At 59.6% G+C, this 57,671-nt stretch carries 56 protein-coding genes and 1 tRNA gene (2 of these 57 cut by a window edge); 15 read left to right on the top strand and 42 right to left on the bottom strand.

Translation table 11 applies throughout. The features are described 5' to 3' along the window. Positions 1-921 carry the 5' portion of a tetratricopeptide repeat protein gene (locus Absy_RS12705; protein WP_245614701.1) on the bottom strand. The gene continues 2,505 nt to the left of window position 1, outside the view, so only the first 921 of its 3,426 coding nucleotides appear in the window; its start codon is at positions 919-921; its stop codon lies off the left edge, out of view. 314 nt (positions 922-1,235) lie between these two features. Between Absy_RS12705 and flhA the strand changes: the two genes are divergently transcribed. The 3 genes from flhA (at position 1,236) to Absy_RS03260 (ending at position 5,793) form a co-directional block, all read left to right on the top strand. Next, positions 1,236-3,269, top strand: a complete 2,034-nt coding sequence (gene flhA, locus Absy_RS03270) for a flagellar biosynthesis protein FlhA (protein WP_048853395.1) — start codon at positions 1,236-1,238, stop codon at positions 3,267-3,269. Positions 3,270-3,304: 35 nt separating this feature from the next. Further along, the gene (locus Absy_RS03265) at positions 3,305-4,165 is read left to right on the top strand and encodes a hypothetical protein (RefSeq protein WP_048853292.1); all 861 of its coding nucleotides are present in this window, start codon (positions 3,305-3,307) and stop codon (positions 4,163-4,165) included. Between the two features lie 356 nt (positions 4,166-4,521). Beyond that, entirely contained in the window at positions 4,522-5,793 is a 1,272-nt protein-coding gene (locus Absy_RS03260) for an O-antigen ligase family protein (protein WP_048853291.1), read from the top strand. Here the strand turns inward: Absy_RS03260 and Absy_RS03255 are convergent. The 22 genes from Absy_RS03255 to flgG form a co-directional block, all read right to left on the bottom strand. After that, positions 5,790-6,176, bottom strand: a complete 387-nt coding sequence (locus tag Absy_RS03255; protein ID WP_048853290.1) for a hypothetical protein — start codon at positions 6,174-6,176, stop codon at positions 5,790-5,792. The two genes, Absy_RS03260 and Absy_RS03255, sit on opposite strands and share 4 nt — an antisense overlap. Positions 6,177-6,205: 29 nt before the next feature. Further along, positions 6,206-6,766 (bottom strand): chemotaxis protein CheD, encoded by a 561-nt coding sequence (locus tag Absy_RS03250; RefSeq protein WP_048853289.1) that lies wholly within the window; start codon positions 6,764-6,766, stop codon positions 6,206-6,208. Continuing rightward, a complete protein-coding gene (locus Absy_RS03245; RefSeq protein WP_048853288.1) occupies positions 6,763-7,152 on the bottom strand; it encodes a response regulator in 390 nt (129 codons plus the stop codon). The genes Absy_RS03250 and Absy_RS03245 overlap by 4 nt, the downstream gene beginning before the upstream one ends. Before the next feature lie 91 nt (positions 7,153-7,243). Beyond that, positions 7,244-8,284 carry a protein-glutamate methylesterase/protein-glutamine glutaminase gene (locus Absy_RS03240; protein ID WP_048853287.1) on the bottom strand — a complete coding sequence of 347 codons (1,041 nt, stop codon included), beginning with the start codon at positions 8,282-8,284 and terminating at the stop codon, positions 7,244-7,246. Positions 8,285-8,287: 3 nt separating this feature from the next. Beyond that, positions 8,288-9,130 carry a CheR family methyltransferase gene (locus tag Absy_RS03235; protein WP_048853286.1) on the bottom strand — a complete coding sequence of 281 codons (843 nt, stop codon included), beginning with the start codon at positions 9,128-9,130 and terminating at the stop codon, positions 8,288-8,290. Further along, a complete protein-coding gene (locus Absy_RS03230; RefSeq protein WP_048853285.1) occupies positions 9,130-9,585 on the bottom strand; it encodes a chemotaxis protein CheW in 456 nt (151 codons plus the stop codon). The genes Absy_RS03235 and Absy_RS03230 overlap by 1 nt, the downstream gene beginning before the upstream one ends. A gap of 45 nt (positions 9,586-9,630) precedes the next feature. Further along, positions 9,631-11,889, bottom strand: coding sequence for a chemotaxis protein CheA (locus tag Absy_RS03225; protein ID WP_245614700.1), 2,259 nt, complete (start codon positions 11,887-11,889; stop codon positions 9,631-9,633). A 27-nt stretch (positions 11,890-11,916) separates the two neighbouring features. Beyond that, on the bottom strand, positions 11,917-12,300 hold the full coding sequence (locus Absy_RS03220) for a response regulator (protein WP_048853283.1): 384 nt from the start codon (positions 12,298-12,300) through the stop codon (positions 11,917-11,919). A gap of 8 nt (positions 12,301-12,308) precedes the next feature. After that, positions 12,309-12,566, bottom strand: a complete 258-nt coding sequence (locus Absy_RS03215; protein WP_231866803.1) for an STAS domain-containing protein — start codon at positions 12,564-12,566, stop codon at positions 12,309-12,311. A gap of 78 nt (positions 12,567-12,644) precedes the next feature. Further along, positions 12,645-14,174 carry a methyl-accepting chemotaxis protein gene (locus tag Absy_RS03210; protein WP_048853281.1) on the bottom strand — a complete coding sequence of 510 codons (1,530 nt, stop codon included), beginning with the start codon at positions 14,172-14,174 and terminating at the stop codon, positions 12,645-12,647. Between the two features lie 510 nt (positions 14,175-14,684). Continuing rightward, positions 14,685-15,368 (bottom strand): flagellar type III secretion system pore protein FliP, encoded by a 684-nt coding sequence (gene fliP / locus Absy_RS03205; RefSeq protein WP_095351457.1) that lies wholly within the window; start codon positions 15,366-15,368, stop codon positions 14,685-14,687. Between the two features lie 106 nt (positions 15,369-15,474). Then, the gene (locus Absy_RS03200) at positions 15,475-15,867 is read right to left on the bottom strand and encodes a flagellar biosynthetic protein FliO (RefSeq protein ID WP_245614698.1); all 393 of its coding nucleotides are present in this window, start codon (positions 15,865-15,867) and stop codon (positions 15,475-15,477) included. Between the two features lie 5 nt (positions 15,868-15,872). Further along, entirely contained in the window at positions 15,873-16,247 is a 375-nt protein-coding gene (fliN, locus tag Absy_RS03195) for a flagellar motor switch protein FliN (RefSeq protein ID WP_048853278.1), read from the bottom strand. Between the two features lie 16 nt (positions 16,248-16,263). After that, positions 16,264-17,010, bottom strand: a complete 747-nt coding sequence (locus tag Absy_RS03190; protein WP_146802555.1) for a FliH/SctL family protein — start codon at positions 17,008-17,010, stop codon at positions 16,264-16,266. A gap of 11 nt (positions 17,011-17,021) precedes the next feature. Beyond that, positions 17,022-18,089: a flagellar motor switch protein FliG gene (gene fliG, locus Absy_RS03185; protein WP_084596847.1), complete on the bottom strand. Its 1,068-nt coding sequence runs from the start codon at positions 18,087-18,089 to the stop codon at positions 17,022-17,024. 3 nt (positions 18,090-18,092) lie between these two features. Then, a complete protein-coding gene (gene fliF, locus Absy_RS03180; protein ID WP_048853277.1) occupies positions 18,093-19,739 on the bottom strand; it encodes a flagellar basal-body MS-ring/collar protein FliF in 1,647 nt (548 codons plus the stop codon). Between the two features lie 256 nt (positions 19,740-19,995). After that, the gene (locus Absy_RS03175; protein ID WP_048853276.1) at positions 19,996-20,337 is read right to left on the bottom strand and encodes a hypothetical protein; all 342 of its coding nucleotides are present in this window, start codon (positions 20,335-20,337) and stop codon (positions 19,996-19,998) included. A gap of 181 nt (positions 20,338-20,518) precedes the next feature. Next, complete coding sequence (locus Absy_RS03170; RefSeq protein ID WP_048853275.1) at positions 20,519-21,463, bottom strand: MotE family protein; 945 nt, start codon at positions 21,461-21,463, stop codon at positions 20,519-20,521. Between the two features lie 131 nt (positions 21,464-21,594). Then, entirely contained in the window at positions 21,595-22,236 is a 642-nt protein-coding gene (locus Absy_RS03165; RefSeq protein ID WP_048853274.1) for a hypothetical protein, read from the bottom strand. Between the two features lie 249 nt (positions 22,237-22,485). Next, positions 22,486-23,238 (bottom strand): flagellar basal body L-ring protein FlgH, encoded by a 753-nt coding sequence (flgH, locus tag Absy_RS03160; RefSeq protein WP_048853273.1) that lies wholly within the window; start codon positions 23,236-23,238, stop codon positions 22,486-22,488. Between the two features lie 8 nt (positions 23,239-23,246). Then, positions 23,247-24,269 (bottom strand): flagellar basal body P-ring formation chaperone FlgA, encoded by a 1,023-nt coding sequence (gene flgA, locus Absy_RS03155; RefSeq protein WP_084596845.1) that lies wholly within the window; start codon positions 24,267-24,269, stop codon positions 23,247-23,249. Between the two features lies 1 nt (position 24,270). Further along, positions 24,271-25,056: a flagellar basal-body rod protein FlgG gene (gene flgG / locus Absy_RS03150; protein WP_048853391.1), complete on the bottom strand. Its 786-nt coding sequence runs from the start codon at positions 25,054-25,056 to the stop codon at positions 24,271-24,273. A 360-nt stretch (positions 25,057-25,416) separates the two neighbouring features. On the opposite strand from flgG, the gene flgF reads away from it, so the two are divergent. The 3 genes from flgF to Absy_RS03135 all read left to right on the top strand — a co-directional run bounded on the left by flgF (position 25,417) and on the right by Absy_RS03135 (position 28,989). After that, entirely contained in the window at positions 25,417-26,160 is a 744-nt protein-coding gene (flgF, locus tag Absy_RS03145; RefSeq protein WP_048853272.1) for a flagellar basal-body rod protein FlgF, read from the top strand. 155 nt (positions 26,161-26,315) lie between these two features. Continuing rightward, complete coding sequence (gene flgK, locus Absy_RS03140) at positions 26,316-27,863, top strand: flagellar hook-associated protein FlgK (protein ID WP_048853271.1); 1,548 nt, start codon at positions 26,316-26,318, stop codon at positions 27,861-27,863. A gap of 25 nt (positions 27,864-27,888) precedes the next feature. Then, complete coding sequence (locus Absy_RS03135) at positions 27,889-28,989, top strand: flagellin (protein WP_048853270.1); 1,101 nt, start codon at positions 27,889-27,891, stop codon at positions 28,987-28,989. A gap of 63 nt (positions 28,990-29,052) precedes the next feature. Here the strand turns inward: Absy_RS03135 and Absy_RS03130 are convergent, their stop codons facing one another. Further along, positions 29,053-29,541: a hypothetical protein gene (locus tag Absy_RS03130; protein WP_048853269.1), complete on the bottom strand. Its 489-nt coding sequence runs from the start codon at positions 29,539-29,541 to the stop codon at positions 29,053-29,055. Between Absy_RS03130 and metH the strand changes: the two genes are divergently transcribed. The 4 genes from metH to purF all read left to right on the top strand — a co-directional run bounded on the left by metH (position 29,540) and on the right by purF (position 35,581). Then, positions 29,540-33,046 (top strand): methionine synthase, encoded by a 3,507-nt coding sequence (metH, locus tag Absy_RS03125; RefSeq protein WP_048853268.1) that lies wholly within the window; start codon positions 29,540-29,542, stop codon positions 33,044-33,046. The genes Absy_RS03130 and metH overlap by 2 nt on opposite strands. Before the next feature lie 47 nt (positions 33,047-33,093). Next, entirely contained in the window at positions 33,094-33,423 is a 330-nt protein-coding gene (locus Absy_RS03120; protein WP_048853390.1) for a hypothetical protein, read from the top strand. A 99-nt stretch (positions 33,424-33,522) separates the two neighbouring features. After that, entirely contained in the window at positions 33,523-34,047 is a 525-nt protein-coding gene (locus Absy_RS03115) for a CvpA family protein (RefSeq protein WP_048853267.1), read from the top strand. Between the two features lie 46 nt (positions 34,048-34,093). Continuing rightward, complete coding sequence (gene purF / locus Absy_RS03110) at positions 34,094-35,581, top strand: amidophosphoribosyltransferase (protein WP_048853266.1); 1,488 nt, start codon at positions 34,094-34,096, stop codon at positions 35,579-35,581. An 85-nt stretch (positions 35,582-35,666) separates the two neighbouring features. Here the strand turns inward: purF and Absy_RS03105 are convergent, their stop codons facing one another. The 4 genes from Absy_RS03105 to Absy_RS03090 all read right to left on the bottom strand — a co-directional run bounded on the left by Absy_RS03105 (position 35,667) and on the right by Absy_RS03090 (position 40,471). Continuing rightward, positions 35,667-36,449, bottom strand: a complete 783-nt coding sequence (locus Absy_RS03105) for an acetoin reductase (protein WP_048853265.1) — start codon at positions 36,447-36,449, stop codon at positions 35,667-35,669. Positions 36,450-36,586: 137 nt separating this feature from the next. Then, entirely contained in the window at positions 36,587-37,285 is a 699-nt protein-coding gene (locus Absy_RS03100) for a PqiC family protein (protein ID WP_048853264.1), read from the bottom strand. A 4-nt stretch (positions 37,286-37,289) separates the two neighbouring features. Next, positions 37,290-38,996, bottom strand: coding sequence for a PqiB family protein (locus tag Absy_RS03095; RefSeq protein ID WP_048853263.1), 1,707 nt, complete (start codon positions 38,994-38,996; stop codon positions 37,290-37,292). Further along, positions 38,993-40,471 carry a paraquat-inducible protein A gene (locus Absy_RS03090; RefSeq protein WP_048853262.1) on the bottom strand — a complete coding sequence of 493 codons (1,479 nt, stop codon included), beginning with the start codon at positions 40,469-40,471 and terminating at the stop codon, positions 38,993-38,995. Before Absy_RS03090 ends, Absy_RS03095 begins: the two co-directional genes overlap by 4 nt. 322 nt (positions 40,472-40,793) lie before the next feature. Between Absy_RS03090 and Absy_RS03085 the strand changes: the two genes are divergently transcribed. Continuing rightward, positions 40,794-40,869: transfer RNA gene (locus Absy_RS03085), tRNA-Thr, on the top strand. 150 nt (positions 40,870-41,019) lie between these two features. Here the strand turns inward: Absy_RS03085 and Absy_RS03080 are convergent. From Absy_RS03080 to Absy_RS03030, 11 genes are all read right to left on the bottom strand, one after another. Next, positions 41,020-42,720: an ArnT family glycosyltransferase gene (locus tag Absy_RS03080; RefSeq protein WP_048853261.1), complete on the bottom strand. Its 1,701-nt coding sequence runs from the start codon at positions 42,718-42,720 to the stop codon at positions 41,020-41,022. Further along, a complete protein-coding gene (locus tag Absy_RS03075) occupies positions 42,714-43,481 on the bottom strand; it encodes a glycosyltransferase family 2 protein (RefSeq protein WP_048853260.1) in 768 nt (255 codons plus the stop codon). The genes Absy_RS03080 and Absy_RS03075 overlap by 7 nt, the downstream gene beginning before the upstream one ends. Before the next feature lie 27 nt (positions 43,482-43,508). After that, the gene (gene atpF / locus Absy_RS03070) at positions 43,509-44,003 is read right to left on the bottom strand and encodes a F0F1 ATP synthase subunit B (RefSeq protein ID WP_371263702.1); all 495 of its coding nucleotides are present in this window, start codon (positions 44,001-44,003) and stop codon (positions 43,509-43,511) included. Between the two features lie 33 nt (positions 44,004-44,036). Beyond that, positions 44,037-44,636 (bottom strand): F0F1 ATP synthase subunit B family protein, encoded by a 600-nt coding sequence (locus Absy_RS03065; protein WP_084596841.1) that lies wholly within the window; start codon positions 44,634-44,636, stop codon positions 44,037-44,039. A 28-nt stretch (positions 44,637-44,664) separates the two neighbouring features. Then, complete coding sequence (locus Absy_RS03060; RefSeq protein ID WP_025828682.1) at positions 44,665-44,889, bottom strand: ATP synthase subunit C family protein; 225 nt, start codon at positions 44,887-44,889, stop codon at positions 44,665-44,667. A gap of 52 nt (positions 44,890-44,941) precedes the next feature. Next, positions 44,942-45,691, bottom strand: coding sequence for a F0F1 ATP synthase subunit A (locus tag Absy_RS03055; protein WP_025828683.1), 750 nt, complete (start codon positions 45,689-45,691; stop codon positions 44,942-44,944). Positions 45,692-45,741: 50 nt separating this feature from the next. Then, positions 45,742-46,047, bottom strand: a complete 306-nt coding sequence (locus tag Absy_RS03050) for an AtpZ/AtpI family protein (protein WP_048853257.1) — start codon at positions 46,045-46,047, stop codon at positions 45,742-45,744. 120 nt (positions 46,048-46,167) lie between these two features. Further along, positions 46,168-47,097 carry a signal recognition particle-docking protein FtsY gene (gene ftsY, locus Absy_RS03045; RefSeq protein WP_048853256.1) on the bottom strand — a complete coding sequence of 310 codons (930 nt, stop codon included), beginning with the start codon at positions 47,095-47,097 and terminating at the stop codon, positions 46,168-46,170. Between the two features lies 1 nt (position 47,098). Further along, positions 47,099-48,346 carry a tRNA (N(6)-L-threonylcarbamoyladenosine(37)-C(2))-methylthiotransferase MtaB gene (mtaB, locus tag Absy_RS03040; protein WP_048853255.1) on the bottom strand — a complete coding sequence of 416 codons (1,248 nt, stop codon included), beginning with the start codon at positions 48,344-48,346 and terminating at the stop codon, positions 47,099-47,101. Then, positions 48,343-49,158: a diaminopimelate epimerase gene (gene dapF, locus Absy_RS03035; RefSeq protein ID WP_048853389.1), complete on the bottom strand. Its 816-nt coding sequence runs from the start codon at positions 49,156-49,158 to the stop codon at positions 48,343-48,345. The genes mtaB and dapF overlap by 4 nt, the downstream gene beginning before the upstream one ends. A gap of 121 nt (positions 49,159-49,279) precedes the next feature. Continuing rightward, entirely contained in the window at positions 49,280-49,681 is a 402-nt protein-coding gene (locus Absy_RS03030; protein WP_048853254.1) for a VOC family protein, read from the bottom strand. A 177-nt stretch (positions 49,682-49,858) separates the two neighbouring features. Here Absy_RS03030 and Absy_RS03025 point away from each other — a divergent pair, with 177 nt between their 5' ends. Together Absy_RS03025 and Absy_RS03020 are read left to right on the top strand one after the other, a co-directional pair. After that, positions 49,859-51,775 (top strand): hypothetical protein, encoded by a 1,917-nt coding sequence (locus Absy_RS03025; RefSeq protein WP_245614694.1) that lies wholly within the window; start codon positions 49,859-49,861, stop codon positions 51,773-51,775. 129 nt (positions 51,776-51,904) lie between these two features. Next, positions 51,905-53,665 carry a DEAD/DEAH box helicase gene (locus Absy_RS03020; protein ID WP_048853387.1) on the top strand — a complete coding sequence of 587 codons (1,761 nt, stop codon included), beginning with the start codon at positions 51,905-51,907 and terminating at the stop codon, positions 53,663-53,665. Between the two features lie 120 nt (positions 53,666-53,785). Here the strand turns inward: Absy_RS03020 and Absy_RS03015 are convergent, their stop codons facing one another. Beyond that, positions 53,786-54,328 carry a hypothetical protein gene (locus tag Absy_RS03015; protein ID WP_084596859.1) on the bottom strand — a complete coding sequence of 181 codons (543 nt, stop codon included), beginning with the start codon at positions 54,326-54,328 and terminating at the stop codon, positions 53,786-53,788. A gap of 209 nt (positions 54,329-54,537) precedes the next feature. Between Absy_RS03015 and Absy_RS03010 the strand changes: the two genes are divergently transcribed. Next, positions 54,538-56,064 (top strand): S10 family peptidase, encoded by a 1,527-nt coding sequence (locus Absy_RS03010; RefSeq protein ID WP_048853386.1) that lies wholly within the window; start codon positions 54,538-54,540, stop codon positions 56,062-56,064. A gap of 195 nt (positions 56,065-56,259) precedes the next feature. Here the strand turns inward: Absy_RS03010 and rpsI are convergent, their stop codons facing one another. Next, complete coding sequence (gene rpsI / locus Absy_RS03005) at positions 56,260-56,748, bottom strand: 30S ribosomal protein S9 (RefSeq protein ID WP_048853252.1); 489 nt, start codon at positions 56,746-56,748, stop codon at positions 56,260-56,262. 4 nt (positions 56,749-56,752) lie between these two features. Continuing rightward, complete coding sequence (gene rplM / locus Absy_RS03000) at positions 56,753-57,229, bottom strand: 50S ribosomal protein L13 (RefSeq protein ID WP_048853251.1); 477 nt, start codon at positions 57,227-57,229, stop codon at positions 56,753-56,755. A 203-nt stretch (positions 57,230-57,432) separates the two neighbouring features. Between rplM and Absy_RS02995 the strand changes: the two genes are divergently transcribed. Continuing rightward, positions 57,433-57,671, top strand: partial view of a hypothetical protein gene (locus Absy_RS02995; RefSeq protein WP_048853250.1) — the 5' portion only. 1,102 nt of this gene lie beyond the right edge of the window; the window shows 239 of its 1,341 coding nt (coding positions 1-239); the start codon lies at positions 57,433-57,435; the stop codon falls past the right edge of the window.

Below are 57,671 nucleotides of genomic sequence, written 5' to 3'. Positions count from 1 at the left end.
AAGCAGTACCGTTCTGCCCGCCACATCCTCCCCCCGCTGCAGGGTGGGAAATTTGGCAAACCACTGGGTCAGCTGGCTCAGTTTGGGGTCACGCCGGGCAAACAGTTCCCACCCTTTGCCGTAATGGCCGGATTTGAGCAGCGCCAGCGCGTGACCAAGCCTGATGCCCTTATCCGCCGGGTCCAGCACCGCTCCCTGTTCGTACCAGGGAATGGCCTCCTCCGACCTGTTCAGGCACCCTAATGCGCAGCCGATCAGGTTGAACATCTGCGCCGTGGGCACGCTCTGACGGATGGTAAACAGCATGACTTCCAGCGCCTCCTGCGGGTAGCCCATGCGCAGGAAGGTTTCAGAAATCTGGAGCGTGGCCTCCTCCCGCCGGTCGGGGTAACGGCGAATAACATCCGCAAGCTGCGCACTGCCCTGCGCCAGATCGCCCAGCACCACCAGCACCTTGGCGTAATGGATTCTGGCGACTGCGTTATCCGGCTCCAGCGCCAGCACCTTGCGGAGCATAACGGCGGCAATATCGTACCGTGCAACAAAGGTGGTCAGCACATACACCGCCACCAGCAGGTAGGGCACCTGATCGGGAAAACGCCTGACAAGCTCCAGCGCCAGCCGCACGCCCTCGTCCGCCAGCCCGTTCATGCACAGGGAGGCGCACAGTTCCCCCGCCTTTAAGGGGGAAGGGTCTTGTAAGACAAGTTCCTTCTGAGCCATGAGCTTTTGCATATTCGCCTTCTCAGGCTCCCACGTCGCTTTCATGTCCGCCTTACGTAACCCTGTGTGATCCATCTGTGCGACCTTACCATGCCCCACCTGCACTTGCCATGCGGCACAGCCATACCGCTGGCCCTCCGTGGCAAGGACCAGCCCCTCCATTCGCCCGGCCTGTGCGACCGCCTTTGGCAGAACCATTTTCTGGCCTTGGATTGCACTTGATGGTAACTGTAGCTGCGTAGCACACACATGGGTCTGAGTGGCGCAGTCCCTCATGGTTCGCAGCAGGCGCGAACATGCTGGAATTGGCCATAAACCGTGCCGCAACAACACAAAAGGGAACGTGGTTCTTGGATACTGCCGATGGCAACTCGGTCAAAAAAGCCGCTGCTGGCAAACTGGCGGACAGGACTGCGGCCGCACGCGTAAGATTTGCATCCAGCTCGCGCCACCTGACCAACGCAGTTGGCACGCTGCGCAATGGCGGATGGAAGGCCCTGCCGTGGCGCACCATGGTGCCGGGGACGGATATAGGGCTGGCCGTTGGCGTGGTTCTGCTGCTGTCCATTCTTATTCTGCCCCTGCCCACGTTCATTCTGGACATGGGGTTATCCATTTCCATCACCTCCTCCGTGCTGGTGCTGATGGTTGCGCTGTTCCTTGAGCGGCCGCTGGATTTTACCTCCTTCCCTACCCTGTTGCTGCTCACCACCCTTTTGCGCCTGTCGCTTGAAATTGCGACCACGCGGCTGATCCTCAGCCACGGGAGCGAAGGCCCCTATGCCGCAGGCCATGTTGTGGCCGCCTTTGGCGGGTTCCTTATGGGGGGGGACGTGGTGATCGGGGGCATTGTGTTCTGCATTCTGCTGGTGGTGAACTTTATGGTCATCACCAAAGGGTCGGGGCGTATTGCCGAAGTGGCAGCCCGCTTCTTCCTGGACTCCATTCCCGGCAAGCAGATGGCCATTGACGCCGATCTGGCCTCTGGCGCCATTAACGAGCGCACGGCCCGGATCAAGCGCAAGGAACTGGAGGAGGAGAGTGCCTTTTACGGCTCCATGGATGGTGCGGCCAAGTTTGTACGCGGGGATGCCATTGCCAGCATCATCATCACCGCCATCAACATTGTTGGGGGGCTGACCATTGGCGTGCTGCGCCACGGTATGCCGCTGAGCGAGGCCGCAAGCACCTTTACCATGCTGACCGTGGGCGATGGTCTGGTCTCCCAGATTCCGGCCCTGCTGGTTTCCACCGCTGCGGGTGTGGTGGTGACCAAGGGCGGCACGGATGGCACGGCCGACGTTATTCTGGCCCGCCAGTTGAGCGGCAACGCCAAGCCACTGGGGGTTGCGGCAGCGCTGTCCGCCCTGTTTGCCCTTATGCCGGGCCTGCCTGCCTTCCCTTTTCTGGTCATTGCCATTGCGGCTGGCACGGGTGCCTGGCTGCGCAGCCGCGCCCCGGCCGCCGACAGTGATGGCGACGTAACCGACATTACACCCCAGCCCACTGCGACCCCCATTTCCGAAGTGCTCAAGCTCGATCTGCTGCGCCTTGAACTCGGCTTTGGCCTGCTGCCCCTGACCAGCGGAGACACCCCGCAACTGGCCGAGCAGATCAAGGCGCTGCGCCGCTCCGTTGCAACCGAAATGGGCTTTGTAACCCCCCCGGTGCGCATTCAGGACAACATTCACCTTCCTTCAGAAAAATATGTGATCAAGCTGAAGGAGATCGAAATTGCCTCGGGCGAGGTCAAACCCCACAAGCTGCTGGCCATGACCCCATCAGGCGGGGTGCCCCCCATAGCGGGCGAAAAAACCACCGAGCCCGCCTTTGGCCTGCCCGCGGTCTGGATTGACCCTGCGCAGAAAACCAAAGCCATGGCCATGAACTGCACCGTGGTGGACCCCGCAAGCGTTATTGTGACCCACCTGAGCGAGAGCGTGCGCCAGAACCTGCCGGACCTGCTGACCTACGTTGCCACACAGGCCCTGCTGGACGACATGCCGCGCGAACAGCAAAAGCTGGTCAACGACCTTATTCCCTCGCAGGTGCCGCTCAGCACCGTGCAGCGGGTGTTGCAGGCCCTACTGGCCGAGCGCGTTTCCATCCGTGACCTGCCCACCATTCTGGAAAGTATTCAGGAAGCCTGCGGCATGGGCCTGCGCGGCATTCAGCCCCTGACCAACCATGTGCGGATGCGGCTTTCCCGCCAGATCTGCAACACGCTGGTCGGGCCGGGCGGGTATATTCCCATTGTTACCCTCTCCTCCAAATGGGAATCGGATTTTATGGCGCACATTACCGGCCCGGCAGAAGACCGTAAGCTGGCCATGCCCCCCTCCATGCTGAATAATTTTGTGGGCAAACTGCGCGACACGTTCAATGCCCTCTCCACCAATGGCGAAATCCCGGTCATTGTTGTTGCCTCCCCCGTCCGGGATTCCATGCACGCTATTGTGGAGCGGGTTCGCCCTTCCATTTCCGTTCTATCGCAAGCTGAGATATACCCTCGTGCCCGGATCAAGACGGTTGCGACCATATCGTGATAGTCAGCCAGAAGACCGCACCATGGGAGTAGAATATGCAGGATAGTCCCTCCGACACCGCCAGCCAGCCGGTTGGGGAGCGCCGTCAGGGAAACACGCAGGAGTCTTCACCCGTGTCCGATCCGGCACAGGGCAAGGGGGGGGTGGCGGGCAATGGGGTCTCCCTTCCGGTCAGCCACCTTACGGTAGAGGACGTTCTGCGCTGGCATTCCGTGCCAGAACCGCTCATTCATGCGCTGGCGGGCAAAACACTGGCGGACGGGCTGGCGAATGTTCTGTCCTTTGGCGCCCTGCCCGATGCCACCAAAACGCCACTGGCCTTTGGCGGTGCATCCGGCTCTGGCAAAACGCTGGTGCTGGCCAAGCTGGCTGCACGCTATATTCTGTCCGAAGACTACAAGGACTGCCCGCCCCCGCTGGTAATTGCGTGCGACCATACGGCAGGGAGCTTTGCCAAGCTGTCCGCCCTGCTCCAGCCTTATAATATTCCCATTATTCAAGGCAGCACGTCCGAAATTCTGGCCGATGCCGTCAACCACAAGGAACCGGGGCAGCCTATTCTGGTCGATCTGCCGGGCATTTGCGTGTACTCCCCCGTAAGCATGAGCAAAATGATGCAGATGGTCGAACGTGTTGGCGCGACCCTGAGTCTGGTGCTGCCCGCCGGGCTGGATGCCGAAGAATCTGCCGATATAGGCTATGCCTTTGCACAACGCGGGGCCACCACCATGGTTGCCAGCAAAATGGACCAGGCAGGTCGTGTGGGGGGCATTATTGCTGCCGCCGCCTGTGGGCTAACCCTGACCTATGGTAGCTGCTCGTCCAGTATTGTTGGCGGTCTTGTACCCCTTACGGCCAATGTGCTGGCCAACCGGCTGCTGACCCTTCCATCCTGACCCCACCCGGCACCCCATAGGGCACTCCAGCGGGCACGGCTCCATAAGAGCGGGGCAGAGATACCCCGCCTGCGCCCCCATAGCGCCCCTTCCGTGCAAAAACATCGCCAATACGGAAAAACGCCATATTCCAGCACCAGTTTACGTTCGGGTGCTGGTGGCCGCGGGTTGCCGCCCATACTCACAGGGAGGCGCATCGTCCGGCCGATGGTCAGGTATCGCACACACCAGTATGGGCAGTGCTCCAGTTGTGCACCGGACTGTACCATACAGCAACGGCCTGCTCTTCGGGTTATTTAATAATAGCTTTCCCACACAGAGTATTTTATTGTTGAAATGATTGGAGCGCTACAAAAATGACCCTAAAAAACATGCCTGTTTTCTTTGATACGCATTTAAAAAAAATAGCTTTTGCGCTTTTCTTTTTCCTTCCATTTCTGCAATTGCGTGGCCGTTCCATAGCGGATTTTATTATCTCGTTTATTGCAATCAGCTTTTTGCTCCACACTGTTTTCAAAAAAAACTATCGACCGCTCCTGCAAGGATGGTTCCCTTTTGCACTTGGTCTGTGGGCCATTATGGTTCTGGCATCCATGCTGGACCACTCCTTACATGCGGTGCTGGAAGCACTGGCAATCCTGCGTTATTTTGTTTTTGCCAAAGCATTGGAAGAATGGCTGCTTCAAGGGCAGAAAGAACAGAAAGTCCTGAGCTTTGCCGTTACTCTGGCCGGACTTTGGGTGCTGGTTGAATGCTGGCAGCAATATCTGTTTGGCGTGAACATCTGGGGTTACCCAAGGTGGGGGGATGGCGCGCTGACCGGCCCGTTTTTTAGCCCCCGCGCCGGGCCAGCGCTTATGGTCATCATGTTCCCCGGATTGATGATCTACCCCATGCGCATGATGCAGCATAAAGCACTCTCCAAAAAAATAACCGCACTGGGCATGATGTCTTTTCTGCTGCTGACCATGGTTATTGTGGGGCAGAGAATGCCTGCGCTGCTGGTCTTTTTTGGCTTTTTTATCTGCGCCATACTTATCCGGACCACCCGTGTGCCGGTTATTCTGGCCACTCTTATTGGCATGGGCGGGCTGGCGTGCCTGCCTGTTCTTTCCCCCCCGGCCTATAACAAGCTGGTTCTGCACTTTTTGGAGCAGATCAGGGATTTTCCACATTCCCCCTATGGGCAGATTTATATCCGCGCCACAAACATGGTTTATGCACACCCGCTGTTTGGGCTGGGGTTTGATGGTTTTCGCAGGCACTGTGCCGATGCCGTGTATATTTACGGTATGCCCCAGCTTAACCACTTTATGGCGGGCATGGACCCGGTTGTGGGGTGCAACATTCACCCGCACAATATTTATCTGGAAATTGCAACCACAGCCGGATTAACCGGCCTTGTGCTGTTTGTGTGCATGGTTCTGATCTGGCTGAAAAAGCTTTTGCTTGCAGCCGTGGCAAGCAAGGACCTTATGCTGTCCATGCTTTTTATTACACTCTGCATGATGTTCTGGCCGCTGGCCTCAACCAGTTCGTTATTTACCGAGCGAACCGCAGGGTGGGCTTTTCTTATGGTTGGCTGGGGGCTGGCGCTGGTTAAAAGCGCCAACACCCAACGGGCCTAAAACAGATCGACCTCGCCAGAATGGCACTCAGGCTCGGCCTCTATGCCATATTGCAGAACCTGAACAACATGGCTGAGTTTTACGCCCCGGCTCAGAGCGGCCACATCCAAACTCTGGCCCACGCACGGCCCACCACTGGTGATCAGGTTTTTAAGAATAGTGGAAACCGCCTCCACCGTCTGGGTGGCGGAATCCAGCTTTTGCAGAACCTGCACATCCTGATCGCTCAGGGGTGCTGCGGCCATGTTTTCGCCCACCACACGCTGCACACCCTCAAAATCCTGGCAGGTTTCATCCAGCAAGGCCACCAGATGGTCCATAACCTCCAGTACACTGCGTTCGTTTCCGGCCTCAGCAGGGCGCGGTTGGGGCACGACATCCATTGTATTGATCCTCTCCGGCGGGGCTGTTTTTAAAACAGTTCAATTTCGGAACTGGCTTCCTTGGCCCACTTCCGCTCTGCTTCAGCCTCACGCCGGCTGTAGGCGACTTCCTGCTTGCCAATACCCTGCACGTCCTGCACCAGATTCTGCTGTGCACGACCCGTGGTCGGCCAGAAGCGGATGCGCCGGGCCAATGTGCCCCCCAGACTCTGGGACACGCAGCGAATGCCCTCATCCACCAGATAATTGGTCACAAACCGTATATTTTCCTGCCCGATGCGGCCCAGACTGGGCACAACGGCAGCACCACCAAACACCTTGCACGCCAGACGGCTACGCTGCCCACCGGCCTTGAGCAGGCCGTTGACCAGCATTTCCATGGAGTTCACGCCAAAGCGCATGGCTGTGCCTGAATGGCCTTCCCCCCCGTCTGGCAGCAAAAAATGGTTAATGCCGCCAACACGTGCAAGCGGGTCAAACATACAAACCGAAACGCAGGAACCAAGCAGCGTTGCAAAAACCACTGACGAATCGCCAGAGATTGCCACTTCCCCCTGAATAACCGTTTTGACCGCAGGGTGATCGTTCACTTTATGGGTCCGAACACCTTTTCCAGAACCTCACGCAGCTTGGCTACGGTGTAAGGTTTGGCAAGGAAGTTGTTAACGCCAGCCTTGACCGCTTCCTGCACCAGATCCTTGCTGGCCTCGCTGGTCAGGATAATAAATGCCACCTTCTGGATTTTTGGGTTGCTGCGCACTGCACGCAGCAGCGCAAGACCATCCATAACCGGCATGTTAAAGTCGGATATGACCAGATGCGTGGGGTTCTGCTCCAGATATTCCAGAGCTTCCTTACCATCCTTGCGCTGGGCAATGTTGGTAAAGCCGATTTCTGCCATGCTGTTGGCCAGAACCTGACGGATAGAAGCCTGATCATCTACGATCAAAGCCCTGATTTGTGAAGCGGCAGGCATTTGTCTCCCCCTTATTCCTAGTCTCAATTCCAGCCGTTAAAGGCCGGCATCAGATACAGCAGGCGGTTGTATAACCCGCCCGTTTTTGCACTCAGCGCGTATGCATGGCCATGGCCGCAGCACTAATCTGGCGCAATGGCACAATCTGGCAGGCCGCGCCAATTTCGGCCGCGACCCGTGGCATTCCATAAACAACCGAAGATGTTTTGTCCTGCGCGATTGTAAAAGCCCCAGCCTGCCGCATGGCCAGAAGCCCATCCGCACCATCGCGCCCCATGCCGGTCAGAATAATGCCCAGAGCATTCCGCCCTGCACATTTGGCAACGGACCTGAACAACACATCCACCGATGGGCAATGCCCGCTGACCGGCGCACCCCCGACAAGCCGCGTTACGTATTTGCCACCACCGGCCTCCACCACCATATGCCTGTCCCCACCGGGGGCGATTCTGACCATACCGGGTTGCAGAGCCTCCCCATCACGCGCTTCCGCAATGGACAGGGTGGGCATAGTCTGGTTCAGCCGGTTTGCAAAGCTGGCCGTAAACAGCGGCGGCATATGCTGGCAGATAACAATGGGCGGGCTCTTCTGGGGAAAGCCGGAAAGCACCTCCTCCAGCGCCTCCACCCCACCTGTGGAGGAGCCAATAGCCACCAGGTCCACAGCATTGCCCCACGTTGTCTGCACATGGCCAACGGGAGCCGCAGGTGTGCGGCGCTGCACCCTGGCAACCGGCTGCGAGCGTGCCGCCTGCACCACCAGCCGCCCAAGGCCCGCAAATGCGTCCTCCCCGGCAGCCACATTGGTTTTGGGGAAGCAGTCAAACGCCCCCATCTGCAACGCGGTAATGGCCGTATCCGCTCCCTTTGCTGTCAGGCTGGACACCATGACAACGGGGATGGGCCGCATCCGCATGATTTTTTCCAGAAACTGGAGGCCATTCATCCCCGGCATTTCCACGTCCAGGGTAATAACGTCCGGCTGGTCCTTAATAATCAGGTCACGCGCTTCCAGCGGATTTGCGGCCTCACCACACACTTCAATATCCGGGTTCTGCGCAAAGGACCGTTTGATCAACGCCCGAATGGTGCGGGAATCATCAACGATCAGAACTTTTACGGGCTGCGCCATAAACTAGCTGTCCTTCCGGTAAATGGTCGGAGCAATCTGCTCCAGGCCGCATCGGCGGGGGTTGGCCACTTTTTCCGAATGACCAACATACAGAAAACCACCTTTTTCCAGCTTTTCAGCCAGTCGGCCCCACAGACGCTCGCGCGTGGGCTCATCAAAATAAATGACGACATTGCGGCAGAAAATAACGGAAAACTGCCCCCGCATGGGCCAGTCCGCATTCAGGTTCAGTACCTTGAAAGCGGGAAGCTGGCGGATATTGCCAACAAAAGACAGGTTGCCACGCGCATCGGCCTGCATGAACTGGCTTTTCTGCTTGGTGGAAATACCGTCCGTCTCGCTCTCGACATATGTGCCTGATGCGGCCTGAGCCACAACTTCGGAATTAATATCGGTCGCCAGAATACGCATGTCGTACGATGCCGCTTCGGGGAACGCGGACATAATGGACATGGCTATGCTCCACGGTTCCTGCCCGGTGGAGCAGGCCGCGGACCACATGCGCCCCCGCCCGCCACTGCGTAGCTTGGCGGCCAGTCCGGGCAGCACATTCTGTTCCATATGCACAAAATGTGGCCGTTCCCTAAAAAAGCTGGTCACGTTGGTTGTAAGCGCACAGACAAGCTTGTTCATTTCCGCCCGGCCGGCAGGGCTTTGCACAAAGCCCAGATACGCCTGAAAGCTGTCCATCCCGCTTTCCCGCACACGGCGGGACACACGGGAGTAAACAAGCGTACTTTTGGAATCAGGAATAAAAATACCGGCTTCATGCTTGGCAATCCGCCGCACCATCTGAAAGTCAGCGTCCGTGTACTCCGGGTCAACAGTGGAACGCGTGTCGACCATCAGGAGATCATCCCGCCTACCAGCTGACCGACCACCACTTCCAGCCGGAGCACGCCAATCATGCGGTCTGCAATCATGACCAGACCGCTCAGGCTGCTATCTTCCTCCGCCACGGCCTGAATGTCGGACAGGTTTACGTCCGCCATGTCAATCACCCGGTCCACCAGCAGACCACACACCGTACCATTGCGCGATTCCACAATAATCACCACCCGGCGCGGGTTATCGGCCTGTGGCTCCACGTTCAGGTACACCGCAAGGTCAATAACGGTCAGGATAATGCCACGCAGGTTGATCGCACCGCAGACATAGTGCGGCGCAAAAGGCAGTGCCGTAGTTTTTTCAAACCCACGAATTTCGCGCACGCTCAGAATGGGAATGCAATATTCCTGATCACCCACTGCAAACACGATCATTTTTACAAGCTTGGCGTCGGCCCCGGCTTCGTCCGTCATATCCGTTTTCCTACTCAAATACAGATCGTCTGATGTGGTCTGGTATTAGGCCGCAATCCCTGTGCGAACATCCGAGGGCCTTGTGTCTATCCGGCCAAGGGCATTGGCAACCAGTGCGGGAACATCCAGAATAAGGGACACGCTGCCATCCCCCAGAATGGTCGCGGCAGATACACCGGGCATCTGGCGATAATTCTTTTCAATGCTTTTGATCACCACCTGCGCCTGATCGCGGATATCCTCCACAATCAGTGCAGCCCGTGCACCGGACTCGTTTTCCACCACCAGAATCACGTCATCCTCGGACAGGCCACGCGATGTGCCGTAGCCCCCCAGCCCCAGTTCGGACGCAAGGGGAATAAGCGGCATACAGACCCCACGGATGGACACCACATTGGCGCCATCGGGCAGCATGTAAATATCCTTGTGGTTGACCATCATGGTTTCCACCACGGAGGAGACAGGCACAACCATTGTGGACCCGGCGGCCACAATCAGCATTCCATCCAGCACGGCCAGTGTTAGCGGCAGGCTCAGGCAGAAGGTCGTGCCCTCCCCCTGCACACTGCTGATGGTCACGCGCCCGCCAAGGCCCAGAATGGCCTGCTTGACCACATCCATCCCCACCCCACGGCCAGACAGGTCGGAGACGGTCGTTGCCGTGGAAAAGCCCGGCGCGAAGATAAGGTTATTGATCTCGTCATCCGTCAGCACCGCATCGGGGGCGACAATGCCGCGCTTGATGGCAATGGCCAGCACGCGCTCGTGGTTGATCCCGCCCCCATCATCCTTGATGGTAATCAGGATACGGCCAGACCGATGCCCGGCAGAAAGCAGAATCTGCCCTGTGGGGGACTTGCCCGCAGCAATCCGGTCCTCTGCACTTTCAATGCCGTGGTCAACCGCATTGCGCAGCATGTGGGTCAGCGGGTCGGAGAGTTTTTCCACCAGTGTGCGGTCCACTTCCGTGTCCTCGCCTTCCAGTGTCAGCACCACGTCCTTGTGGGTCATGGAGCAGGCCTCGCGCACAACGCGTTGCATCCGCTGGAACACGCTGCGCACGGGCTGGGCGCGCACGGCCATGACCGCATCCTGAATATCCCGCGTCAGGGTTTTCATGCTGGCAATGCGCTTGATCATTTCCTGCTGGCCGCCCTCTTCGCGCTGGCCAATGGATTCAAGGGCTGCCTGTGCAATCACCAGCTCACCGACCAGATCCATCAGGTCATCCACGCGGTGCAGGTCCACACGGATTGTCGCCTGTTCAACCGGGCGGCGCACGGCAGCCGTATTGCCTGCTGCAATGGGGGCGCTGGCCGCGGCCGTGGGCGGCGGAGGCAGTTCCGCCATGATTTTTTCCACCACCGAGGCCGAAGCCGGGTGGGGTTGCAGGTCCGGGGTTGCCGCCGCAGGCTCTGTCTCCGCCTTGAACGTGGCTGGCGCAGGGTCTTCCACCAAAGCAGGTGTGGGTTCCTCGGGGGCGGGCTCGCCACCATCCGGGTCAGACCCACCCTCCCGCGAGATGGTCACATCGCACACGTCGCTCACCCAGTCGAACACCGCGTGAACGCTCTCCTCCGGCACGGATGCGGGCAGAACCACACGCCACGACAAGTAGGACTGTTCGGTCTTCATATCCGCCAGTGCGGGCAGAGCGGCTGTTTCGCACGTTACGGTGCTGGTGCCACCATGGGCCACCGCCACATCGGCCAGACCGATCAGCAGGTTGCGGGCATCGTCCCCCCGGTCATACATGGCGGTATGGGGGCTGAAGGTCACCACAAGGGCCGCGGCGGCCGGAGCATCCTCTTCCAGTCCAAAATCGCCGAAATCAAAATCGGCCATGACTGGCTCAAAATCCATGGGCACGGGCACAAAATCGGCAGGAATCACATCTTCCTGTTTTGCGGCCGGGGCACTCCCGCCACCTTCGCCAATAATGGCTTCCAGTTCGGTCTGGCTTTCCGCAATACGGCCCTGATCCACCGCGGCACCACCCTGTGCCTCGGCCACCAGATCGCTCAGAACATCCATGGCCTTGAGAAAGGTTTTAACAATCTCAGGCGTAGGAGCAACACGGCCGGAGCGCAGACCATCAAGGGAACTTTCGAACACGTGCGCAAACCGGACAAGGTTTTCCAGACCGAAGGACGCGGCCCCACCCTTGATGGAATGCACAGCGCGGAAAACGGCGTTGATTGTCTCCTTCCCGGATTCCCCATCCGAAAGGGCAGACAGACCACGCTCCAGTTCCTGAAGCTGCTCTTCACACTCCTGGAAAAAAACCAGAAGGATATCGTCCATGTCACCACTCATCCTGATCTCTCTCCTTCAGGCGGTCACCCGGCGGATAGCCGCCACGAGACTGTCTGTGCTGAACGGTTTGACAATCCACCCGGTCGCCCCGGCCGCACGGGCTCTGGCTTTTTTCTCGGGGTCGCTTTCCGTTGTCAGAACGATCATTGGCAGATGCTTGTATTTTTCCATCCCACGCACGGCTTCAATAAATTCAAAACCATCCATGCGCGGCATATTGATATCTGTAATAATCGCATTGGGCACAGGGTCGGCTGCCTGTAGCACTTCCAGCCCTTCGACCCCATCCCCACCTTGAATAACATCGTAGCCCGCCCCTTCCAGGGCTTTGCGTAACATGCCCTGCATGGTGCGGGAGTCATCGACCGTCAAAACGCGTATGCCCACTTTTTCCACCATAGTCCTTATTACTCCTTGAACGGCGCCAGCGGCTCGGTCAGATACGTGCTTACGCCAAACAGGGCATAAGCCTCCACTACTGGCTCCGAAGGCGTCACAAGTGGGCATCTGCTGGCTAGGAGAACCTGCAAGCACAGTCCTCCAAGGTAAGTTACGCCAGAAGCGTCCAGAGCAACCTGCCCGCCCCCGGCATTCTGAATTGCCTGTTCGATCTCACTCTTCAGGGCAAATGCCGCTGAAGTGTCCAGACGTTCAGGTAAGGTCACATTCGCCAACCCACTGCTCCCTTGATCAACCACACAGGCCGGGGCTGCTCTGCCCCGGACATGCTGGAATACTGGCCATTAAAACTCTTCCCATCCGGCATCGGACGAGGACGTGGGGATGGACAGCGTAGGGGGCGTGGGAGCCGCCGGGGCCACGGGCGCTGCCACACGGGCCGGGCTGGCCGGTCTGGGGCGGGCGGGCGCACGAGGGGCCGAAAGCGCCGGGCGGCTTGCGCGGCCAGCGCGCGCGCCACCAAGGTCCATTTTAAAGCGGCTGAGTGTTGCCGCCAGTGTCCGGGTTTCGGCAGTCAGGTTGTGGCTGGCGGCTGTGGTTTCTTCCACCATGGCTGCGTTCTGCTGCGTAACCTGATCCATCCCGCCAATGGAGGCGGTCACTTCGGACAGGCGCTGGGCCTGATCCTGCGTGGAGGAGGAAATTTCTTCCACCCGGGTCGCAATATTCTGGGTGCTGCCTGCAAAATCGTTCAGGTAGCGGCCAGTCTGCTGCACCAGATCCACACCCTTGACCACCTGCTCGGCAGCAACGGAGATCAGGCGCTTGATCTCGCTTGCAGATGTTGCGGACTGTTCCGCCAGCGAGCGGACTTCCTGCGCAACAACGGCAAAGCCACGACCAGCCTCGCCCGCGCGGGCGGCTTCCACCCCTGCGTTCAGGGCCAGCACATTGGTCTGGAAGGCAATGCCATCAATGACCGAAATAATTTCGCCAATCGCATCGGAGGAACTCTTGATTCCGTCCATGGCTCTGGTGGTTTCGGTCATGACGGATGTAGCCGCCTTAACCTTTTCCAGCGCCTGCTGGCTTTCTGCATTCGCATCGGCACAGGCTTTGGCGTTGCTCTGCACACCTTCGGTAATGGTCCGCACGGACGATGCCGCCTGACCAAGGTTTGCAGCCTGCTTTTCCGTCCGTTTGGCCAGATCGTCCGATGCCGTGGAAATTTCGGCAGCGCCGGTGGAGATCAGGTCGGAATTGCTGGCAACGGCGCACAGGGCTTCGTTCAGGCGGGTTGCGGAATGGTTGAACGCATCACGCAGGGGGGCAAATTCCCCATCAAAAATCGGGTCTTCAATACGGGTCCGCAGGTCACCCTGCGCCATGTCGGCCAGAGCCTGCCCCAACCGGTCGATCACCATATGTGTGTGTTTGTCGCGGTCCTGACTGTTATCAAGCGCATCCTTGATTTCGGACGCCATTTTTTCCTGCTGCTGGCGGGCGGCGGCCTGCTCATCCACCATGCGGGAGAAGCGGGCCATAATCCGGGCCAGACGGCCAACGCAGTCCTTGTTCTTGAGGAAGGGGATGTTGCTGTGTGCAACACCATTGCCCAGTTCTTCCCCCATCTGCGCCAGTTTTTCCACCGGCTCGGTAATCAGGGTGGTGAACCACTTCCAGATGAACATGACAACAATCTGCCCGAAAACAAGGGCGCTCATGTTGATGATATACGTGTAATGGGCTGGCGCGTGCCAGAAAAAGCCAACCGTCTCCACAATAATCTGGAACATGAAATATGCTTCCAGACACAGCATCACAACCCGGATTTTATCGCGGAACGGAGCGTCCTTGTTCAGCCATTGCAGCATATCAGTGCAACTTCCTTCATATTATTGGGGTGCCTTACGTGGCAACCACCGGAACACATGCGCCACAGCGCACAACACCGGTCAGTCGTGGCCTTAAATGGCCCCCCTTGCGCATTCACAAAAATTCAGGAAACGCCCCGAAGACGCCCCTTGAGATAAAAAGCAGATAATCCATTCTTATCCAGCGGCATGGGCCAGACAAGCAAGCGCCTTCATACCGCGTTCGTGACTGGATGTCTTTACAGAAGATTGTAGGATCCAGAGATAGTCTGCCTTTGTCTCCAAATATTAAAATTCCAATAAAACAATACCGTATGCCAATAGCCTGCCATGTTCAGCGCCATTACGGGGCAGATGATAGTCCTTTACTCAGGATGGGCAAGAGCGCGCACGGGCAGCAATTTCTAAAAACATTGCAATATAAAACAAGCAAATACGCCAGATGCGTGATTTTATTATGATTTTGCAATAAAATTCCGCAAAGACCGGCCCTACTCCACAACAGGCCAGTCAGCCGCCAAAGCTGCGTACCAGCCCACCCGCCACCATTTGCCAGCCATCAACCATAACAAAAAAGATAAGCTTGAACGGCAGCGAGATGGTCGCAGGGGGTAGCATCATCATCCCCAGACTCATCAGCACACTGGACGTGACAATATCTATGACCAGAAAGGGCAGATAGAGCAGGAACCCCATCTCAAACCCGCGGCTGAGTTCACCCACCATAAAAGCGGGCATCAGCACACGCCACGGCGTTTCCGCCGGGGTAGGTGCAGGTGGCACATTGGCCAGATGCTGGAAGGTGGACAGATCCGCCGCCCGCACATGCGCCAGCATAAATGTGCGAAAAGGCTCGGCGGCGGCTTTAAGCCCTTCCATTTCCTCCACCTGACCATCCATCATGGGGGCAATGCCCTGATCCCACGACTGCTGGAAGGTGGGCTGCATAACAAAAAAGGTCAGGAACAGGCCCAGCCCGACCAGCACCGTATTGGGCGGAGTACCCTGCGCCCCAATAGCCCCCCGCAGGAGCGAAAGCACAACAATAATGCGGGTAAAAGCCGTTACCATAACCAGCAGACTTGGTGCCAGCGAAAGCACGGTCAGCAGGGCGGTAATCTGGATAATGCGGCTGGTGGTCCCCGGGTCGCCCCCTTTACCAAGATCGAGCGCAATGGACTGGGCATGAGCCATGACCGGCAGACAAGCTACCGCCAGAGCACACAGCGCCAAAGTCGCAAACCACGCGCCACGTCTTGTAAAGGCTGGAACTTTCAACGCTGGAGGCTCCGCTTCTGCATCAGGAATGAGGGGGGATCGGGGGGAGAACCGCAGGGGCGGGCTGTGGGGTGGTGGAGGGAGCCTCCGCCCCGTCCACCCAGCCCATAAACACATCGTTGCCACCGCCGGTCAGGATCAACCCTTTTTTCTGGCCATAACGGATCACACTCACCCGCCTGCGCTGGTCCACGGCCACACTTTCCACCACGGCCAGATTGGGTGTCTGCCGCCCGCGCAGCAGATAGGGTTCCAAAAACTTCAGCCCATACCGACACAGAAAAATCAGCCCGATCACAACGGCAAAAGCCACAATGCACGTCATGACCGGGGCAACAAACGCCCCCGCACCCAGACCGGCCGCACCGGGCTGTGCGGCAGCGGTGGCCACAGTTACTGTACCGGGTCCGGGCAAGGCGCTTAACCGTTGGTGGCGGAGGAGGAGAGGATTTCGGTCATGGTCACGCCAATATGGTTATCATCCACGACCACCACTTCGCCACGGGCGATCAGGCGGTTGTTGGCATAAATATCCACCGCTTCGCCCAGCTTGCGGTCCAGTTCGACCACCGCGCCGCGCCCCAGGCGCAAAAGCTGGTTGACCGGCATGGTGGCCGTACCAATGACTGCCGTAATCTTGACCGGAATATCGTAAACGGCCTCTTTCTGGGCATCGTCCACATCCTTGCCATCAGGCGTTGGGGCAGCGCCGGGGGCAGCCGTGGCGGAAGCATCCGGCGCTGGCGTGGTGGTGGCGAAATCCTCAAGCCCGATATCGGTGTTGTCTGTACTCATGGTTGTCTCCGCCTGCTTATGCCTGCCCAGCGCTCTGCTCCATGCGCTGGCGCGCAAGAGCCATGACACTGGTCACTATTTTTTCAGCCATACTTTTGCGCCACTGCACTGGGTCAATAACAATGGTGTTGGCTGCCGTGGAAATTCGTATAAGCCCCTGCGCAATATCCGACACGGCCACAACCTGCACACCCCCTTCGTTCTGTAAGGCAGCTTGCAGGCGCTGTATATCGGTTGGGCTGCACTGTACCGTTACATCCCCTTCGCACTCACGGGCAAAGCTGGCGGCATCGGCTATCAGGTCACGCTGCATTCCCTGCAACACCGTACCATCCAGTGCGGTCAGGGCCCGTACAATCTCCACCACAGTCGCCACAAAAACCTGCGTTGCCTTGGCCAGCGCCTGATCGCGCCGGGCGTTTTCCGCCTTAAAGGCTTCGGTCAGTTCGGCCATGCACTGGGTATAGAATACCTGAAGTTCGGCATCCTTTTCCGCAGCACCGGCTGCATGGCCTTCCTCGCGCGCCTGCTGCTGCAAGGCCGCCAGATCGTCACGCGTAATGCTGAGCAGGTTCGGATCCGGGGGTGGGGGTTCTGGTGCTTTTTCTTCCTCTGGCACAGGCTCCCTGGCGGCCGGGTCCTCCTCGGGTGTGCCAAAATCCTCCAGATCCATAAAACGCGGATAAGCGCCAACAGGCGTGGACGCCCCCCCGGAGGAAGCGCCATCCGCTGCCATGCAGCGTGCACCAGACCGGAAGAACACCCCTGCCACCATTATGGAATGATCTCGTCATTACCGCCATTTTCGGCCAGATCAATCTCGCCTGCATTGGCCATGTTTTTGATAATGCCCACAATTTCAACCTGTGCGGCATCAGCATCCTTCACACGCACGGGACCAAGGGCGGAAATTTCTTCCAGCAGAATACTGCCTGCACGCTTGGACATACACTGCAAGAACATCTTGCGCACGGTCTCGGATGCCCCTTTGAGGGCCAGCGGCAGTTTTTCGCGGTCCACCTGCGCCACAATGCGCATAAGAGCCTCGTGCGGCAGACGTTTGATATCTTCGAAGGTGAACATAAGCGCTTTCACCTTTTCCATATCGTCGTGGTTGCGCTTGTCCATGGAGGCCATAAGGCGCGTTTCGGTCTTGCGGTCGAAGTTGTTGAACACTTCGGCCAGCAGTTCGTAGCTGTCGCGCTTGGCCGAACGACCAAGGGAGGAAATAAACTCGGACCGCAAGGTCGCCTCCACGCTGTCCAGCACCTCGCGCTGCACTGTTTCCATGTGCAGCACGCGCATCATCACTTCGGTTGCGTAATCTTCGGGCAGCAGGGTCAGCACCCGTGCAGCATGGGCCGGTTGCAGGCGGCTGAGAATAACGGCCGCAGTCTGCGGATATTCGTTGCGCAGGTAGTTGGCCAGAACCACCTCCTGCACATTGCCCAGCTTGTCCCACATGGTGCGCCCGGCCGGACCACGGATTTCTTCCATGATCTTGTCGACCTGCTCGCCCGACAGGGCCTTGCGCAGCAGTTCTTCCGTGGTTTCGTAAGTACCCACCAGCCCTTCGGAGGATTCGAAGTTCTTGGTGAACTGGGCGCACACCTCCTCCACAACAGAGGCGCTGATAAGCCCCAGCCCCGCCATGGCGACCGACACATCGCGGACCTCATCCTCCTGCAACTGTTTGAGCACCTTGGCCGCCCGTTCGCGCCCGGCTGCAAGCAGAAGAATGGCAACCCGCTGTTTGCCGCTCAGGCGGCGGGTTTCATCATGCACAACGGAGGGAGGGGCCTGTGGTCCTTCTGGCGCAGCGGCTGTTGCGGTCTCGGACATGGACTAGGCTCCCTTCTTCGGGTCTGGAGCAGCAAGCCAGCTCCGGATAATAAGGACGGTCTCATCCAGGTTATTTTCAAAGCGATCGGCAACCCTATCCAGAGCTTCCTGCCGCAGCTTGCCCTGAACGCCGTCAATATCAACCACGCTGCCATCTTCAGCCACGGTGCTACCCGCAGGGAGCATCTGACCATTGGCACCCATAACCAGACCGCCACCTTCGGCCCCGGCCAGAAGTTTTTCCTGACCATGGTGTTCCTTGGACACAAGGGTAACCAGACCCGTGCGGCGCAGCATGGGGCGCAGGCCAATAAACAGCGCACCCAGAACCAGCAGAATGGGAATAACCCACTCGGCCATGTAAATAAGCATTTCGCGGCTGAAGTAATCGGTATGACCACCCGCAAAATCAAACCCGCCATCGGGCATGAACCGCATGGAAACAACGCGGACTTCATCCCCACGGGCCTTATCAAACCCGACCGCGGTCTGCGCCAGCGTGGTAATCCGCTCCAGCTCGGAATCATCCAGCGGAGTCCAGACTTCCTTGCCGCTTTTGTCCTTGGTCATGGTGCCGTCCACCAGCACCGCCATGCTCACACGGGCAATGCGGGGGCGGGACTGGTTAATAACCCGGACGCGTTTACCAATTTCGTAATTATTGGTCTCTTCTTCCCGGTCGTTGGTCGAACCGGTCTTGTTGTCCTGATTGGCGTTGGCATTGGGCAGGTTGTTGCCAACCGTGGTGCTGGGGCTGGATTCGGTGTTAACGCTCTTGTCCGAACTGGTCTGCTGCGAGCGCAGGACCTGCTGGTTGGGGTCGTAACTCTCGTCCGTTTCGTGCACTTCCTCGGTGGCCATGGTCACGGCTGCGCGGGCACGCACATGCCCGGCCCCCAGTGTGGGCACCAGCATGTCCTCTACCGCCTGTGCAAGGCGCTGTTCTTCCGCATGACGGATTTTTTCCATCTGCGTTTCCTGCCCGGCCAGACTATCGGGGTCGCCCGGTTTGACCAGCACATCGCCCCGCGTATCCACAATGGAAATGTTCTGCGGGCGCAGGCCCGGCACAGCGGCCGCCACCAGATTCTGGATCGCCTGAATACCATCGGGGGCCATGCGGCCTGCACGCCCGATGTCCAGCACAACACTGGCCTGTGACGGATTGGTCTCGGTCGAAAACAGGTCGCGGTGAGGCAGAACCAGATGCACACGCACATTGCGCACCCCGTGCAACAGGCGGATGGAGCGTTCCAGCTCCCCTTCCATGGCGCGGGTTTCGTTAATGGACTGTTCAAACTGCGTGCTGGTGAGCGTCCCGCTCTTGTCAAACAGTTCGTAGCCTACGGCACCCCCGCTTGGCAGACCATCCTTGGCCAGCAGCAGGCGCGCACTGGCAACCTTGTCCTTGGCCACAAAAATGCGCGTGCCATCCGGGCTGGTGGTAAAGGAGATATGGGCTTTGGCAAGGTCATCCGCCATTTCGGCGGCCTCGGTCAGGTCCAGATCACCATACAGCAGCGCACTCGCACCCGCTCCGGCATTAAAGGCAAAGTACGCCAGCGCCCCCAGCAGGGCAGCGCCGGCAACGCCAAGGGCAATCTGCTGCGAACGGCCAAGAGCCTTAAGACTTGTGAGAAAATTTTTCATACGGGAATGGCTACGCTGTCACGATGGAAAAATGGGGAACAACACAACTCTCCAGACGTTTCAGCATCCATACACTCCGCGGCTCCACCAAAGCATGGCCTTGCCACCGCCTTGTCATGCCCGTCAAGGTAAACAGGCTGTTGTATAGCCATAAACACACCATGGCCCCCAAGCGCCACATTAAAACAACAGCCTTGTAACATCAGGCCTGCTCCCGCTCTGACCTTACCCCGGCCCGGCACACCCAAAAAAACGCTTAATTGGCTGGGTAATAGGCGTTTGTTGGAGGGGCCTTTTTGATTGTCGTATTCAGGCGCTGGGCGTTCTGGTCCTGCGTCAGCCCTGTTGGGCCTTCCGCCACCTCACGCGCCACATTGGGCATCAGGTCCGGGCGGGCCCAGCAGTCCACACCATTCCAGCTCTGGGTGCAGTAAGGCTGGGGCGCAGGCGGGCGTTCGGGGGGGGCACACCAGTCCTCGCCTTCCTGAATATAACCAGCACTGCACTCACGGCCCGTTATTTTGCTGGCAATATGGTCGGGCGAACATCCCGCAACCGCCAGAACAAAAGCCACCATTATTCCGCGCCTGATCATCATGCTTTTTGTTCCCGCCCTTCAAGCTCTTCCGTGCACCCTGCGCCAGAACTGGCTGACCTGAGTGCCTGATGCCAACAAACCCGATAACCGGACTGATTATGCCAGATGACGTGTTAAGTTAAGCCACTTCCCATGCAAAGGCGAGCCATCCGCCCCCCTTGCCCAAAAAACCAGATACCGGCTACTGGCCGGAGGATTGCTGGGCAGCCCCCCGTGCCCCCTGCGCCGCCGGAGCGGGGGAGGATTTGGCCCACCACGTAGCGGTACCCATGTTCTGCGCAACCCGGTCACCCCCATCTCCCCCATCGGAAGAGGCGGTGTGAAAACTCCTGACCCCGGCCATAAACTGGGAGACAAGGTTCACTCGCTCGGGCGACATGTTGCCCATAATGGCGGAAACCTTGCGGGTGTTCATTTTGCTGGCAACCGCGATCAGCACATGAATATCCATAATATTGAAAACCGCCGCCGCCTCCTTGGGGGGCATGTCCTCATAAATCTTGACCAGCCGGTCGGTCTCGGCATCCATGACTTCACGGTGGGCGGCCTGCTTCTGCTCCAGCGTTGCCATGGACGCATCCAGCGTGTTCATCTTCTGGTCCAGCACGGCACGGGCTGCGTTGAGCACATGCTTCTGCTGGTCAAGCTGTTGCTGCTCGCTCTCAATGGTGGACTGGCGGGCCAGAATATCCTTGACCAGATCGGCCTCCGCACGGCTCACCTCCGGGTCAGGGTCGGGGCCAAGGGCATTGCCAGCCGATTTGACCTGTGCGCAGGAAATACCCTTTGCGCAATCATCCCCAGCCACAGCAACTTTCTTTTTGCTGCTTGCCGCAGTGTCATTCACCGGGGGGGCCAGTTCTGCCGCCTCGTTTGCATCAAGCACGGAAACCCAGCCCTCCAGCGCATCCTTGTCGCTTTTGGTATGGCTGGCGGATTCATTAACCGCAGGCTGGCTTTCCGCCGCGGCCGCCTGAGCAACAGACACCAAAGGCTGCGCCCCCGCGTCCGAGCTATCGTCCTTCATGTGTCCGGCAATGGTGTGAATGTTCATCGCCAGAAGAAGCGTCATCAGGCTTGATGAAACATGCACAAGTTTCCCGAACGACAGGCGGGGTATCAGCATCACAACCTACGACATCTCTTCATAAAAACACTCCGGGGCCGGGTGTGGTGGCCAGGCCAGCCACACAAAGGGAGCGAGTCGCTACCAGTCGCCCCCATCCCCCGGCCATGGTACCAGCCAGACCCAGCCTTTTAGGGCTGGGCTTCAGCCGTACCCATAAGGGAGGCATGGCCATCTTCCGTTTCCGCCACGGAGCGCATGACCTGATCCACATCGCCCCAGACCGAGCTTTCGGGGGTGGCGGGCTTTGCGGCTTCAACCGGTGCGGGCTTGGCAACTGGCGCAGCCGGTGCAGGGGCCGGGGAGGATTTGACCTCAACCTTTACAGTCTTGGCCGGGGTCGGTGCAGCAGCAGGGGCAACACTTGCAGGAGCGGCAGGAGCAGCGGCAGCCGGTGCAAAGGAACCCGTAGCAATTCTAAAGTCGCCCGTCAGTTCCGCAGTATGGTGGATGCTGCACCCACTCACACCTTCAAGGAACAGGGTGCAGTTGCGGATCTTGGCGGTACCGGTCGCATAAAAGCGCTTGGCCCGGATAACCACGTTTTCTGCTGCACCACGGATGACCACTTCATCAGCCACCAGTTCACCAGCAACAACGCCGCTTTCCAGAATATCAACAACCGGGGCCTGCAACTGGGCATTGCGGACTGTACCACCAATGGCAATGGGGGTGTCGGTTTCGCACTTCAGGCTGGCAACATTAAGCCCCTGAACAAGAATGGTCTGGTTAGGTTCAGCCAAAGTGCCGAATGCGTTGTCACCGTTGCTCATGCTTTTCTCCCGTGGTGTTACCTGCCGACTAAGCCAGCATCGCCATTTCCGTGCGATTCTGTTCCCGCCAATTCATCTGGCCGTCCATCCCTGCCGCGGCATGGATGGCCATGCAACACACAGAAAACAGGCATTGCACAACTTGTTGAATGGGGGGAATTGAACCGTTATGTCAAGTTATGCGTTAGGCATTGCCCCACCTTTTTGGAACCATAACCATACCGTAACACGTACCCGACTTTCCACCCGTCAGAACGGCAGCACATTATCCAGAATCTGCTGGCCGTAACGGGGGGTCTGCTGCTTGGTCAACTGACCACGCCCACCGTAGGAAATACGGGCCTCGGCAATCCGGTCATGGGTCACGGTATTGTCTTCCAGAATATCCTGTGGCCGCACAACACCGCTTACCATAAGCTGGCGCAGCTCCCCGTTAATCCGTACTTCCTGCCGGGCAACAACAACAAAGTTCCCGTTGGGGAGCACCTGCGTAATGGTGCCTGCCAGCGTAAGCGTAACCGCTTCCGTCCGGCGGATGCTCCCGGTCCCGGCATTGGCGGAAGCACTGCTCGTATTCAGCGCATCCGCCTGTGTAATGTGCGATATGCCTTTGCCCTTGAGGCCAAACAGGCTTGGAATACCAAAATCCTCCGACCCGCTGGAGGAGGCGGACGTATCGTTTGTAACATCCGCATTATCTGCAATCTCGACCTTAATGGTCAGCAGATCCCCCACCTGCGAGGCACGCTGGTCCTTGAAGAACGCCCGGCTACCCGGCCGCCACAGGCTCCCCACTTCCGTCGGGGGGGCCTGCAGGGGGGGCATGGGCATAGTCACGGGCCGGTAGTCGGGGGTTTGCGTTGGGTCGGACGTGCGGGTCATGCGCGGGGGGTGCCCGTTTTCGCTCATATCAGCCAGCCCGGAGCAGGAGGCAAGGCCCAGCAAACCGACCATAATGGCGCCAGACAGACGGTGTTGGGTCAATAAAAGTCTCCAAGTCATTCAGGCTGCTACCGGGGGTATGGACCGCCCTGCCCACCAGAGCGGGAGGACGAACTGATGCGGCGCAAGGCATTGCCATCGGATGGCACAGCACCCGATGTGGTATCAACCTCTACTTCGGAGCCATTGACGACCCGCCCTGTCAGAATCATTTTGCTGGCGATATTGAGCGCATGGATGTACTGGCCCGTTCCCCCATCTTCCAGCGCACGGCCCGTCGCTGACAGGCGCAGACCCGGCGAGGTGTAGGAGAGCATGATGGGGTCCCCCTTGTGCATGACAATCGTCCGCCGCAGATCGCGCTCCAGCACGGGTTCGTCCACCATTACACTATGCAGGAGGGTCATGCCCTCCACATCCGTATCCGCTGTGTAGGCCTTGGAGCCGGTCCGCCCGGTGTAGGATTCGTCCACCCGCACATCGGCCTGTGTCACAACCGCACCGGCTGATAAGGCGTGGGTATAAACCAGCACCCGCTGCGCCGCATGGACCGTGCCGGTCAGCAGGAACGAATCCTGCGTAATATCGCCCAGCGGGTGGCTACGGTACACGGTGGCGGAAAAACGCCCGCTCTTCTGGTCCCAGTCCACATCGGACAGCACTACGGGCTTGGGGTCATCCGCCGCAACGGTCATGGGGTGGAAGTCCCCCAGTTCCACCGTAACCGGGCCTTCGCCCAAGTCCGGCAGGCTTTGCTTGACCAGATGAATAAAAAAGTCGCGGTCCAGCACGCGACCTGCCCGCGTAACGGTGGCCTGCGCGGTGGCGGACTGGTCCATCCAGTCCACGCCGTACTGATCGGCTATGGCAATAAGCTGCCGCCCGCCAACCACAAAACTGTTGCCCGGCAGGGGCGCTGGCCCCAGCACCCGGTCCTGCCCCGGCTCAAGGTCCATGAACAGGTCTGACAGCCGGACCGAATCCGACGTAACAGTGGTTGCCGTGCGGAGCGTTGCGGCGGAGGCCAGCACTGGCAGCAGCGCCACAACACCCGCAGCCAGCACTGGCAGTATGGCTGCCCGCAGGGACATGTTATTTCAGGTTCGTAAGCGTCTGAAGCATTTCATCAGAAGCGGTGATGACCTTACTGTTCATTTCATACGCACGCTGGGCGGTAATCAGGTCGGTAATTTCGGTCACCACGTTCACAGCCGATTCTTCCACAAAGCCCTGACGGATGTCACCAAAGCCCGTGCTCTGTGGCGTGCCGGTAATGGGGTCCCCCGAAGAGGTGGTGGAGGTAAACAGGTTCTGCCCCATGGCGGCCAGACCGTTCTCGTTCTGGAAGGTCACAAGCTGGATCTGCCCGGCAACCTGCGCCGTAGTCTGGCCGGACAGGGTGTACTGCACCTGCCCGCTCTGATCGACGGTAATGTTTTCCGCGTTGTTGGGCAGGGAAATATCGGGGCTGAGCGGGTAACCGTCCGCCGTTACGATCGTTCCATCGTTGGAGAGGGAGAATGTGCCATCACGCGTGTAGGCATATTCACCCGAGGGCAGGGTTACGCGGAAGTAACCGCGCCCTTCAATGGCCAGATCCAGCGCATTGCCCGTCTGCTCCAGCGTGCCCTGTTCGTTAATGCGGTAAATGCCCGCCGTACGCACACCCAGGCCAACCTGCGCACCGGAAGGCACAAGGTCACCCGTATCCGAGCTCATGGTCCCCGCACGCCGAAGATCCTGATAGATCAGATCCTGAAACTCCGCCCGACGCCGCTTGTAGCCAGTGGTCGTCATGTTGGCGATGTTGTGGGAAATGGTCTCGACGTTCGTCGTCTGGGCCTGCATGCCCGTACCGGCGATATCAAGGGAACGCATCATAGGATGACAAGCCTCCGGGTGTGCCTTGCGCCATGCTCACCCCAGACAACACAGGATGCATGGAGGCATGGGCGGGAACTTACATGGCCATACGAACAGTTCGGGAACTGCCACACCATGTATTGCCCGCAAGAGGTAAGACGACATCATGGCCATTGCAAGAGGTTTTGTCCGGCCAGTTCCTTACCACTTCTACATATGTCGCTTTTTGTTGTACACAGCCCACATCCACTGTTGCTGTATTCTGGCCGATCCAATACTGTTTGCGGCACATAAAACCATGACCGGGCCGCATGATTCGGACCCTGCGCAGGCAGGCCCCTACCCGTTGCATCCCCCCGATGGAGTTGGAAAACCATGGACAACACGACTTATATCGCCTTGTCCCGCATTAATGCGCTTACGCATGACCTTGAAGTTACGTCCAACAATCTGGCCAATGCCAACACAACGGGCTTCAAATCCTCCCGCGAGCTGTTTTCTGACTATATTGTCAAACAAAAGGACATCCACGGGATTCCGGGGGAACGGACGGAAGCCTACACGCAGGACCGCGCCACCTATCAGGACCACATGCAGGGCCAGCTGCGCCAGACCGGCAACCTGACCGACTTTGCCATTAATGGTGAAGGATTTTTTGCCGTGCAGACCACACAGGGCGTACGCCTTACGCGCAACGGGCAGTTCCAGCGCCGTTCCGATGGCACCATTGTGGATATTAACGGCAACCCCATCCTCGACCGCTTCCAGCGCCCCATTGTTATCCCGCGGGAGGACGATGTGCTCTCCGTCGCATCGGACGGCACCATTTCCACCCAGGATGGCGCGATTGGCACGTTTGACCTGATGACGGTGGACAACCTGAACACGCTCCAGCCCGAAGGCAACTACCTGCTCAAACCCACCACCCGCACCCGGGTGCTCCCCCACAAGGAAATCCGGCAGGGAATGCTGGAGAGCAGCAATGTCAACGCCATTACGGAAACCACACGCATGGTGGAAATCCAGCGCGATTACGACCTGAACTTCCAGCTTGTGCAGACCGAATCCACCCGCCGCACCAACGCGATCGACAAAATTACGCAGGACGCCAGCAGCTAGGGCGCGCAGCAAGCGGACAGGTCGGCCGGTTAATTTATTGCAAGGCGCATTAACCTTCTTGTAACCAATGCGCCCTAAGACTTGCTTAACTGCCATTTTGTGGCTGCGTTTTGGTACCCACTTTTCAATACAGCCCGTGACGGACGAGGAACACAATGGATCTAGGATCAGCTCTATCAATAGCCTCGAGCGGGCTGAACGGGATCGAATACCAGTACTCCGTTATTTCGCAGAACGTCGCCAACGCCTCTACTGCGGGTTATGCCTCCGAATCGGCCAGTGTTACCTCCGCCGTGGCGGGCAATCAGGGTACCGGGGTGCGGATCGGCCAGACGGTGGTTAACGTCAGCCCCTATCTGCAATCCTCGCTTTACACACAGAACGCCAAGGTGTCCGCGCTCACGGCTTCCTCCAACTCGCTTGCGGCTGTTGAGTCCGTTCAGGGGTCCACCTCCTCGGATTCCGGCTCGACCGAGACCCTGTCCGACCAGTTGGGCAATGTGCAGAGCGCCCTGACCTCCCTTGCATCCACACCACTGGAAAGCTCGGCACAGACGGCTGTCATTACGGCCGCCACATCCCTGACCGACACCATTCACACCCTGTCCTCCACTTACACGCAGCAGCGGCAGACGGCGGAAGACACCATTGTGTCCACCGTTTCCACCATCAACCAGAACCTGACCCAGATCGGCCAGTTGTCCAAGCAGATCATGGGGCTCAAGGCGGTAGGGGCGGATACCTCCAGCCTTGAAAACAGCCGCCTTGAGGTGATGAACGACCTCTCCTCCGAAGTCGGGGTGAAGTTTACCGAAACCTCCAAGGGCGACATGATCGTGACCACCGAGGATGGCACCAAGCTGCCAACCCGGCCGGACCAGATCAATCTGAACGACAACACGGTTACGCTGCCCAGCAACACATGGCCGCTCTCCGCCACCGACAACGGCACCGCCAACACCACCCTGACCGACAGCATGTACTACAAGGCGGGGGACAGTAATTCCGCCATTGCGGGTGTTACCGTGGCAAACGCCAAAGGCACCACCACGGACATTACCTCCCACCTGACCAGCGGCACGCTGGGGGCAAACATTACCCTGCGCGACACAACCTACCCCACCATGCAGGCACAGCTTGATTCGTTCTCCGCAACGTTGATCAACCGCTTTTCCAATGCGGGTATGTCCCTGTTCTCGGATTCATCGGGGAACACAACGGTTGACACCACACAGGGCAGCACGCTGACCGGCCTGTCCGCTGGTCTGCAGGTGACGTCATCCTATTCCGATGATGCCTCCACTCTGGCACCCAGTGGCAGCATTACCACCATCAGCAACGTGCTGGACAAGACCTTTGGCACGGACTCCTCAGATGTAAGCGGCACGCTGGAAGCCCCCTCCTCCGGGCTGGGAGCCAGCGGCACGCTGAGCACGGGGTATGTGGGCAATCAGGGGCTGGTCGCCCTTGCAACCGCCCTGACATCCGACCAGGGTGCGACCATCAGCACGGCCTCCACCAACCTGACCTATGCCTCCACAGTGCAGACCACCATCAGCGCCAAAGTCACCAACGTATCGGGCGTGGACGTGAATACGGAAATGTCCAAGATTGTTGCGCTCCAGAATGCCTATACCGCCAACGCCAAAATCATTTCCTCCGTTCAGACCATGTTCAGCGCCCTGCTGGACGCCATTAACTGAGCCCTGAGAGAAGGAGACATTTTTCATGAGCACTTCTATCGGACAGTATGGCGCAAGTGCAGCAAGCCTTGTTCTGGCAGCAGGCGTACAGGAACTGACCAATGCCCAGACAACTCTGGCGTGGCAGACCTCCAGTCAGGGCATTGTAGCCCAGACCTATGCGGGGCTGGGAACATCGCGCTCCAGCGTTTTTAACCTGACCCCCAAGATCACGCAGGTTCAGGCGTGGCAGACCAACATTACCAATGCCCAGAACAGCCTGACCGTTACGGCCACGGCTCTCAAGCAGATTGTCTCGCTCGCACAGACCATGGCGGCAAACCTGCTGGGCATCTCTGGCACAAGCGAAAGCTCCACGGTCAGCACGGTTGCAACCGAAGCCTCCAGCACGCTTGACCAGATTGCCACCGCGCTCAACACATCCACGGGTGCGGGTTATGTGTTTGCCGGGCAGACCTCCACCGAAGCGCCCGTTCAGGACCCTTCCAGCGTATCCAGCGGCAGCCTGAGCACAAGCATTGCCTCCATGCTCACAACCCAGCTGGCGGCAGGCGCAAGTGGTACCGACATTTTAAGTGCTGCCACAACCGCCATGAACAGCGACAGCACGGTCTTTTCGTCCAACATTTCCGATGCGACGGACGCCACCGCCTCCCTGACCAAAGCCAATGGTCAGCAGACCAGCACCATTACGGGCAGCAGCACCACCAGCACGTATGGGATTGTGGCAACACAGGGCAGCACATCGGATGTCAGCAGCACGTCCACAGGGTCCCCCATCAAGGATCTGATGCGGGATATGATGCTGATTTCGGGCATGAGCGGCCTGTCCTCCTCCAGCACCGGCTATACCGATCTGGTCAACCAGCTCCACACCTCGCTGGTCAACACGACCAACCAGCTGATCAACATGGAAACAACAGTGGGCGCACAGCAGAATGCGCTTACCGCCCGCGCCACCATGCTGACCAACACGACAACCGCGCTGACAACCCAGCTTGAGAACGCCCGCACGACCGACATTGCACAGGTGGCCCTGCAAACCACCAGCGTGCAGACAAGCCTCAAGGCCTCGTTCATGCTGATCGCGGATATGAAGGATATGTCCCTGGCGAATTACCTGTAATTCGCAAGCGTACCACGCACACATCTGCCAACGGCCTGATGCCCCGCCGCATCAGGCCGTTTTTTATGGCTGCACGGCATAAAAAGAAGACAGAAAGACCGATGCCTTAAGCTGGGCCTTATACCGTTTGACCAGCAGTGGGTCGCACACCACCACCAGCACCTCCAGCGGGTCATCCCCACCGCGCACCCGCCCTTGCGCGTGTGTGAGCAGGAACTGGTCCAGCCCACCGCGCCCCACACAGCACAGGCAATGCCCCCCATGGCTCCCCCCATCGGATGCAGGCGGGTGCCATTGCTGCACGGAGCGCCAGCCAACCTGCTGGGCGGCGGTTGGGTCCATACCCGCAAACACCACCCCGCCCGCCTGCCGCCACGCGGCACCCGCCGGGGCCTCCGCCAGCACAAAAAGCGGTACACGCCCCCCTTGCCGGTGCGGTGGAGCGTGCATGGCGGTGGACAGTGTAGCCTCGGTCTGGAATAAGGATGTGGCTTTGGCCCGCTCCTGCGGCCGGGGCTTGTCCTCCCCACTATTTCGGTCCTGTACAGTCATGTCTTCTCGTCTGCCGCTTCTTGATGCCCTGCGTGATCAGGTTCTGCTCTGTGATGGAGGGATGGGTTCACGCATCCAGATGCTCGACCTTGACGTCCAGCGTGACTACTGGGGACAGGAAAACTGCACCGAAGTCCTGACCCTGTCACGCCCTGAACTGATCCGCGAGATCCACCGCGGGTATTTTGAGGCCGGGGCAGACATGGTGGAAACCAATACTTTTGGTGCCTCCCCCATTACGCTGGGCGAATTCGGGCTGACAGACCGCACGCGTGAGATCAACCGTGCCTCCGCCATTCTTGCGCGTGAAGCCGCTGATAGCTTTGCCGATGGCCGCCACCGTTACGTGCTGGGGTCCATGGGGCCGGGCACCAAGCTGCCCTCCCTTGGCAACATTGATTATGACAGTCTGGAAGCGGCTCTGGCCGAGCAGACCCGCGGCCTGATCGAAGGCGGCGTGGATGCGGTGCTGATCGAAACCTGCCAGGACACACTTCAGATCAAGGCGGCAGTCAACGGGGTCAAGATCGCCCGGGCAGAAGCTGGCGTTAAGCTCCCCATTTTTGTGCAGGTCACGGTGGAGACCACAGGCACCCTGCTGGTTGGCCCGGACATTGCCGCTGCGGCCACGGTCATTAACGCGCTGGATGTGGACCTGATCGGCCTGAACTGCGCGACCGGCCCGCAGGAAATGGCAGAGCATGTCCGCTGGCTGGCCGAAAACTGGCCCCGCATGATTTCCGTTCTGCCCAACGCTGGCCTGCCGGAACTGGTGGACGGCAAAACGCACTACCCGCTCAGCCCGGAAGACATGGCCACATGGGTCGAACGTTTTGTGCAAGAAGACGGCATTAACATGACCGGCGGGTGCTGTGGCACCTCCACCCCGCACATTGCCGCACTGGACGCCATGCTGCGCCGCCGGGCAGAGGCTACCGGCCGCCACCGCCCCGCCCCTGTTGCCCGCACGGCTGTATGGGTGCCCTCGGTTGCCAGCCTGTATTCGCAGGTGCCGCTCCGGCAGGAGAACGCCTATTTTTCCATTGGTGAACGTTGCAATGCCAACGGGTCCAAAAAATGGCGGGAACTGCAGGAAGCCCACGACTGGGATGGCTGCGTAACCGTAGGGCGTGAACAGCTGCGCGAAGGCTCCAACGCGCTGGACATCTGCACCGCCTTTGTGGGCCGGGACGAACGGGCGGAAATGGATGAGGTCATCAAGCGCTTTACCTCCTCCGTTAACGCACCGCTGGTTATCGATTCGACCGAAACCCCGGTTATTGAGGCCGCACTCAAGCTGCATGGCGGCAAGCCGATCATCAACTCCATCAACTTTGAAGATGGGGAAGGCCCGGCCGCAGACCGGATGACACTGGCGCGCAAATTTGGCGCAGCGGTTGTAGCCCTGACCATTGATGAAGAGGGTATGGCCCGCAAACCGGAGGACAAGCTGCGCATTGCCAGCCGTCTGGTGGATTTTGCCTGCAACAAATACGGTCTGCCGCAGTCAGACCTGATGATCGACCCGCTGACCTTTACCATTGCCACCGGGGCGGAGGACGACCGCAAGCTGGGCCAGTGGACGCTGGAGGGTATTCGCATGATCCGCGAAGCCTTCCCCGATATTCAGATCGTGCTGGGCCTGTCCAACATTTCCTTCGGGCTTAACCCCGCAGCCCGTGCGGTGCTGAACTCGGTCTATCTTGATCTTGCAGTCAAGGCGGGCATGACGGCAGCCATTGTGCATGTCTCCAAAATTCGTCCGCTGCACCTTATTGCCCCTGAAGAAATCAAGGTGGCGGAAGACCTGATCTTTGACCGCCGGACGGAAGATTACGACCCGCTGCAGGCCCTGCTGGCCATGTTCGCAGACCGCAAGGCATCCGAGGCAGTCAAGCGCAAGCAGGCCGAAACCGCAGAAGAACGCCTGAAAGACCGCATTGTGGACGGCGACCGCAAAGGGCTGGAAGCCGATCTGGCCGAAGCCATGCAGACCATGGCTCCGCTGGACATCATCAACACCGTACTGCTTGATGGCATGAAGGTGGTGGGCGAGCTGTTTGGCGCGGGCAAAATGCAGCTCCCCTTTGTGTTGCAGTCCGCCGAAACCATGAAGGCCGCCGTGGCATGGCTGGAACCCCACATGGAGCGGGCCGAGGGCCAGCAGCGCGGCACAATCGTGCTTGCAACCGTTAAGGGCGACGTGCACGACATTGGCAAAAACCTTGTGGACATTATTCTGACCAACAACGGCTACCGCGTGGTCAATCTTGGCATCAAGGTTCCTGTGGCAGATATGATCGATGCGGCCAGAAAGGAAAAGGCGGACGCCATTGGCATGTCCGGGCTGCTGGTCAAATCCACCGTGATCATGCGCGAAAATCTGGAAGAAATTGCCCGTGCAGGGCTGAACACCCCGGTCCTGCTGGGTGGGGCGGCCCTGACCCGCAATTATGTGGAAGAGGACTGCGTAGCCGCCTACAATCCCACCGGGCGCGTGGCCTATGCGCGGGATGCGTTTGATGGCCTGACCCTTATGGACCAGATCGCCCAGAACGGGTTTGACGGGTACCTGGCCGCCATTCAAAAGCGGCGGGAAGGCAAGGCCACCCGCAAGAACGCCCGCACGCCAGAAACAGCAGAAACCCGCGGCTACGGCCCGGTGGACAAGGCAGAGGTCCGCCTCCGCCGCGACCGCTTGACGGCGGATGAACCGCGCCTGAACCCTCCGTTCTGGGGGGCAAAAGTGCTGGAAGCTACGCCAGAGGCTGTTCTGCCGTTCCTGAACGAACGGGCCCTTTACCAGTTCCAGTGGGGCTTCCGTAAGCAGGGCCGCTCGCTGGACGATTTTCTGGTCTGGGCACGGCAGGAACTGCGCCCCATTCTGCAACGGATGCTCAAACTCGCAGCGGACGAGCATATTCTCAAGCCGCAGGCGTGCTATGGTTACTGGAAGGCCGCAGGCGACGGGAACGACCTTGTTCTGTTCGACCCCGATGGCACAACCGAGGTTGCCCGCTTTGCCCTGCCCCGCCAGCCCCGTGCGGACGGCGAGTGCATTGCCGACTTTGTGCGCGACATCAACGATGCCGAGCGCGATGTGGTGGGCCTGCAGGTCGTGACCGTGGGGCAGAAAGCATCCGACATTGCCCGCGACTGGTTTGAGGAAAACCGCTATCAGGACTACCTCTACCTGCACGGTCTCTCGGTCGAAATGGCCGAAGCCATGGCCGAGTACACACACAAGCGGATCCGTGCCGAGCTGGGCTTTGCTGCGGAAGACCCGCGCAACATGGATGACCTGCTCCAGCAGGGCTACCGTGGGTCGCGCTATTCCTTTGGGTACCCGGCCTGCCCCCGACTGGAAGAACAGAGCAGCATTCTTGACCTGCTGGATGCGCGGCGCATTGGCGTTTCCCTGACCGATGGAGACCAGCTCCACCCCGAACAGTCCACCTCCGCGCTGGTGGTGCTGAACAGGCACGCCAAATATTTTACGATCTGATTGGTCGGGCATTGACCAGTTGGGATGGTGCGGCGCATCATCCCACAATGGTCTATTCCCGCCCTCATCAGGTCCCCCCGCTTACTCAGGAACGCAAGAGCCTGTATTTGCAGGTCGGCCAGCACGCAACCGGCTGCACGGCGGCTTTTATAGACGGCAGGCGAGCGGACCTTGTGCGCGAGAGCGCTCTGTTCCTCCATAAACTGCACCAGATGTGGGAGCAGGATGGCGTGGACAAGGCCGATGTATGGACGGAGCTTTTGCGCAGGGTTGCGGTCTCGGACCTGCTCCACACGCTCAACCAGCCCCCCCACCGTAAAAAGAAAAGCGGCAGCACAAGCAGGCCATGGCGCGTAACCACCAGCAAGCTGCCGTAAACGCCCCCCTGCCCCACGGAGGCCGCGTGTGGCCATACTGGCCCCTTTTGCCCTTACCCCCCTTTCCTCCGCCTGTTCTGGACCTGTAAGCCTGCCTCCATGGCCGCGATTGATGCAATAACCCTGATCATCATAACCCTTTCCACCCTACATGGGCTGTGGCGGGGCTTTACCCGGCAGGCACTGGGGCTGATCAGCTGGATTGTGGCCATTATGCTGGCCCTGCGCTTCCACAACCTGCTGACTCCGTGGGTCGGGCAGTTCATTCATGCCGCGTGGGGTGTGCAGCTTGCCGCGCTGGCGCTGGTGCTGCTGGGCGCGCTGGTGGTGGGGTACCTGCTGGCGGCACTGGTGGTGCGCATGGTGCGCGCCACACCGCTGGACGGGCTGGACCGCCTGCTGGGGGGCCTGTTTGGGGTGGCGCGGGGGGCCTGTGTGGTGGTGCTCCTGTTCATGACCGGGCAGTGGCTGTTACAACCCGAGGACATGGCCGCCATAGAGGCCAATGGGCGACTGACCCCTTATATTCGGGCTGCAACAACCTATATCCACCCTTATCTGGCTGAATTTGACGCAAAAGGGGTTGCGCCAAACCGCCCAACAGGTCATGACGCCACCTTGTAATCCCCATACGGCCAGTACCAGCCATTTGCGGAGGCCCTGCGCGCTTATGCACCCCCATTCCACGCCGTCCGTTACCCTCCCCGATCCTGTCCGCGCGGACGAGGATCACCTGCAAGAGGAATGTGCCGTTTTTGGCATATGGAACGCCAAGGACGCGGCAACTCTTACCACACTGGGGCTGCACGCCCTCCAGCACCGCGGGCAGGAAGCGGCTGGCATTGTCTCCTTCGATCCACAGGATTCGCGCTTCCACTCCCACCGGGGGCTGGGGCTTGTGGGCGATGTGTTCAGTGATTCGCGCGTTATGGCCACACTGGCTGGCACGCGCGCCATTGGCCACAACCGTTACGCCACAACAGGAGCAACGCTGCTGCGCAACGTGCAGCCCCTGTTTGCCGAGTTCGCCTTTGGCGGACTGGCCGTGGCCCATAACGGCAACCTGACCAATGCCGACACGCTCCGCCGGGAGCTGATCCGCCGTGGCTGCCTGTTCCAGTCCACCACGGATACGGAAGTGTTCGTGCACCTGATCGCCATATCGCTCTACGCCACGGTGGAAGACCGGCTGATCGATGCGCTCAAGCGGGTCACAGGCGCGTATTCGCTTGTTGTGCTCTCTCAGGACGCATTGATTGGCGTGCGCGACCCCATGGGTGTGCGCCCGCTGGTACTGGGCAGACTGCCCGGTGAGGGCGGCAAGGACGGTGCCTGGGTTCTGGCATCCGAGACCTGCGGGCTGGATATTATTGGCGCGGAATTTGTGCGCGATGTGGAGCCGGGCGAACTGGTTGTTATTAACGACAACGGCATTCGCTCCCTGCGCCCGTTTGGCGATACGCAGCCCCACTTCTGCGTATTTGAATATATCTACTTTGCCCGCCCGGACTCCGTGCTGGAAGGTCTGCCGGTTTACAACGTCCGCAAGGAAATCGGGCGCGAACTCGCGCACGAAAGCGGGGTTGAGGCCGATGTGGTCGTGCCCGTGCCCGATTCCGGCGTGCCATCGGCTATTGGATACGCGGAGGCCAGCGGCATTCCGTTTGAACTGGGCATTATCCGCAACCATTACGTGGGCCGCACCTTTATTGAACCCACCGACCAGATCCGGCATCTGGGCGTTAAAATGAAGCACTCGCCCAACCGCCCCATTCTGGACGGCAAGCGGGTTGTTCTGGTGGACGACTCCATTGTGCGTGGCACCACCTCGCGCAAGATCGTGGATATGGTGCGTGCTGCCGGGGCCAGCGAGGTGCATATGCGCATTTCCTCCCCCCCCACCAAGCACTCCTGCTTTTACGGGATCGACACGCCAGAACGCAGCAAGCTGCTGGCGGCCCAGAACGACCTGAAAAAAATGGCCGAGCTTATTGGCGTGGACAGTCTGGCCTTTATCTCGCTCGACGGGCTTTACCGCGCCATGGGGCATGAAAGCCGCAAAGCCAGCCGCTCCACCTACTGCGATGCGTGCTTTACCGGCGAATACCCCATTGCACTGGTTGACCATGATGCGGAATACGGCCCCGGCACTGCCTGAACCATAATGGACGCACACAACAAAAACCCCGCCAGACACACTCTGGCGGGGTTTTTTAATACCATAGACCCACGGTCCGCCGCTGTTAGCGGTACACCATGCCGCCATCGATCAGGATTGACTGACCGGTTACGTAATCCGAATCCGATCCGGCAAACCACGAGACAAGGCAGGCCACATCGTCCGGGGTTTCTGCACGGCCAAGGGCAATGCCATCCACAAACTTCTTGTAGGTCTCACCCACGGGGGCGCCAGTCAGGCTGGCAAATTCCTTGTCAATTTCCACCCACATATCTGTCCCCACCACGCCGGGGCAGTAGGCGTTTACGTTAATGCCGTGGCAGGCATATTCCTTGGCAGCGGCCTGCGTAAGCCCGCGCACCGCAAACTTGGTGGAAGAATACACCCCCAGCATGGCATACCCTTCGTGCCCGGCAATGGAGCAGGCATTAATGATCTTGCCCTTGCTTTTGCGCGCAATAAACTTGGCCGCAGCAAGCTGGATACCCCACAGCGTCCCTTCCACATTAATGCGGTAAATACGCTGGATTTCCTCCGGTGTAACATCGGCCAGCGGCTTGATCTGGGCAATGCCTGCGTTGTTGACCATAATGTCAAAGCTGCCCAGCGTGGATTCCGCATGGTCAATAGCGGCGGCAACCTGCGCACGGTCCCCAATATCGGCAACAAAGCTGGTTGCCTTGCGGCCCAGTGCTTCCACTTCCTTGACGACCCCTTCCAGGCGGTCCTCGCGGATGTCCACCAGTGCTATGTCCGCACCGTCCTTGGCCAGCCGTAGCGCAATGCCACGACCAATGCCCTGACCACCGCCGGTAACCAGCGCCACTTTTCCTGTTAAGTCTGCCATGGGACCTCTCCCGTGTGATGAGAAACGGGGCGAGCGTAGTGCAATAACAAAAAAAAGCCATCACCAAAAAAAACAGCCCCTGCACACATGGGCAGGGGCTGGCAAACAGTACGGCTCTGGCGGGCCACAACCACAGGTTACCTGTGATTTGCGTGGGGAGTATTGGCCTGCCCCCCCGCCTGTGCGGCATCGGTCGGGGCTGTGGGGGGAATCTGGCGGAGCTGCTGGGCGGCAACATCTGCCAGCTGGCCAAGCAACTGGCTTAGCCCCTGCACCATGGTCATGGTGTTCCCGCCCTGAGCACCACTGAGGGTAATGCGCTGGAGCGTACCCGGACCATAAGGGGCACCCGCCGCTGCTGGCTGGACGGACAGCAGGGCATCCAGTTCCACCAGTCCGGAAGGACCGGTGGAAAAACGACTGATGGACACATCCACATAGGCCTGCGGGTCGGCGGCAGCGGTATCGTTCTCCACAAACACGCCTGAACCGGGCAGGCGCTGCGCCAGATCGCCTGCCAGCGTGTGGCCAATCTGTGCGGCCAGTGAATCACTCCACGCATCTGTGGCGGACACGCTCAGGCGGTAGCCACTATCCGCCGTAACAATCCGGTCCCGGTCCAGACCGGAGGCAATGCTGGGCAGGCGCACTTCCACAAAGCGGGGACCACCCGCCTGCGGCTGCCCCGGCACAACAGCCAGCGTGTACAGTGCGGCGCCGCCACTGGCGCACCCCGTAAGGGTAACAGCCATAAGCCCCAGCGACGCCCCGCCAGCCAGAACATTACGGCGGGTAAGACCAGCCCCTGCCAGTCCGTTAGGTTTAACGCGAGCCATGATCTTATCGTCCCGATATGAGCGCTGAAGGATGGTTGGTCAGGAAGTCGGACAAAAAGCGCAGGGAGCGTGCGGTCTGCCCAAGCTGAATGACCATTGCCTGCAAGTTGCGCTTGAAGTCGCTGTTGCCACCATAGCTGGCCAGCAGGCGGTTGGCGTTGTGGAGCATCTGGTCCAGTTGTTCGGCCATGGCAGGCAGGCGCTGGCTAAGGGGAGCCAGCCCCTTTTGCAGGTCCTGCGTAAGAACCTGAAAATGCTGCATGGACACACGCAGGCTGGCCAGCGACTGCTTGACATCCGGGCTGGTCAACGTCTGGTCCGCGTGGGCGAGCAGGTTGTTGGCGTTGGTACCAATCTGCTCGAACGGCATGGCCGCCAGACGGTCGGTTACGGTGGAGAGCGATTCCATAATACCGCTCATACCCCCCGGCTGACCGGGGATAACAAGGGTTGTCCCCTCCATGCTGGTCGTGGCCGGTCCGGCATTTTTAACAAAATTGAGCGAAATCAGCCCCTCGCCCGTTAGCAGGCTTGCACTGTCCGTGGAGGCACGCAGACCGTTGGCAACCAGCGTGCGCAGCATGTCCGTGACCTCCTCGTGCGATAGTTCCTTGGTGGTCATCACACGTTCGGGCTGGATTTCCATGCCAATGCGCACACGCGGGTGGCCGGGGGTGGAGGTCATGTCCAGTTTAACACTGGTCACATTCCCGATCTGGATTCCGAACATGCTGACTTCCGCACCCGGAGCCAGCCCCTTGACGGAGGAGGTCAGGTACGTGGCAAGGGCTACGCGCTCATGGTAACCGGCGTTCTGGGCATCCTCCTCACTTTCGTAGAGTTTGAACACCGTGTTGGCTGCGGCCATGGGCAGGTCCCGCTGGGGTTTGCCTTCCTCCTGCGGGGGCAGGCCAAACGCCACCCCACCAGAAAACAGCGCCTGAAGCGACTGCAACTGGACCTTAAGCCCCCCGGCCCCAAAGCCCACCTTCACGCCAGACACATTCCAAAAGCGTGTGCCACCATTCAGGTAATGGTCGTAGGGTTCCTTAACAAAAATCTGGATCAGCACAGGCCCACGCCCACCCGGCGGCATGGTGTAGCCCAGCACTTCCCCCACATCCACATCGCGGAAAAAGACCGGCGCCCCCTGCCCGATGGACCCAATGTTATTGGCCACCAGCGTATAGGTCTGCCCCGGCTGGTCCGAGCGCATACCCGGCGGTGCTTCCAGCCCTTCAAACTGGTCTACATGCTTGCCGGAGTTGTGCCCGCTCTCATCCAGCCCGGGGTCAAAGGCAATGTATGCGCCAGACATAAGCGTTTCCAGCCCGGTAATGCTGGCCCCGTTAATGCGGGGCCGCACAACCCAGAAGCGGGCTTTGTCCGTCAGCATATCGTTGGTGCCCTTGTTCATGCGGATCAGCACACGAACGTGGCGCAGGTCGGGGGTGAGGGAGATGTTCTGCACCGTACCCAGCACCACCGACTTGTTTTTGACCTGCGTCTGGCCACTGGTCAGGCCATCGGCTGTATCAAAAATAACCGTAATTTCCGGCCCATTATCCATAAAGCTGCGCCAGACCAGAAAGCCCGCAATCAAGACCGAAATAATGGGAATGACCCAGATAATGGAAAACCGGATCCTGCGCACCAGCGCATCCTGATTGTCACTTTCACCATGTTTTGGAGAATTGTGCCTGTCGTTCACGCCCTGTCCGGCTCCATATTGTTCAAATACGCGGCAGTTGCCTGCGGCGCGGGTGCGGATGTGGCCTGACCAACATGACCGCAATCCTGTTGTGCGTCATTATCCCCCACTACATCCCACATTACGCGGGGGTCAAACGCATGCACTGCAAAGATGGTCAGCACCACAACGGCCGCAAAGCAGACCATGCCGCCGTTGGCCGTAATGCTGGCCATGCTGTTAAACCGCACCATGGCTACCAGAATGGACACCATGAACACATCGATCATGGACCACCGGCCAATAATGTCGATCACCCGGTAAAGCTTGGTCCGTGCCACCAGCCAGCGCGTTGAGCGCCGCCATGTGCTGAACAGCATGAACAGCAGGCCAAAAATTTTGAGCACCGGCACCGTCACACTGGCAAACAGCACCAGCAGGGACAGGGGGATCATACCATCCTCCCACAGTTCCACCGCACCTTCTATAATGGTGTGGCCCGTGCCCCCACCCAGCCGGATAACCGTCATAACCGGGTAAATATTGGCGGGCAGGTAGAACACCACGGCCGAAATAAGCAGAGCCAGCGCACGCATACGACCATTAGCCTTGCGGCGGCGCACCACATGGCCACACCGCGGGCAAAAACCCAGCGCATCGGTCGCAGGCAATGCCTCCTCAAACGCCAGCACCGCCCCGCAGGACAGGCAGGACGCCATGTGCGATGGCGGGGGCAATGGTGTTGTGCGCTCCACACTTTCGCACGTCAGGCGTACACGCCTGTTATCCATACGGCGCAGGCTGCTGTCGGTTGTCCTGCGCTCCCAGATCAGCTCCGTATCCAGCGTGGCATCGGTCGCGGACATGGTCAGCATCAGGCCCGAGACCAGAAACACCGCGGCGCCAATCTGCACATATGCCAGATCAGACAGTTTGGTATAGGCCACGAACACGCCCAGAATATACACTTCCACCATGGACCACGGGCGCAGGCGTTCGTACCATTTGAGCAGATGCGGCACCCAGAAGGGCAGCCGGGGCTGCAAGGCCCCGACCAGAATGGACAGCATCATGCCAATTACAACGCCGGGTACAATAATGGTAGCGATTGCCACCAGCACGCCAACCTCGCCCCAGCCTTCGTGGAGCAGTTCGATCGGGCCGGTCAGAATATTCACCGTGCGCTGGCGACCGTACAGATCAAGCATCATCAACGTGGATGCCAGCATGGCCAGATACAGTGCTGCGGAACTGATACAAAACGCCAGTGGCGTGGCAATGGGCGATGTACGGTTGCGCCGGTCCAGCAACTGGTTGCACCGGCAGCAGCGCGCCTGCGTGCCCGGTTTAAGCTCTGGCAGAATCTGGTGGTGCCCGCAGCACGGACATTCCACCACCCCGCGCAAAAGCCGGACATGGCGTTCCTCGTCCACAGGAATATCCTGCCCCGGAAACAGAGCCTCTCGCAGCAGGGCCATAACTTGCGTTGCGTTCATTACCTTCGTTCTTAATACCAACCGGCCACCCTGTAACTGATAAAACAGTATAGCACCCCTGCCATGCCAGCCTGTATTCCCCCTGCATCTGTACAAACCGGGCCGCAGCACTCTGGACCGCCTCCCCCACCCCCTGCTCCATCACACGGCCCAGGGCGGGCAGACCGAGTGTGTTGCACATGTTCTGCGGCTCAATCGGGTAAAAACTGCCAAAAAAACAGCTCCAGCCCCTTACAGGAGCGGAAAAGCCCGCTTTAGCCACTGATTGGGTGTTGCATGGTGTGGGTGATCATGATACCAGCCTTGCGCACACAGAGACTGCGCCCGCTTAGCTCAGTTGGTAGAGCACATCATTCGTAATGATGGGGCCGATGGTTCGAATCCGTCAGCGGGCACCACTTTTTCCCTTAAAAATAATCATCTCATATCTGGCACGGGCCGATAGAGCCTCTGCCATACTGCTGCATGGTGGCGTGCACGTATGGCACAAGGACATGGCCGCACAGTGCGGGCTGTTTTTTGCCCTACCCGGCTGTTGGTAGGGATGGCTAGTGCGCCTGCCCCGGCGCTGGCATGTCCAGCGTGTAAAGGCTGATCGCCATGGCATGGCCATTGGAATAGTTCAGCCCTGCCACCGTGCCACGGCTGACAGCCCTGGCCCCATCCGCGCCCAATGCGTCCATAAATGCCTGACGCTCACGTACATCCACAAGGGCTGCGGTGCAGGCCGGGTGGTCACGCATGGCCTGTGCGGCCTGTGCGGCCCCGGTCAGCACAACCTTGCCGCCAATCAGGAACACCAGACTGGGTTCGGAAAAAGAGACGGAATAAACCTGTGTCTGCGCGCAGGGCTTATGGGCCTGCACAAGCTCCACCAACCGGGGAGCCAGCCAGATGCTCCTGAGCTGCGGCACCACAACCGTAAACAGCCCTACGTAAAGCAATGCCGCGGCAACAGCACTGCTCAATGCGGCATAACATAGCTCGGCACGCCAGATCTGCCACATGGCAAGGCCCACCAAAGGCAGCACGCCCCCCGCCAGCACCAGCGCTGGAACGGAAAACTGATGCTCCAGCTTCCACAGCAGAATGGCTCCCGCAGCAGCCAGCGCACAGCCAACAAGGCACCACAGCACGGCATAAACCCCCAGCAGCACCCGGCCCCACCGTGCGTTGGGGCCATGCCGCCAGACCGTGCCGCTTTGTGCCAGCAGGCCAGCAGTCAGTATGGCAATGGCCGGGTAAGTGGGCAGTACATAATGGGGCAGCTTGGTGGCTATGCTCTCAAACACCAGCCAGTGCGGCACAATCCAGCACAACAGGTACCGCACTGGCAGAGTACGCCGCTCCCGCCAGACCTGCGGCAGCACGCTGGCAGCAAAATAAGACCCCGGCCAGAACGCAATAAGAAACACAAGCAGGTGGTAACCCGGCGGCAGGCCATGTGCCTCCTGCCCGGATGCAACCTTGCCCAGAAAATTCACCCCCACGGAACGGCGGAAAAAATCCCCGTGGCTGACCACGCCAATGGCAATGCACCAGGGCAGCACCACAGCAGCGGCAATAAGCCACCCCCATGCTGGCCGCACCCTGCGCCACAGGTCCATATTCCGCTCCAGCCAGCCCAGAGCCAACGGTGTAGCCAGCGATGGAATCAGCACAACCGGGCCTTTGAGCATAAGCCCGCAGCCAACCGCCCCCCAGAACAGCACCGCCGTACCCACGGGAGTCACGCGCTCCGCTGCCCGGTCGCCCAAGGCACGGACCAGCGCAAACTGCGCGACCAGAACACTCAGCAACAGGCACGAATCAATCGTGCCCATGCGGCTTTCCGCTGCAACCAGAACCGAGGCCATCAGCAGCACCGCAGCCCCAACACCGGCCATAGGGCCAAACAGGCTGGCACCCATAACCGCTGTCAGCACGACGGCGGCAGTCATGGCGAGGAGGGAGGGAATACGGTAGGGCCATACCGTCCGGGCATATTCCATGCCCACAGCCTTAACGGCCATGGCTTCCAGCCAGTAAATCCCGGCGGGCTGAAGGTAGCGTGGCTTGTCCTGAAAACGCACATCAATAAAATTGTGCGTCTCCAGCATCTGGGCCGATGCTTCCATGTAGCGGGGTTCATCCCGGTCAAATGGAGGGGTCGCCATGCGACCGGGCAGGAACAGCACAAAAGCGGCCAACCCAATCAGCACCAGTACGCGCCATGGCAGGGTGTGAGTTCCGCGGTCCAGCCTTAGCATTCATCAACCATTTTGGGCAGTCGGGTGCGGTTGCGCAGCCACATGACGCCCAGCAGGTCCCGGACCCCAACCACGGCCCGGTTAAAATTGGTATATTTGGACTGCCCGTGCAACCTGGCCCTGTGCGAGACCGGATGGCAGACCAAGGGCACCCCATACGAGGCAAACAGCGCGGGCAAAAACCGATGCAGCCCTTCAAACTGCGGCAGGCGCAAAAAGTCCTCCCGCTGAAAAATTTTAATCGGGGCCCCTGTATCCGGGCAGTGGTCCTGCAAAAGCCGCTGCCGCAGGCCATTGGCAAAACGCGTGGCAAACCGGCGGGACCAGCCATCCTTGCGTTTGGCCCGCACCCCCACCACCAGCGGGGGTGTCCCTTTGCTGGTCCGTGCCAGTTCCAGCAGTTTGATCAGCTCACGCGGGTCGTCCTGCCCATCCCCATCAATGGTGGCAATCCACTGGCCTCTGGCTGCTGTAATGCCGGTCCGCAGTCCTGCTGACTTACCGCAGCACCGATCGTGCGAGAGAATGCGCAAATTGGGCAGGCAGTCGCGGCGCAACTGGCGCAGAACGGCCACAGTGTTGTCCCGACTGCCGTCGTTTACAAACACCACTTCCGTTGCAGGCAGGCTCTGGCAGGCTTCCGCCAGTTCGCGGCAGACCTGTGGCAGATTATCCTGCTCATCCAGAACAGCAATAACGATGCTCAGCACGGGCTGAACATCGTTAACCTGCGACACAGAGGTTTGCACCGTGTGTGTCATACATATGAACCCTGAAGGGAGATGGACTTAAGCTGCCTGACGGGAGAATGCCGCAGGCAGGTCTGCCAGAGCCTGATCGACCAGAGCAGACGCTTTCTGCTCATCAATGGTCTGCGGGATAATGCTGTGTGCAGCGGTGACCGCCACATCAATAGCAAGCTGGCGTACTTCCTTAACGGCTGCACGCTCGACCGCTGCAATCCGGTCACGGGCCATCTGTTCGTGGCGGCGCACGGCGGCTTCGGCTTCGGCACGGGCCTGCTTGGCCATTTCGTCCGCTTTAATGCGGGACTGTTCAACCAGAGACTTGGCTTCCGCCAGTGCCTGCTCACGCTCACGCGTTGCGTCCTCAAGCATCTGCTCGGCTTCGCGGCGCAGGCGGGCGGCCTCGTCCAGTTCTTCGCGGATCAGATTGGCACGGTTATCCAGAATGGCCGCGATAGGCGTCCACAGTTTTTTGCCAGCCAGAACAAAGAACAGAACAAAGGAGACAGCGACCCAGAAACCCGCTACGTGAAAAATGTCAGTCATGACCAAAATTCCCCTGAGAACGGATCAGATGCTGCGTTGCGCTGAAGCGCTTTCAACATTCCGGGCAACAAGCTGTGCGTCTGGCACAACACCAGTCAGTCGCTGCACCAGCGCCTGTGTGGTATCGGCCGCAATTTCTTTAAGCGCGCTCAAGGCACGTGCTTTTTCTGCCGCAACATTCTTTTCGGCTTCTGCTATTTCAGACGCCAGACGTGCGTTAATTTCCTGCATCTGCTGCTCTGCCGCACGGTGTTCCTCGTCCAGAACCTTCTGAAGATGCGCCTGGGCTTCTGCCATGGCATCTTTGCGGGCCTGCTGGAGTTCGGCTACGGCTTTATCAGCATCCTGTTTAGCGGACCGGGCAACGTCAAGGTCACCTGTAATACGCTGGCTACGGTCATGCAGAACGCGGGCAACGCCCGGCAGCATGGCTTTGCTGAGAACAAGATAGAAGATGAAGAAAATAATTGCCCCCCACATGACCTGACCGGTCACAAGCGGGTTGGCAAAGTCAAGCTGAGGCATTCCCGTGGCGTATGCACCAGGTGCCGAAACGGCCAGCAAAGAAACGCCGCAAACCGTTGCAAGCAGTCCGGCACGAACTGTCTTCGTAATCACACCCACAGGAATGTCTCCTCTTATTTTCCCGATCTCAGACGAAGAGGATCAGGAATGCGATCAGCAGCGCGAACAGGGCGATAGCTTCTGTCAGCGCAAAGCCGAGCATGCCCAGACCAAACACGTGCGGGCGAGCCGCCGGGTTGCGAGCGATGCTGCTGACCAGCGTGGAGAAGATGTTGCCGAGGCCGATACCAACGCCGGCGAGGGCGATAACGGCGATACCTGCACCGATTTCCCGGGCTGCAGCGATGTCCATATCAGTCACTTCCTTGTTTCAAGACAGTTTCAAACGAAACGGGCAAAGCAGCTCAGTGAGCCACGGCCTCCCGCAGGTAGATGCACGTCAGGATTGCAAACACATAGGCCTGCAACACCCCAACAAGCAACTCAAGAGCCATAAGCGCCACGTTAATGGCGATGGGCCCGATCGCAAACACGTCACCCACGACGCCAAACCCGGCGAGCATGATGACAAAGCTTGCGAAAATATCGAACATGACGTGTCCGGCCACCATGTTGGCGAACAGTCGGATAGACAGGCTCACAGGGCGGGAGAGGAACGAGAGAATCTCAATCGGGATCAGCAGGGGCGCCAGAAAAGGGCTGGCACCATCCGGCATGAAGTGTGCAAAAAACCGCAGCCCCTGCACCTTGAGCGAAACCACAACCGTCAGCAGGAACACCATGAACGCCATGGCGAAGGTGACAGCAATATGGCTGGTAAAGGTGAAGGAGAAAGGCAGAAGCCCGATGTAGTTCCCCGCCAGAATGAAGAAGAACAGGGTGAAGATGAACGGGAAGAACGCAGCGCCTTCCGGTCCGATTGTATCCACCGCCATGTTATGAATGAATTCGTAGCAGACTTCTGCTGCGGCCTGGAGGCGACCGGGCACAACTGCCGCAGGGCGCATACCAAAATACAGGAACGCCAGAACCAGACAGACAGCCGCGATCATGTACAGCGGTGACTGGCTGAAGCGCAGAGCCTCGCCCAGCCCGCCAAGAACGGGGTGGAGCTCAAACTGTTCAAGTACGTTAATGCTGGAACCGCCCGCCACAACCGCTCTCCTAGACCTCACCCCGAATCGACTATCGGGTTTTCAGCTTCTTACTTTACGTCCATCGTCCTGACCAGACGCCAAACGTTCAGCACTCCGGCGCTCCCACCCAAAAGTGCGAAGATCACAAGGAACAGCGCCCGGGTATGGAGCCAGTGATCCAGCCCCCACCCTATGCCAACCCCCACAATCAGCCCCGCGAGCATTTCTGTCCCGGCTCTGAACGCCAATGCTGCGAGCGACCTGTCGGCCTCTATCCCTGCATCAACGGGTGGTTTTTCCTCCTTGACCAGACCGTACCGGCGTTCTGCCGACTTCAATCTGGCGTCAAAGGAATCGCTTTTTTCCTCACGCATACCTCGCACCTCCCAAGGGGGTGCAGGCGCTTGCTAACGGGGCTGCCATATCCTGTCAAGAAACCTTAGCAGGCTTAAGGACCAAAATATTGCTCCGTCGCAGGTACGCCACCCCGCTGATCACTCTATTCCGGGCAGGCCAACCAGCCCGCGCGCGTAGTCCATGGCGGAAAAAGGCCGGAGATCCTCGGCCTGTTCCCCCACACCCACGGCATGGACGGGCAGGCCAAAACCATCGGCCAGTGCGACAACAATGCCGCCCCGTGCCGAACCGTCCAGTTTGGTCACCACCAGCCCGCTCACGTTCACAAGTTCGCGAAAAACCCGCACCTGCTCCACGGCATTCTGCCCTGTTGTGGCATCCAGCACCAGCAGGACCGAATGGGGCGCGGTCTCGTCAAACTTGCGCATGACGCGAATAATTTTTGCCAGCTCCTCCATAAGGGCCGACTTGTTGTGCAAACGGCCTGCCGTATCCACGAACAGAAGGTCCGCACCTTCGGCTTTACCGCGTTTGAGCGCCTCATAGGCAAGACCAGCAGCATCCGCCCCCGGTGGCCCGGCAATAACCGGGCAGCCCGTGCGCTCGCCCCATATCTGGAGCTGCTCCACGGCGGCGGCACGGAACGTATCGCCCGCCACCATCATGACCTTGCTGCCCTGCTCGGAAAAAAAGCGGGCCATTTTGCCAATGGTGGTGGTTTTGCCCACACCATTGACCCCCACCACCAGCACCACATGCGGCTTATGGGCCGGGTCTGGCGCAAAGGGTACGGCTACCGGCTCCAGAATGCGGGCAATTTCCTCCGCCAGTGCAATCCGGATTTCCTCATCCGTTACTTCTGTTCCAAAGCGGGATGAACGGAAAGCCTCGATCACCTTTTCCGCCACACCGGGGCCAAGGTCTGCCGTGATCAGCAGGTCCTCCAGTTCCTCCAGCGCCGCATCATCCAGCTTGCGGCGGGTAAACATACCCGTAAGCCCGCCGCCCAGCTTTTGCGTGGAACGGGAAAGCCCCTGCTTGAGACGGGAGAAAAAACCAAGCGCCATTCTAGATCCTTTCCGCCACCAGTCCGCCCTCTTCCACCGCAACGGGCAGAAGAGAGAGAATATCCCCCACCGTGGCCTCGGCCCCGGTCAGGCGGACTGGTGCAAACTGCTCGCTATGTCCTGTTGTGGGGGTTTCCATCAGCACGCGCTGGGGCTGGCCCAGCAGACTTGCGTAGTACCGTGCAGCAGATACCGCCCCTACGGCCCGCAGGCTGGCCGCACGCGCCTTGCGCTGGGGCACGGGCACCGCACGCATCCGCGCGGCAGGCGTGCCCTCACGCTCGCTGTACGGAAAAACATGCAGGTACGGCAACGCCATATCGGCCAGAAAAGCCCGCGTCTGCTCAAACAGGGCTTCGTCCTCAGTGGGAAAGCCCGCAATAATATCCGCACCAATGCCAATATCGGGCCGCAGACTTCTGGCCCGTGCCACCACACTGGCGGCATCGGCCACAAGGTGGCGGCGCTTCATGCGTTTGAGAATAAGGTCCGACCCGGCCTGCAACGACAGGTGCAGGTACGGCATAAACCGTGGTTCCGCCTCCAGCAGTTGCCAGATATCCTCATCAATCTCCACTGGATCGACCGAGGACAGGCGCAGCCGCTCCAGTTCCGGTACCAGCCGCAGCACCCGGCGGCACAACTGCCCCAGCACAGGCTTACCCGGCAGGTCCGCCCCCCAGGAGGTCATGTCCACCCCGGTCAGCACCACCTCGCGGTAGCCTGCCTGCACCAGCGCCCGCACCTGCTCCACCACGGCCCCCACCGGCACGGAGCGCGAAGGCCCACGCCCGAAGGGAATAATGCAGAAGGTACAGCGGTGGTCGCACCCCTGCTGCACCTGCACAAACGCACGGGTGCGGCCTGCAAATTCCGTGACCAGATGGGCGGCTGTTTCCTTGGCGGCCATAATGTCGGACACGGCCACAGGCTCGGCCAGTGCTGCGGGGGACCAGCTCTCGGCCTTCAGCTTTTCCTCGTTCCCCAGAACGCGGGTTACGCCGGGCAGGCTTGTCCAGTTTTCGGGGTGGATCTGGGCTGCGCAGCCGGTTACCACAATGCGGGCATCGGGGTTCTGGCGGTGGGCACGGCGGATGGCCTGACGGGCCTGACGCTCCGCCTCCCCCGTAACCGCGCAGGTGTTAACAATAATCACGTTACCCAAGCCCTGCGCGTGGTCACGCATGACCTCGCTCTCCCACGTGTTCAGGCGGCAGCCAAAGGTCAGGATTTCGGGGCGGGTGGTCATGATGGATAGGCGGCCAGATCGACCGTCCCTTCAAAAGCTGTGGTGGCGGAGCCGGTCATAAGCACATGGTTGGTCTGGGCCGACCACACAATGCGCAGCACCCCACCATCGAGTTCCACCACACAGTTCCGCGCGGCAAGCCCGCGCCGCACGGCATTGACCACGGCCGCACAGGCCCCGGAGCCGCACGCCTCGGTCACACCCGCGCCGCGCTCATGCACCTTGAGCCGCATGTGTTCTGGCGTATCCATCCGTGCAAAACCGATGTTGGCCCGGTCGGGAAAAATGGGGTCGTGTTCCAGCGCATTGCCCTGCGCCAGCATGGCAAAGTCGGACACAAAAAACGTGGCGTGCGGGTTCCCCATGGACACCGCCGCCGGGTCCCCCGGCAAAGGCAGGTGCAGCGTATCCACCGCCGTAGCCAAGGGCACGTCCTGCCAGTTGGTCCGGGGTTCGCCCATATCCACCGTTACCAGCCCATCGGCTTCCCTGCGGGTTGGCAGCAGGCCCGCACGGGTTTGCAGCACGGGGGCCGCGTTGCCCGTCTGCCGCCACACAAGGTCCGCAACACAGCGCGAGGCATTGCCACAGGCCCCTGCCTCTGACCCATCAGGGTTAAAAAAGCGCACAAACACATCGGCCCCCGGCGCGCAGGCAGGGCGCAGGGTTACAAGCTGGTCGCAGCCAATACCGCGCCGCCGGTGCGCCAGAGCCGCAATGCGGGTAGGGGTCAGGGGCAGGTGAGCAGGCCGCTCGTCGAGGATGACAAAGTCATTCCCCAAACCGTGCATTTTATGGAAAGAGGTCAGCATTGCGCGCCTTATATGCCAATTCAGACAGGGATGCCATGCCCCCACCCACTGGGGCGGCTGCGCGTACATGGCCCCCATGCCCATAGCATGGCGAGCCATCCCCTGTCCCGCTCAGATGTTATTAAACAAAGCGGCCGGGTGCGCCACGCTGGAGGACTTCAATCTTATACCCGTCCGGGTCAGTCAGAAAGAAAAACTGCCCGACCACCGTGCCCTCATGTTGCAGGGTTTTCACCGCAGTTACCGGGTGGCCTGCCGCCTGCATACGGGCATGTTCGGCCACAACATCCGCTACGGAAACCGCCAGATGCCCATACCCATCGCCCTGTGCGTAAGGTTCGGTACGACCGTGGTTTATGGTCAGCTCCAGTTCAAAGCTCTGCTCGTCATTGGCCAGATAGACCAGTGTAAAACTCTCGAACTCAAAGCGGCCAACAGGCACAATGCCCAGCGTATCCGCATAAAACGCGACCGATTTCTGCTCATCCAGCACCCGCAACATGCTGTGAATCATTCTGGCCATGAAGAGTGGCAGCTCCCTATGCTCTGTAATTGTAAAAAATTATTTCGCCTTACTTTAACGGCAAGCGTCTTTGTTCTGAAATTATTTTTTAAGCATGTCTCTCTTTACTAAAGGGGTCCTAAAATGGTTCTGATCGGGCAGGTTCCCGCGTAACACTTGCCAGAAAATGAAGAGAGCATGCGCATCTTTAAGTCCCTGCACGCCTCTTGGGCGCACTGCACAACCGGCCTTTGCATGGGTACGGCGCTGGCCACAGGCCCGCTGCTGCTGTGCCTGAGCACACCAGCCCTTGCCGCCGGGGACGACGCATCGCTCGATGCGCTGGAACAGCAGATCTCGCGCATTCAGTCCGAACAACGCGCCCTGCAAAAAGCGCTTGTAAGCGTGCAAAAACAGATTGCCGCACACCGCACCGTAGCCCACGCGGGTAATGCCGCCGCCCACCACGGTGCAGGCGGGGCACACCAGATTGCCAGTCTGGAAGCTGCCGACCACGAGGCAGGCATTGCCGTAGCCTCCGCCGAGCATGGCGAAGAAGCCAATAACACCCGCCCGGCCCACTTTGGCGGCAACGGGCACCTGCGCGCCACCGGCCCGGATGCCCAGCCCAGCTTTAGCGGTATGGAAGACACCCCAACCGTGGAATCCGTGGTTGGCCACCGTGCGGAAGACGTGATCTCCCGCCTGGCGGAAAACGGCGTCGGCCCCCACTCGCGGGAGACGGCGGGCGCGCAGGCTGCTGGCGCTCTGGGTGACCATGGCGTGTTCCATATGGGGCCGGTCACCCTTATTCTGGGTGGGTTTATTGATGCCTCCGCCGTGGAGGCCAACCGCCACACCGCCAGCGGCACCTTCAACTTCTGGCAGGCAACGCCGTTCAAGAACGAACCGCGTTACCATACCGACAATTTTGACGGCAGTGCCCGTTACAGCCGCCTCTCGCTCATGGCGCGCGGGAATGTGGACAAGTACTCCACCATTTCCGGCGTGTTTGAAATGGACTTTGGGGCCGGGGCGGCCACCACCGATGCTTACGAGAGCAACAGCTACGCCTTCCGCCTGCGGCAGGCCTACCTTGCCTACGATAACAGCAAGGAGAACTTCCATTTCCTTGCCGGGCAGGCGTGGAGTATGCTGACCCCCGGTCGCGTAGGGATTATCCCCCGACAGGAAAGCCTGCCCGAAACCATAGAATCCTCCATGCTGGCAGGGCAGACGTGGTCGCGGCAGTTGCAGTTCCGGTTTGTTAAGGACTTCCTCAACCACCGCCTGTGGACCGGCCTGTCGATTGAAAATTCGGCAACGCTTTACAGCCTGAACAATTTTACCGCTGGCAGCTCGGACGGGCAGGTTGTGCTGCCCACAGGGCAGACGGTAACCGTTGGCTCCGATGGTACGGGCCTGACCAACAACGCCCTGTTCCCCAACGAGATCGCCCCCGACGTCATTGGCAAGATCGCATGGGACCCGCACTGGGGCCATTACGAAGTGGAAGGGATTCTCCACTTCCCGCATGACCGGGTCTCCACCCTTGGTGGGGGCAAAAACCACACGGCCGTGGGTGGTGGGGGTGGCGGGTCCATGATTCTGCCGGTTATTCCGCACAAGGTGGAAGTCCGGCTGGCCGGGCTGGCAGGTTACGGCATTGGCCGCTACGGGTCCGTACTGTTGCCCGATGCCACGCTCAAGTCCAATGGCGCACCCTCGCCGCTCTTTTCCTTGCAGGGAACAGCAGGAATTATTGCCCACCCCAACCCGCTCATTGACGTGTATGGCTATTTTGGCTACCAACAGGCCGGTCGCAGCTACTTCTCGGAAGGTGGTCAAGCCTATGGTTATGGCAACCCCGCCTACAACAATACGGGATGCTATACCGAGCTGAGTGGTAATTGTGCGGCTGGCAGTAACATCCATAGTGTTATGGAAGCCACAGTCGGAGCGTGGTATCGCTTCCTTAAAGGCCGTTACGGTACGGTGGAAGCTGGTGTGCAGCTTGCTTATTCCCGCATTCATGCGTGGGATGGCAACGGTGGCGCGCCAGACACCAGCCTGAGCGAACTCTTTATGGATTTCCGTTACCTACCCTTCCAGTAAGGATGTCTTTTACACGTTGCCGGGGTGCTGCGGGTCAGCAGCACTTAGCCCCGACACAAGAGAGAGGTCTTTCCGGACAGGACGCTTTATTCCCCCTCTTTCATGCCTGTTTGTCTGGACCTCACTTATATGCCTTTTCAAAACGCCCCTGCACCGCTCGCCCAAGCTCTGGCCGCGCGCGGGTTTGAAGCCCCGACCGCCGTTCAGGCCGCTATTCTGGCCGATGATGCCAAAGGCCGTGACCTGCTTGTTTCCGCCCGCACTGGGTCGGGCAAGACTGTTGCCTTTGGCCTCTCCCTTGCCGATACGCTGCTGAATGATGCGGAGCGCTGCCCCCCTGCTGGCGCACCGCTGGCGCTGGTTATTGCCCCCACGCGTGAGCTGGCCCTACAGGTCCGCAGCGAACTGGAATGGCTGTATGCCAAGACCGGCGCGCGCATTGTCTCCTGCGTAGGGGGCATGGAACCCCGCACGGAAGCACGCCACCTGTCCGCTGGCTGCCACATTGTGGTGGGCACGCCCGGCCGGCTGTGCGACCACCTCAAACGGGGCAACCTCGACCTGTCCCACCTGAAAGCCGCCGTGCTGGATGAAGCGGACGAAATGCTGGACCTCGGGTTCCGTGATGAGCTGGAAACCCTGCTGGACGCCACCCCCAAGGACCGCCGGACCCTGCTGTTCTCCGCCACCATTGCGCGGGAAATTGCCGGTCTGGCCAAGCGCTACCAGCATGATGCCCTGCGGGTGGATACGGTCGGCACCAACACCGCCCATACCGACATTACCTACCGTGGCGTTCTGGTAGATCAGGGCGATATGGCCCGCGCCGTAGTAAACGTGCTGCGCCTGATTGAGGCCCCGTCCGCCATTGTGTTCTGCCACACGCGTGAGGCAGTGCGCCAGCTCCAGAGCATTCTGACCGAACGGGGCTTTGCCTCCGTCGCCATTTCTGGCGATCTGGGCCAGAACGAACGGACCCGCGCCATTGAGAGCCTGCGCCATGGTCAGGCCCGCGTATGCGTTGCCACCGACGTAGCCGCACGTGGGATTGATATTCCAGACCTTGGGCTGGTCATCCATGCCAGCCTGCCCTCCAACCCGGCCACGCTGCTGCACCGCTCCGGCCGTACGGGCCGTGCGGGCAAAAAGGGCACCTGCGTTCTGCTAGTCCCGCCCTCACGCCGCCGTCTGGCCGAACGTCTGCTGCAGGCCGCCAAAGTTACGGCAGAATGGAGTGGCGCACCCACACCGCAGGCCATTGCCGAAGCCGATGCAGAACGCCTGCTTGGGGCGCACTTTCTGTCCCTCCCCCCGTCAGAGAACGAAAACATCAAGGCTCTGACCGAGCGGCTGGTCACGGAGCATACGCCAGAGCAGCTGGCGACCGCCCTTGTGGGCCTGTGGCGCAAAAGCCTGCCCGAACCCGCCCAGCTACGCGTTATTACCCCCGATGCCACCCGCAGCCGTGGCCCACGGGACGAAAACGCTCCCCCGCGTGAACCCCGCGAACGCGCACCAGAAATGAACGGGAGCTGGTTCCGCCTGTCTGTTGGTCGTGCAGACCGGGCCGACCCCAAATGGCTGGTGCCTGTGCTGTGCCGCCTTGGGGGCATTAAAAAGCAGGACATCGGCGCAATCCGCATTGTGAATGACCATACGTTGGTGGAAATTGCACAGGACAAGGCTGAACGCTTTGCCGCCTGCGCCGCTGCCGCCGATGCGGATGAAATGACGGTCGAACCCGCAGCAGCACCCCGCAAGGGTCCGCCCGGTGCAGGGGGTGGCCGCCCCTTTGGCGAACGCCGTGGCCCCTCCAAAGGGCGTGCCAACTTTGAACGCAAAGGCCCACCAGCTGGCAAAAGCGGTGCCTCCTCACGCAAGCGGAAGTAACTCTTCCCTCTCCCCCGCCGCTGCGGATTGCGTGGCGGGTTGATACAAAAAAGGCTGCCCCATTCTATGGAGCAGCCTTTTTTTATGCCCAGCGCCGAAGCCTGAGCGGCCTTGCCAGCCTTACAGGGAAGGCAGGGACGGTACGGAAGTGGCGTCCTTAAGGTCAGATTTTACGCGGTCCTTCTGGCTCTTCCATGCGTTTTTTGTGCTTTCGGACGCATTGTTCCAACGGTCCTTGGCATTTTTTTCCGCATTGCTCACGCTATTGGTCGCGTTGGTCAGCTTGTCGCGCTGGGCCAGAATTTTTTCACGCTCGGTCTGGCTGGCGTTGTTCCAGCGATCCTTGACGGTTTTTTCCGCGTTGTTCAGTTTTTCCGTGGCATTGGCACCCTGGCTGGTCAGCGCGCCCCCTTTGGCCAGCAGTTTTTCCCGCTCGGCTTCGGTTGCATTGTTCCAGCGCTGTTTGGCCTGATCGCGCATACCGGAGGTAAACTGGCTCCCCGTATTTTTGACGGAACTCTTGGCCGAATCCAACTGGCTTTTGGCATCCTGCTCAAGGCAGCCCGTCAGGGACAGGCATGGATCGGCATGCGCAACAGAGGCCCCGCCAGCCAGTGTCATCAATGGCAGACCAAGAAGCGCAATTTTCCGAATAGACAGCATAAATATTCCTTTCCTGTGCCCCACGCCCAACAGGGCGCGAACATCGGTTATCTGTAAGACATGCGATTGAGGCAAAAAATAGTCCACCCCACCCTTGCAGGAACACGTTTGCACAGCCAGCATGGCTCCCGACCAAAGGCCTGCAAAGGAAGATCCAAACCGTGATAACACCCACCGCACCGCACCACCGTACCTCTGCACGTGTTGGCCTGTGGCCCGGTTTACCCCTTTGTCTGGCGTTATGCCTGTCCACGTCCGCGCTGGCGGCCCCGGCACCTGCCCCCACCAAAGCCGAGACCACACCGCAGGCACAGCAGCCCTCCAGCGAGGCAGAAACCTTCCATGATGCAGCAGCCCTGCTCCCCAAGGATTCCGTAACCCACCACAGCGGCACCTTTGGCGGGCAAAAAATGACCTACACCGCCACCGCTGGCACGCTGACCCTGCGCGATGATGCAGGCAAACCCACCGCCCGCATGTTCTACACCGCCTACACGCGCGATGGTGCGGACCCGGCACACAGGCCCGTGGTGTATTTTTTTAACGGCGGCCCGGGTGCGGGAACAGCATACCTGCACCTTGGTGCTGCCGGGCCGGTTATGCTCGACTTCCCCACCGGCAACCCTGCCGATGGCGCAAATGCCCAGATCAAACCCAACCCTGAAAGCTGGTTAGCTGCGGCTGATCTGGTTTTTCTGGATGCACCGGGTACGGGCTGGTCTGTTCCGGTTGACCCCAAACAGGCGGACAAGCAGTTTTACGGTGTGCGGCAGGATGCCAAAACCTTTGCCAAGGCCATTCAGCTCTGGGCCAATGCCAACAAACGCATGATCTCCCCCCGCTATCTGGCGGGGGAAAGTTATGGTGGCCTGCGCGCCATAGAGGTTGCCAGCGCACTGGCCGAGGACCAGCACATTCTGCTCAATGGTATTGTCATGATCTCCCCCGCGCTGGACATGACCCTGCTGGATACGGAGAACGACATTCTGGCCGATGCCTTTGTGCTGCCATCGCTCGAGGCCGCCAATCTGGCGCTCCAGCACAAGCTTACGCCTGAAACCATGACCCAGCATCTGGACAAGGCGTACCAGTACGCCGTGGGGCCATACCTGAGCACACTGGCAGGCACCCCGCCCACGGGAGAAGCCGCAGATGATTTTTACGAGGCCGTAGCCAGCCATACCGGCATTGAGCAGGACATTATTGCCAAACAGCGCGGCATTCCCCGGCCGGAAGCACACGATATACGCAGCCGCGATGGCCACCTGTATTCGCTGTATGATGCAACGCTCTCCATTGCAGACCCCTTCCCCGAAGGAGTGGACAACGCGGAAAGCCCCGAACCCACGCTGGACGGGTTTGGCCATGCCTATGGCAGCGCCTTTGAACACTACGCCGCCACAGAACTGCGCTACCAGACAGAACTGAGCTACAACCTGCTCAACTACGCCATTAGTCAGGCATGGGATTACCGCGATACAAACGCACCCCTTGTGCGGCCCATACCAACCCTGCGCCGCCTGTTGGCCCTTAACCCCACCCTGCGGGTGTTTATTGCCAATGGTGCGTATGATCTGGTCTGCCCGTATGCCTCCTCCCGCTGGGTGGCGGAGCATATTCCTGTGGGGCGGAACCGCATTGGCCTGCATGTGTACCCCGGTGGGCACATGCTTTACACCCGGCCAGACAGCCGTGCAGCCCTCGCACACGATGTACGGACCTTCCTGACCCCCTGACCAACCATAAACACAGCACACGCCCCGGCTACGTAGCGGGGCGTGTGCCTTAGCAACATGCCCCCCTGTGGAGGCCCACGGCCCCGGCACACAGCCACGGCACATGGAGCCAAACCGGCCCCAAACGCAAAACGGGCGGGAGGACCATAGTCCCCCCGCCCGCCTGCCGAACGAAAAACCGTTCTTCCAGCCAGATCAGCGCTTGCTGAACTGGAAGGAACGACGTGCTTTTGCGCGACCGTACTTTTTACGTTCAACCTGACGCGAATCGCGGGTCAGGAAGCCAGCAGCCTTGAGGATGCTGCGCAGTTCCGGTTCGTAGTGGGTCAGCGCACGGCTGATACCGTGACGAACCGCACCAGCCTGACCGGACAGACCACCACCGGTTACGGTGCAGACCACATCGAACTGGTTGTAACGGTCGGACACAAGGAAAGGCTGGGTCAGCAGCATACGCAGCACGGGGCGTGCGAAATACTGAACAACCGGACGGCCGTTAACGGTGACTTCACCTTTACCCGGCTTGATCCAGACGCGGGCCACGGCATCCTTACGGCGACCAGTGGCGTAGGAGCGCCCCTGTGCGTCACGCTTGGCTTCGTAAACCGGAGCAGAATCGGCCAGAACAGGTGCAACACCCTTGAGATCGGCCAGTGTGCCTGTACGTTCCTGAGTTTCAGACATGATCTCAGCCCTTCTGCGTGATAACGACGTTTTTGCGGTTCAGCGCCGCAACGTCAAGCACCTGGGGGGTCTGACCACCGTGGGGGTGTTCAGCGCCAGCATACACATGCAGGTTGCGCATCTGCTCACGCTGGAGCGGACCACGCGTGATCATGCGTTCAACTGCTTTTTCGACCAGATGGCCGGGGTGCTTGCCGTTCAGACGCTGGGCGACCGTACGGGTCTTGATACCGCCAGCATAGCCGGTGTGGTAATGAAAGAGCTTCTGATCCGCCTTGTTGCCGGTCAGCGCCACTTTTTCGGCGTTGATGACAACAACGTGGTCACCGCAGTCAACGTGCGGTGTGAACTGAGGCTTGTGCTTGCCGCGCAGGCGCGTGGCGATGATGACGGCGAGACGACCCAGAGCGAGACCTTCGGCATCGATCAGGATCCAGTTCTTCGTCACCTCCGCGGGCTTCAGCGAGAGGGTGGTCTTCATGACACTGATTCCATATGAGAACAGTTACGTATTGATGGCGCGTTATGATGGGTGGCGCACGGGCCGTCAAGAGTTATTGCAGTTAATGACCGTATTTTCAGGCAGTTTTCTCTAGGTAACATGTTACCGTACCCCGGCTTGCCCGCCTCCGCCTCATGCACTAAAGCTGGTGTCTGTAGTAAAAACAGCAGGACTTCCAACGGGTGAAGAAGAATATTCTGGTCACGGCTTCCGGCATTGCCATTCTGGGCGGTATTGCTTGGTTTGGCGCCCACCACGCGGAACGTGTCATGCTGGACAAGGGGATTGAACGGTTCAAGCAGGCGCTGGGGCCGGATGTCTCCTTTACCTATACCCGCGCAAGGCCGGGCCTGCTGGGGCGGAGCGTGCGCTTTAACGGGCTGGTCTTCCGCCAAGGGCCGGAAACCATTACGGCGGACGA

Source organism: Acetobacter syzygii, from assembly GCF_000964225.1.
Classification (GTDB): domain Bacteria; phylum Pseudomonadota; class Alphaproteobacteria; order Acetobacterales; family Acetobacteraceae; genus Acetobacter; species Acetobacter syzygii.
The sequence above is the reverse complement of the archived record's forward strand: the minus strand, read 5'-3'. Positions and strand labels throughout refer to the sequence as shown.

Coding starts and splice junctions, on each gene's coding strand:
- flhA (WP_048853395.1), top strand. CDS start 1,236: ATGGTGCCGGGGACGGATATAGGGCTGGCCGTTGGCGTGGTTCTGCTG.
- Absy_RS03265 (WP_048853292.1), top strand. CDS start 3,305: ATGCAGGATAGTCCCTCCGACACCGCCAGCCAGCCGGTTGGGGAGCGC.
- Absy_RS03260 (WP_048853291.1), top strand. CDS start 4,522: ATGACCCTAAAAAACATGCCTGTTTTCTTTGATACGCATTTAAAAAAA.
- Absy_RS03255 (WP_048853290.1), bottom strand. CDS start 6,176: ATGGATGTCGTGCCCCAACCGCGCCCTGCTGAGGCCGGAAACGAACGC.
- Absy_RS03245 (WP_048853288.1), bottom strand. CDS start 7,152: ATGCCTGCCGCTTCACAAATCAGGGCTTTGATCGTAGATGATCAGGCT.
- Absy_RS03240 (WP_048853287.1), bottom strand. CDS start 8,284: ATGGCGCAGCCCGTAAAAGTTCTGATCGTTGATGATTCCCGCACCATT.
- Absy_RS03235 (WP_048853286.1), bottom strand. CDS start 9,130: ATGGTCGACACGCGTTCCACTGTTGACCCGGAGTACACGGACGCTGAC.
- Absy_RS03230 (WP_048853285.1), bottom strand. CDS start 9,585: ATGACGGACGAAGCCGGGGCCGACGCCAAGCTTGTAAAAATGATCGTG.
- Absy_RS03225 (WP_245614700.1), bottom strand. CDS start 11,889: ATGGACGATATCCTTCTGGTTTTTTTCCAGGAGTGTGAAGAGCAGCTT.
- Absy_RS03220 (WP_048853283.1), bottom strand. CDS start 12,300: ATGGTGGAAAAAGTGGGCATACGCGTTTTGACGGTCGATGACTCCCGC.
- Absy_RS03210 (WP_048853281.1), bottom strand. CDS start 14,174: ATGCTGCAATGGCTGAACAAGGACGCTCCGTTCCGCGATAAAATCCGG.
- fliP (WP_095351457.1), bottom strand. CDS start 15,368: ATGGCTCATGCCCAGTCCATTGCGCTCGATCTTGGTAAAGGGGGCGAC.
- fliN (WP_048853278.1), bottom strand. CDS start 16,247: ATGAGTACAGACAACACCGATATCGGGCTTGAGGATTTCGCCACCACC.
- fliG (WP_084596847.1), bottom strand. CDS start 18,089: ATGTCCGAGACCGCAACAGCCGCTGCGCCAGAAGGACCACAGGCCCCT.
- fliF (WP_048853277.1), bottom strand. CDS start 19,739: ATGAAAAATTTTCTCACAAGTCTTAAGGCTCTTGGCCGTTCGCAGCAG.
- Absy_RS03175 (WP_048853276.1), bottom strand. CDS start 20,337: ATGATGATCAGGCGCGGAATAATGGTGGCTTTTGTTCTGGCGGTTGCG.
- Absy_RS03170 (WP_048853275.1), bottom strand. CDS start 21,463: ATGCTGATACCCCGCCTGTCGTTCGGGAAACTTGTGCATGTTTCATCA.
- Absy_RS03165 (WP_048853274.1), bottom strand. CDS start 22,236: ATGAGCAACGGTGACAACGCATTCGGCACTTTGGCTGAACCTAACCAG.
- flgH (WP_048853273.1), bottom strand. CDS start 23,238: ATGACTTGGAGACTTTTATTGACCCAACACCGTCTGTCTGGCGCCATT.
- flgA (WP_084596845.1), bottom strand. CDS start 24,269: ATGTCCCTGCGGGCAGCCATACTGCCAGTGCTGGCTGCGGGTGTTGTG.
- flgG (WP_048853391.1), bottom strand. CDS start 25,056: ATGCGTTCCCTTGATATCGCCGGTACGGGCATGCAGGCCCAGACGACG.
- flgF (WP_048853272.1), top strand. CDS start 25,417: ATGGACAACACGACTTATATCGCCTTGTCCCGCATTAATGCGCTTACG.
- flgK (WP_048853271.1), top strand. CDS start 26,316: ATGGATCTAGGATCAGCTCTATCAATAGCCTCGAGCGGGCTGAACGGG.
- Absy_RS03135 (WP_048853270.1), top strand. CDS start 27,889: ATGAGCACTTCTATCGGACAGTATGGCGCAAGTGCAGCAAGCCTTGTT.
- metH (WP_048853268.1), top strand. CDS start 29,540: ATGTCTTCTCGTCTGCCGCTTCTTGATGCCCTGCGTGATCAGGTTCTG.
- Absy_RS03130 (WP_048853269.1), bottom strand. CDS start 29,541: ATGACTGTACAGGACCGAAATAGTGGGGAGGACAAGCCCCGGCCGCAG.
- Absy_RS03120 (WP_048853390.1), top strand. CDS start 33,094: ATGGTCTATTCCCGCCCTCATCAGGTCCCCCCGCTTACTCAGGAACGC.
- Absy_RS03115 (WP_048853267.1), top strand. CDS start 33,523: ATGGCCGCGATTGATGCAATAACCCTGATCATCATAACCCTTTCCACC.
- purF (WP_048853266.1), top strand. CDS start 34,094: ATGCACCCCCATTCCACGCCGTCCGTTACCCTCCCCGATCCTGTCCGC.
- Absy_RS03105 (WP_048853265.1), bottom strand. CDS start 36,449: ATGGCAGACTTAACAGGAAAAGTGGCGCTGGTTACCGGCGGTGGTCAG.
- Absy_RS03100 (WP_048853264.1), bottom strand. CDS start 37,285: ATGGCTCGCGTTAAACCTAACGGACTGGCAGGGGCTGGTCTTACCCGC.
- Absy_RS03090 (WP_048853262.1), bottom strand. CDS start 40,471: ATGAACGCAACGCAAGTTATGGCCCTGCTGCGAGAGGCTCTGTTTCCG.
- Absy_RS03080 (WP_048853261.1), bottom strand. CDS start 42,720: ATGCTAAGGCTGGACCGCGGAACTCACACCCTGCCATGGCGCGTACTG.
- Absy_RS03075 (WP_048853260.1), bottom strand. CDS start 43,481: ATGACACACACGGTGCAAACCTCTGTGTCGCAGGTTAACGATGTTCAG.
- Absy_RS03060 (WP_025828682.1), bottom strand. CDS start 44,889: ATGGACATCGCTGCAGCCCGGGAAATCGGTGCAGGTATCGCCGTTATC.
- Absy_RS03050 (WP_048853257.1), bottom strand. CDS start 46,047: ATGCGTGAGGAAAAAAGCGATTCCTTTGACGCCAGATTGAAGTCGGCA.
- ftsY (WP_048853256.1), bottom strand. CDS start 47,097: ATGGCGCTTGGTTTTTTCTCCCGTCTCAAGCAGGGGCTTTCCCGTTCC.
- mtaB (WP_048853255.1), bottom strand. CDS start 48,346: ATGACCACCCGCCCCGAAATCCTGACCTTTGGCTGCCGCCTGAACACG.
- dapF (WP_048853389.1), bottom strand. CDS start 49,158: ATGCTGACCTCTTTCCATAAAATGCACGGTTTGGGGAATGACTTTGTC.
- Absy_RS03030 (WP_048853254.1), bottom strand. CDS start 49,681: ATGGCCAGAATGATTCACAGCATGTTGCGGGTGCTGGATGAGCAGAAA.
- Absy_RS03025 (WP_245614694.1), top strand. CDS start 49,859: ATGCGCATCTTTAAGTCCCTGCACGCCTCTTGGGCGCACTGCACAACC.
- Absy_RS03020 (WP_048853387.1), top strand. CDS start 51,905: ATGCCTTTTCAAAACGCCCCTGCACCGCTCGCCCAAGCTCTGGCCGCG.
- Absy_RS03015 (WP_084596859.1), bottom strand. CDS start 54,328: ATGCTGTCTATTCGGAAAATTGCGCTTCTTGGTCTGCCATTGATGACA.
- rpsI (WP_048853252.1), bottom strand. CDS start 56,748: ATGTCTGAAACTCAGGAACGTACAGGCACACTGGCCGATCTCAAGGGT.
- rplM (WP_048853251.1), bottom strand. CDS start 57,229: ATGAAGACCACCCTCTCGCTGAAGCCCGCGGAGGTGACGAAGAACTGG.